The organism is Microbacterium sp. Bi98, from assembly GCF_918698045.1.
Taxonomy (GTDB): domain Bacteria; phylum Actinomycetota; class Actinomycetes; order Actinomycetales; family Microbacteriaceae; genus Microbacterium.
This window is the reverse complement of sequence record NZ_CAKKLK010000010.1, coordinates 55706-111295: the sequence shown is the minus strand read 5'-3', so window position 1 is coordinate 111295 and position 55590 is coordinate 55706. Positions and strand designations below refer to the sequence as shown.

Here is a 55590-nt window from a genome sequence, read left to right as displayed (position 1 = left end):
TCGGGGTGAGCGGCGATCAGCGTCTTCGCGATGTCAGCCGACTTCAGGTGGTCGCCGTCACCGTACTGGATGTCGACGATCTTGATGTCGGGGAAGTCCGCCTCGATCTTCTCGACGAATCCGTCACGACGCTCGACACCGGTCGAGTTGATGTTCGAGTGGCCGACGATGGCGACTTCGCCCTCGCCGCCGATCAGCTCGGCCATGTGCTCTGCGGCGAGCGCACCGGCGACCTTGCTGTCGGTCGCCGACAGGCTGAGTCCGACGTCGCCGTCGCACGGAGCGTCGAAGTACACGACGGGGATGTCCTTGGCCTTCGCCTGCTCGAGCGGGGCGACGCACGCCTCGGGGTCGAGGGCGGCGTAGGCGATGGCATCCGGGTTCTTGTCGATCGCGGTGGTGAGCATCTCGAGCTGCTGGGCGATCTCGGTCTCGGCGGCCGGGCCCTCGAACGTGATCTTCACGCCGAGCTCGTCCGCCTTCTCCTGAGCACCGGTCTTGACGGCCTGCCAGAACTGGTGCTGGAAGCCCTTCGAGACGAGCGCGATGTACATCTCGCCGTCGCCGCTGCCTCCGTCGCCGCTGCCTTCTTCGATGACGTCACCGCCGCCTGCGCAACCCGCGAAGACGAGGGCGGATGCGGCCACGAGTGCCGCGAATGCGGTCTTCTTGCCGAATTTCATGGAAACTCCATTGTTCTCTGTGTGGTGGTGGGGGGTGTAGATCTGTGGGTCAGGTGCGCTGGCGGTTGCGCAGCGAGTCGAGGAAGACGGCCAGCAGCACGACGATGCCGACGACGATGTTCTGCCACTCCGACTGGATCGACATGATGCGCAGGCCGTTGACGAGCACGCTCATGATGAGCGCACCGATCACGGTGCCGAGGATCGAGCCTCGTCCGCCGAGCAGCGACGTTCCGCCGATGATGACGGCGGCGATCGCCTGCAGCTCGTAGCCGGTGCCGATCTGCGGCTGCGCCGAGTCGAGACGGGCCGCGATCACGATGCCCGCGATGCCGGTGAAGGCGCCCGCGAACATGTAGATGAGGATCGTCCAGCGGCGGGTGTTCACACCCGACAGCCGGGTGGCCTCCTCGTTCGAGCCGATCGCGAAGGTGTAGCGGCCGAGGAGCGTCTTCGACAGTACGAGCCACGCGATGATCGCGGCCACGGCGGTGATCAGCACGGCGTTCGGGATGCCGGGGATGATCACGCCGAGCGCGATCTTCTTGAAGTCGGGGGCCGAGGTCGAGAAGTAGATCGGCGAGACGTTCGAGATGACGAGGGCGAGTCCGCCGGCGATCATCATCATCGCGAGGGTCGCGATGAAGGGCGGCAGCCGGAGGAACGTGATGTTGATGCCGTTCACGAGTCCCATGAGGACACCCGTGAGCACACCGCCGATCACGCCGACCCAGACGGGGAGTCCCATGTTGGTGACGAAGACACCCGTCATCACGGCGCACAGCGCCATACCGGTGCCGATCGAGAGATCGATGCCGCCGGTGATGATGACGAAGGTCGTGCCGAGGGCGAGGATGCCGATGACCGCCGTCGACAGCAGCACCGTGGCGATGTTGCTGAAGGTGAAGAAGTTCGGGCTGGCGATCGAGAAGAAGATCACCAGGACGATCAGCGTGCCGAAGGCGAGCGACTGCTGCAGCTGGCGACGGAGGAACCCGCCGAAGTCGCGCTTGTCGGTGTTCTCATCGACCGCCGTCTGGATGATCGTCGTCGTCGACGATCCGGACTGCTGTGGGGTGCTCATCAGTCTTCCTCCCCGTGGGCTGCGAGTTGCATGATCTTCTCCTGGCTGGCTTCCTCGTTGCGGAGCGTCCCGGTGATCCGACCGTTCGCGAAGACCGCGATGCGGTTCGCGACGCGGAGGATCTCGGGGAGCTCCGATGAGATGACGATGATGGATTTGCCCTGGTCAGCGAGCTGCTGCATGAGGCGGTAGATCTCCTCCTTCGCGCCGACGTCGATCCCTCGGGTCGGCTCGTCGAAGATGAGGATGTCGCAGTCGCGCATCAGCCACCGGGCGATGACGACCTTCTGCTGGTTCCCTCCCGAGAGCAGCTTCACGACCTGGTTCACCGAGGGCGTCTTGACCCGCAGCTGCTGCACGTACTCCTTGGTGCGGTTCTTCGCCTTCGCGTCGCCCATCCAGCCGATGCCGTTGGCGTACGACCCGAGCGAGGCGAGCACGGTGTTGAAGGTCACGTCCTGCTCGAGCATCAGGCCCAGCAGCTTGCGGTCCTCCGAGAGGTAGCCGAGGCCGTGCTTGACCGCATCCGCCGGCTGTCCGATTCGCACCGGGTCGCCGCCGATCGCGATCGTGCCGCCGTCGCGGTGGTCGGCACCGATGATGGCCCGCGCAGTCTCGGTGCGCCCGGCGCCCATGAGTCCGGCGAAGCCCAGGATCTCGCCCTTGTGCAGCTGGAACGAGACGTCCTTGAGGAGGTTCTTGGTCGAGAGTCCCTGCACGTCGAGCACGATCGGGTCGTTGATGTGATCGCGGGCCTGCGGACGGGTTCCCTCGTCGATCACGCGGCCGACCATCATCTCGATGATCTTCGGGACGCTGACCTCTGACTTCTCCAGTGATCCGATGTATGTGCCGTCACGGAGCACCGTGACCCGGTCGGCGAGACGCCGCAGCTCGTCCATGCGGTGCGAGATGTAGACGATGCCGGTCCCCGAGGCGCGCAGCTGCTCGATCAGCAGGAACAGGGTCTCGGTCTCGGAGTCGGTGAGCGCCGAGGTGGGCTCGTCCATGATGAGCACCTTGGCGTTGAACGAGAGCGCCTTGGCGATCTCGACCATCTGCTGCTCGGCCACGGTCAGCTCGCCGACGAGCTGTCGCGGGTTGACCCTGATGCCGAGGCGCTGCAGCAGTTCGGCCGTCTGCGCGTTGAGCTTGCGCTCCGACAGGAAGGGGCCGGTGGTGGGCTCGCGACCCACGAAGATGTTCTGCGCCACGGTGAGATCGGGCATCAGGTTGAGTTCCTGGTGGATGATCGTGATGCCGAGCTGCTGCGCCTGCAGCGGGCTGGTGAGTTCGACCTCCTGGCCCTCGAACGTGATGGTGCCCTCGTCCTTGGTGTAGATCCCCGAGAGGATCTTCATCAGGGTCGACTTGCCGGCGCCGTTCTCGCCCACGAGCACCAGCACCTCGCCGGCTCGCACCTCGAGGTGCACATCCTTGAGAGCCTGCACACCGGGGAATCCCTTGCTGATCCCGTCGACTCTGAGAATGGGGTCACTCATGTGCTCACCTGCTTCCTTGAAGGTCGTGATGCGATATTCCGGTCGGGTCCGGAAACATCGGATCAATTCTGCGTCTTACGCCCCACCCTGCGCAAGTTGTATCTAAATGTAACTAAGACTTCTTCGGATGGGAAGACCTGTAATAACAAGTTGGCAACAGGTCGGCGGATCGAGGCGACGGCCCGGCTCAGTGCAGCCGGATCGAGTCGACCGCGACGAGCTTGTCGCGGATGTAGGCGTTGGCGTGCGCTCCGAGCTCGACGTTGTCGGTCCACAGATTGCGCCAGATGCCGAGCATGCGGCTGAGATCGGGGGCGACGACGGCTGACGAGAACGACTCGAACACGATCGGACCGTCATAGCCGATGCGGCCCAGCGCCTTGAAGAAGTTGTCGAAGTCGACGGTGCCGGTGCCGAGATAGCCGCGGTGGCTCTCCCCGATGTGCACGTAGCGCAGGGCCGGAGCCGCGTCGAGGACCGGCGCGAACATATCCGACTCCTCGATGTTCATGTGGTACGTGTCGAGGTGGATGCCGAGGTTCGGCCGATCGACCTCGGCGAGGTAGGCGAGCGCCTGCCGTGCGGTGTTCAGCACGTTCGTCTCGTAGCGGTTCACGACCTCGAGCGAGACCGAGATGCCGCGCTCTGCGGCATGGTCGGCGACGCGGGCGATCGTTTGCCGACTGCTCTCCAGCCCCTCGGCCGTCACCGGGTCCATGTACTTCTGCATCGCACTGTAGATCACGCCGCAGAAGTGCTGGCCGCCGAGGTCGGCGAGCACGTCGACCGCCCTGAGCAGCAGCGCCTCTCCCGCGGCCACGACGGCCGGGTCGGAGCTCGTCACGTCGGTCGCGCCCGAGAGTCCGAGCGAGGCGCTGACGGCGAGATCGTGCTCTTCGAGCGCGTCCTTCGTCGCGGTGACGTCGAACGAGAACGGGTCCATCAGCGGGAACTCGATCAGGTCGAATCCGGCCGCCTTCGTCTTCTCGACGGAGAGACGGATGCCGTCGGCATCGAAGTGTCCGGTCCAGACGAGCCCGTGGCATCCGATGTTCATGAGACCTCTCGGAGACGGGTGTGCGGCACCTTCGCCTCGGCAGGATTGGCACGTTGCAACTCTGCGTTCAGGTCACCGTACGCGGGTCGGGGATGCGGTGTCAAGAACTTTCTTGGCACGTTGCAATCGCTGGGCTACTCTGGACTCGCCGCCGACCGTCCTGCGTCGACGCGCAGTCGACAGGAGCTCCATGCCCGCCAGCGTCAAAGACGTCGCCGCTCTCGCCGGGGTGTCCTCCTCGACCGTCTCGAACTACCTCAACCACCCGCATGTGCTCGGCGAATCGAGCGCGGCGAAGGTGAGGGAGGCGATCGCGCAGCTCGGCTACGTGCCCAACGAATCCGCCCGTCAACTGCGAGCCGGCTCCAGCAAGGCGCTGGCGCTGATTCTTCTCGACGCCTGGCTGCCGTACTTCCACGAGCTCTCGCGCGGGGTCGAAGACGTGGCCCGCGAGGGCGGCTGGTCGCTGTTCTTCAGCAACAGCAACCGCGACGCCGACACCGAACGCGGCAACATCGACATGTTCGAGGCGCACCGGGTGCAGGGCATCGTCATCTACCCGCTCGAAGACGTGGTGCCCCGGCTCGAACAGCTCGCCGACCGCGGCATCCGCTCGGTCGTCGTCGGCCCCATCCCCGATTCGCCGACCGTCGGTTCGGTGCTGTTCGACGACCGCGGCGGCGGACGGCTGGCGGGCGAGCACCTGCTGTCGCTCGGCCGCCGCCGCATCCTCTTCCTGGGGGCGCCGAGCGTCAGCCAGTCGAACGACCGCCTCCTCGGGCTGCGCGATGCCGTCACCGCGGCCGGGGCGACGGCCGATGTGATCGACGTGCCGCACCTGACGACCGAGGACGGCCTCGACGTCGGCGCGCGGATCGCCGAGATGCCTGCCACCGAACGCCCCGACGCGATCTTCGCCGCCAACGACATGGTGGCGATCGGCGTGCTCACCCAGCTGCTGCGCCGGGGCATCCGCGTGCCCGAGGAGATCGCGCTGGTCGGCTTCGACGACGTCGCCCAGGCGCACCAGACCGTCGTGCCGCTCACGAGCGTGCGGCAGCCCGGGTACGAGATCGGCCGGGCGGCGGGCGCGGCACTCATCCGCCAGCTCACCGACCCCACCGCCGACCTCCCGGCGCCGACGCCGTTCGCCGCCGAGCTCGTGGTCCGCGAGTCCACCGTCGGCCGCTGAGCCTCGTCTCCGCCGTCGCGGAGTTATGGCGCAGGCCCGGTTCACAATTCAGCACGAACCCGCACTGATGCCGCCGCCGAAGCCCCAGACCGCCCACCAGCGCAGACCTATGCTGAATTGTGAACGCGCGCCGTCCGGCTCAGCCTGGTATCAGCCCCTCTGCAGCGAGCTCATTCCACAGCGCGCCAGGAATCTCGAGCGCCGCATACTCGGCATTCTGCGTCAGCTGCCCTGGCCGGCTTCCTCCGACCACCACCGAGCGCACCACGTCTGACTGCAGCGGGAACTGGATCGCGGCGGCGGGCAGCGGCACGTCGTGCTCGGCGCACACCCGTGCGATGCGCAGCAGCCGTTCCCACAGCTCGTCGGGAAGCTGCCCGTACTCGTATCGCCCGTCGCGGCGAGGTTCGTTCGATGCCAGCAGCCCGGAGTTGAAGACGGATGCCGCGACGATCCCTGTCCCGGTCTCTCGGCACGCCGGCAGCACCTCGGCCGCCGCCGGCTGTTCGAGCAGCGTGTATCTGCCCGCGACCATGACCAGGTCGAGGTCGGCCGAGCGCACGGAGGCGGCGAGCGCATCCGACACCATCGAGCCGATGCCGACGGCAGTCACCTCGCCGTCGCGACGCAGCTGCTCGAGCGCCGGCAGCGCCTCGGCGAGCGCGAGATCCAGGTCATGCCGCTCGGGGTCGTGCAGGTAGAGCAGGTCGATGCGCTCGATCCCGAGACGTTCGCGGGACTCATCGAGACTGGTGCGTATCCCCTCAGCCGAGAAGTCCCACACGCGCTGCAGATCGTCGGGAACATGGAAGTCGTTCGCGGTGTCGAGGCCGCCGTCGTGGTCGGGGTTCGGTCGCAGCAGGCGCCCGACCTTGGTCGACAGCACGTACTCGTCGCGCGGTTTGGTCTGCAGGAACGCCCCGAGACGACGCTCCGAGAGCCCGAGCCCGTAATGCGGAGCGGTGTCGAAGTAGCGGATGCCGCTGTCCCACGCCGCATCGAGCACCGCCCACGCCTCGTCATCGCTCAGCGCGCGGAAGAGGTTGCCGACATTCGCGGCCCCGTATCCGAGGGGCGGAACCGCCAGAGCATCAGACTCCGACATGCTGCCCCGTCCACGTATACGCGGCGATGCTCTCGGCCTTCATCTCCATGCCGGATCCGGGCGCCGTGGGCGCCATGTACGACCCGCCCTGGATGTCGGTGGGGATCACGAAGTGCTCGTGCAGGTGGTCGACGAATTCGATCATCCGTCCTTCGCGGGTGCCGGTGACGGCGACGAAGTCGAACATCGAGAGGTGCTGCACGGCCTCGCACAGCCCGACGCCGCCGGCATGCGGGCAGACCGGCACACCGAACTTCGCGGCCAGCAGCAGGTTGGCGATGTTCTCGTTGACGCCCGCGACGCGCACGGCGTCGATCTGCATGACCGAGATCGCCTCGGCCTGCAGCAGCTGCTTGAAGATGACGCGGTTCTGCGCGTGCTCGCCGGTGGCGACGCGGATGGGTGCTACCCCCCTGGCGATCTCGGCGTGACCGAGCACGTCGTCGGGGCTCGTGGGCTCTTCGATCCAGGCGGGGTGGAACTCGGCGAGCGCGCCTATCCATTCGATCGCCTCCGACACCTCCCACCGCTGGTTGGCGTCGATCGCGATGGGGAAGTCCGGTCCGCACACCTCGCGGGCCTTGCGGAAACGGCGGATGTCGTCGTCGAGGTCGGCGCCGACCTTGAGCTTGATCTGGGTGAAGCCGTCGGCCATCGCCTCGCGGGCGAGCCGCTCGAGCTTCTCGTCGGAGTATCCGAGCCATCCGGGGCTGGTCGTGTAGCCGGGGTATCCGGTGGCGAGCAGTTCTCGTTCGCGCTCGAGGCGTCCCGGCTCGGCGGCGCGCAGGATCTCGAGGGCGTCCTCGGGCGTCAGCGCATTGGTGAGGTAGCGGAAGTCGACGAGGCCCACGAGCTCCTCGGGCGTCATCCGCGCGAGCAGCTGCCACAGCGGCAGCCCGGCCCGCTTGGCCTTGATGTCCCACAGCGCGTTGATGACCGCGCCGATGGCCATGTGCATGACGCCCTTCTCGGGGCCGAGCCAGCGCAGCTGCGAGTCGCCGATGATGTCGCGGAACGTCGTGCCCATGTCGTCGAGCAGCGGCTCGATCTCGCGACCGACGAGGTGCCCGGCGAGCGCGTCGATCGCGGCGACCTGCACATCGTTGCCGCGCCCGATCGTGAAGACGAACGCGTGGCCGTCGATGCCGTCCTCGGCATCCGTGCGCACGATCACGTATGCCGCCGAGTAGTCGGGGTCGGGATTCATGGCATCCGATCCGTCCAGACTCAGCGATGTCGGGAAGCGGATGTCGGTCGTGTCGAGGGCGACGATGCGGCTCACGGGTTCCTCTCGTGCACGGGACGGATATCCGTGCAGATCTCTTGGAGTGTAAACATCGGATGTCTATACTGTCAACGAGACGGGCCGCACTGACGCGCCTCGTCACCCACGGACACCTCACTGAGCAGGAGAGACATGAAGTTCGCACGGCTAGGCACCCCCGGCGCCGAGATCCCCGTCCTCGTCGAAGGCGACCGCTACCTCGATCTGCGCTCTGTGACATCCGATGTGAACGGTGATTTCCTCGCCGGTGATTTCCGGGCTCGCGTCGCCGCGGCCCGTGCCGCCGACGAACTGCCGGTTCTCGGGGATGCCGCGGCGATGCGCATCGGCGCGCCGATCGCGCGCCCGAGCGCCGTCATCTGCATCGGCCAGAACTACGCGGCGCACGCCCGCGAGTCCGGCTCCGAGCCGCCGACCGTCCCGATCATGTTCCTGAAGACGCCGAACACGGTGGTCGGCCCGAACGATGCGGTCACGATCCCCCGCGGCAGCGAGAAGACCGACTGGGAGGTCGAGCTCGGCATCGTGATCGGCGCCCGCGCCGCCTACCTCGATTCGCCTGACGACGCCGACGCCCACATCGCCGGCTACGTGGTGGCGAACGACGTCTCGGAGCGCGCCTTCCAGATGGAGGTCTCGGGCGGGCAGTGGTCGAAGGGCAAGATCGCCCCCGGTTTCAACCCGACCGGCCCCTGGCTGGTGACACCCGACGAGGTCGACGTCGACGACCTGCGGCTGCGCAGCTGGGTGAACGGCGAAGCGCGTCAGGATTCGAACACCGACGACATGATCTTCGACGTGCGCGTGATCGTGCACCACCTGTCGCAGTACGTCACGCTCGAGCCGGGCGATCTGATCCTCACGGGCACTCCCCAGGGCGTGGCCTTCGGGGGCAAGTTCCCGTATCTGACGGCGGGCGACGTGGTCGAGATCGAGATCGAAGGACTCGGGCATCAGCGCCAGGAGTTCGTGGCATGGGAGGCACAGAAATGAGCAGCGCACTCGACGGACTCGTCGCGATCGTGACCGGCGGAGCATCCGGGATCGGCGCGGCCATCGCCGCCCGGCTGCACGCCGACGGCGCGCAGATCGCGGTGCTCGACCGCGATACCTCAGGAGCGGATGCCGCCTTCGCCGCTTTCACGGCCGACGTGTCGGACCGTGCATCGGTCGATGCCGCCGTGGCCGCCGTCGCCGAGAGGTTCGGGCGCATCGACATCGTCGTGAACAACGCCGGGGTCGGCGCCCAGGGAGACATCAGCGCCAACGACGACGACGAGTGGGCGCGTGTGCTCTCGATCAACGTCACGGGCATCGCCCGCGTCACGTCGGCGGCGTTGCCGTGGCTCAAGGAGTCGCCGAGCGCGGCGGTCTGCAACACGGCATCCATCGCCTCGACCACCGGCCTTCCCCAGCGCGCGCTCTACAGCGCGTCGAAGGGCGCCGTCTCGGCCCTGACCCGTGCCATGGCCGCCGATCACCTGCGCGAGGGCATCCGCGTCAACGCCGTCAACCCCGGCACCGCCGACACCCCGTGGGTCGGCCGGCTGCTCGACTCGGCCGACGACCCGGCCGCCGAGCGCGCCGCCCTCGAGGCCCGCCAGCCGCATGGCCGCCTGGTCTCACCCGACGAGGTCGCCGCGGCGGTCGCCTACCTGGTGAGCCCCGCCGCGGGCTCGACCACGGGCACGTTCATCGAGGTCGACGGCGGCATGGCTCAGCTGCGGCTCCGTCCCGTCGGGGGCTGACCGCCGCGTCGCCCCCGGTCCCGGTCCCGGTCCCTGCCCCGGACAGCGGGCGCTACGAGCGACCGCCGCGCAGCCAACCCAGGATGCCGCGGCGCGGCCGCTCCTCCCGAGAGTCCTCATGCGTCGGCCGCTCGCCGATCCGGTAGAACTCCTCGGCGTTCGTCCACATGATCGCGTCGACGTCGTGCCCGCGTCGCTCGGCCCAGGCGATCACCGCATCCGCCCATCTGATCCGAGCCGTCGGCTGATACATGGGCGATCCGTCGACGTTCGCGTACGGGTCGCCCTCCTCCGGGGGTCCGATGACCGAGACCGGCCAGTCACTGCCCCACATCAGCCGCTCGACGCCGAACGCGTCGGCCGCGGCGTCGAGGAACGGGTGCAGCTGCTCGGCCGACCAGTCGCCTCCGGCCTCCCCCGGCAGCCCCGAGAGCTTGCACCACACATTCGGATGCCGTGCCAGGTCGTCGAGATCGCGCACCCATTCCATGGTCGGCGCCACCGGGGCCTTCGCCGTGCCGACCTCGGGCTTGCCGAGGTGATCGAGCACGATCCGCAGCTCGGGCACCGCCCCCGCGAGTCGGGCCACCTCGGGCAGCTGCGCGGCGCGCACGCACGCGTCGAAGGCCCAGCCGCGCGCCGCGACCTCGCGCGCCCCGGTGACGAAGTCGGCCGAGACCGCCAGTCCGTCGGGTTCGCCCTGCAGGTTGTGCCGCACGCCGACCACGAGCGGCTCAGCGGCGAGTCCTTCGAGGTGCGCGGTGGTGTCGGTGCCGCGATCCAGACGCGCCCCCGCGACGATGCCGACCACCCCGACGCGGGGCGCGAGCCCGGCCACCCACCGCACTTCTTCGAGGAAGTCGTCTTCGACGGTCTCGGCCTGCACGAACACCGCGCGCTCGGTCGTCGCGCGGGCGATGCGGGCGTGCTCGATCTCGGTCGCACCGAACAGCCAGGCGAGCGGACCCTCGAGCCACGTGTAGTGCAGAAGCTCGGGGTCCCAGAGGTGCAGGTGCGAATCGAGTACGCGCATGCCCCCATCCTGCCGCAGACATCCGATGAATGGCTAGGATGACGCCATGGCAGTGACTGACGACGCGATCGAGAAGATCAAGGCGATGATCGTGTCGGGCGAACTCGCCCCCGGCGATCGCCTCCCTCCCGAGAAGGAGCTGTCCGAGCGTCTCGGCCTGTCACGCAACTCGATGCGCGAGGCCGTGAAGGCGCTCGAGGTGATCCGGGTGCTCGACGTGCGCCGCGGTGACGGCACCTATGTCACGAGCCTGGAGCCCCACCTGCTGCTCGAGGCGATCTCGTTCGTGGTCGACATGCACGACGACGACTCGATGCTCGAGATCTTCGCGGTGCGACGGATGCTGGAGTCGCAGGCGACCGGCCTCGCGGCCACCCTCGGCAGCGACGACGCGATCGCCGGCCTCGAGAGCGAGGTCGCCTCCATCGATCCGACGGTCAGCATCGAAGAGCTCGTCGAGCACGACATCCGCTTCCACCGTGAGATCGTCGGCATGGCCGGCAACGCCTATCTCGCCAGCCTCATCGAGCACCTGAGCAGTCAGACCGTGCGCGCCCGCGTGTGGCGTGGTCTCACCGAGGGCGGAGCGGTCGAGCGCACCCTCTCGGAGCACCGGGCGATCGCCGACGCCATCGCCCGGCGCGATTCGGGTCTCGCCACCTCGCTCGCCACGGCGCACATCGCCGGCGTCGAGCGGTGGCTGCGCCAGGCGGCATCCGCCTGACGCCGCGACGCCTTTCTCGGCCACTCGTCCCAGCGGCCTTCCGTGCACGCCGTCGTCGCCCGGGCCCTGACAGGCACGTTCGGCCAGATGCGCTTCGCTCGGCCGTATCCGTGACGTCGGGCCGAATCTGGCGCGTCTGGCCGACGCTGGCCCACCCGCCGAAGTGCGACTCAGGCCCCGAGCCGCCCCATCGCCGCGTCGAACTCGGCGGCGGAGCTGTCGCTGACCTCGTGGAACAGCACCTGGTCGATCACGTCGGGTGCCGCCGTGAAGTACGGCACCCCCGCGAGACGCAGACCGGTGATGTCGTCAGGTGATCGCAGGCTGGCCGCGAGCACGTTCGAGTCGCTGCCCGCGCACACCTCCTGCATGCGGGCGATCACCGCATCCCCGTCGATGCCGGCATCCCGCATCCGTCCGAGGTAGGGGGCGATGTACTGCGCGCCGATCGAGGCGCATGCCAGCGCCTGTGCGACCGAGTAGACGGCGGTGACGAGCACGGTCGCGCCGTCGCGCACCAGAGCGGATGCCGCGGCGAAGCCGTCGCGGGTCGCCGGCACCTTCACGGCCACGCGATCGCCCAGCGCACGGATGCCCTCGGCGTTGCGGAGGAAGGATGCGGTGTCGCCGCCCCACGTCTGGAAGAAGATCTCGCGGGCGCCCTCGTCCGACCAGCGGGCGTAGAGGTCGGGGATCTCCGCGGCGGTGCGGCCGCCGCGCTCGAGGATCGTGGGGTTGGTCGTCACGCCATGCACGACGCCCGCGGTGAGGAGCGAGGCGACGCGGTCGACGTCCGCGCTGTCGACATAGAGACGGGGGGCCAGCGCGGTCATCGGGTCTCCTTGTGCACAACCTGTCGTTACAGGTTCGGATTCGGCTAATGTAATGACAGCCGCGGAGGATGTCAAAGCACCCCGCATCGACGACGATCAGGAGTGCCATGACAGCCGCCACCTCGCCCGATCGCACCGGCGTCGTCATCGTCGGCAGCGTGACCGCAGACGTGACGACCTTCTCGACCAGGCTCCCCGCCCGCGGAGAGACCATCCTCGGCGACGAGTTCACCCTGATGCTCGGCGGCAAGGGCGCGAATCAGGCGGTCGCCGCCGGACGATCGGGGGCCCGCACGAGCTTCGTCGGATGCGTGGGAGACGACCTCTTCCACGACCTCGTCGTCGACGGGCTGAGCGAGGCCGGAGTCGACCTCACGCACCTCCGCACGGTGCCGGGGCCGACGGGCATCGCGCACATCCGCGTCGACGCCTCGGCGCAGAACGACATCGTCATGGTGCCTCTGGCCAACGCCGCGCTCAGCACCGAGCAGATCGACGCGGCGCTCGAAGCCCTCGCGCCGACCACGTCGGTGCTGCTCACCCAGCTCGAGACGCCCTCGGCGCTCACCGCGCACATCACGTCACGAGGACGCGAGCACGGCATGACCGTCATCCTCGACCCCGCCCCCGCCGCTCCGCTGGATGACGCCGTGTGGGCGAGCATCGACATCGTCACCCCGAACGAGACCGAGGCCTCGGTGCTCAGCGGCGTCGAGGTGACGGATGCCGCGTCGGCGGAGATCGCCGGACGCTGGTTCCTCGACCGGGGCGTCGGCGCCGCCGTGATCACGCTCGCGGGTCAGGGCTCGTGCGTTGTGACCGCAGCGGGCGCATTCGTCATCCCGCCCTTCCCTGTCGAGGCCGTCGACACCACCGCGGCCGGCGACGCCTACGCCGGGTATCTCGGCGCCGCCCTCGCCAACGGCTGGGGGCTGACGGATGCCGTTCGCCTGGCGACCGCCGCCGGAGCCCTCGCCGTCACGAAGCAGGGCGCCTCGCCCAGCCTGCCGCTGCGGGCCGAGGTCGACGCCTTCCTGGCCGCCCGAGAAGCCCACTGACATCCCCGAGGAGACATCATGCGCAAGACAGCGACGACCATCAACCCCGCACTCTCGCGCGTGATCAGCGAGACCGGCCACACCGATCTGCTGGTGGTCACCGACGCCGGCCTGCCCATCCCGCCCGGATCCGAGCGCATCGACCTCGCCTATCGTCCCGGCGCTCCGGCCTTCTTCGACGTGCTCGACACCGTGCTCGCCGAGCTCGTCGTGGAGGGAGCGACGGTGTCGGCCGAGGTCGCCGAGAAGAGCCCCGAGGTGCTGGCCGCGCTGCGCGAGCGCTTCGCCGACCAGGACTTCGAGATCGAGCTCATCCCGCACGTCGACTTCAAGAAGCTGACCCACTCGGCGCGCGCGTTCGTGCGCTCGGGAGAGTTCACCCCCTACGCGAACGTGATCCTGCACGCGGGAGTGGCGTACTGATATGAACGACACGATCGACCGCCACTCCGCCGCGCCCATGTACGACCAGCTGCGTCAGCTGATCGTCGACGGCATCGCGAGAGACGGCCTGCAGCCCGGCGACCCGCTGCCCGGCGAGCACCGCCTCTGCGAGCGGTACGGCATCTCGCGCACCGTGGTGCGCCAGGCGTTGGCCCAGCTCGAGCACGAGGGGCTCGTCGAACGCGTCAAGGGCAAGGGCACGTTCGTGTCGCGCCCCCGCACGAGCGAGAGCCTGGTGCACACGCTGATCGGCCTCTACGACGACGTCGAGCGCCGCGGCGGGCACGTGCACAGCGACGTCCTGCGCCACGAGCAGACTCTCGCCGACGACGAGATCGCGGCGGCACTCGAGGTCGACCCTGGCGCACCGGTCGTGGTGCTCGACCGTCTGCGTCACGTCGACGGCGAACCCTGGTCGCTCTCGACCACCTGGATGCCGGATGCCGTCGGCGGAGTCACGCTCGGCGTCGACCTCTCGGAGCGGTCCCTGTACCGCCTGCTCGCCGATCACGACATCGTGGCGACCAGCGGCGTCCGCTCGGCCGAGGCCACCGTCGCGACCCACGAGCAGGCGCAGCATCTGGGGGTGAGCGCCGGCTCCGCCCTGCTGCGACTGCGCAGCGTGAGCCGTTCCTCCGACGGCACGCCGATCGAGTACTTCGTGGCGCACCACCGCGGCGACCGCTCGCGCTTCGAGTTCCAGCTGCAGCAGGAGCAGTCGCAGGCGTCGCTGCTGCACGTCGACGGCGACGGCAGCACCTCGCGCGCTGGCACCGTCCGCTAGCCGCATCCGCACGCGGCATCCACTCACAGGTGGGTCGGCCGAGCACGGGTCGCGGACTAGCCTGGAACGAGAGCACGCATCGCACGGGGCGATGCGATCGGGGGGAAGACACGATGGTCGACGACGCGCATCCACCGGCATCCGACTCCGACCCGGTCATCCCTCCGCCGCCTGCCGCGGCGCCGGGACAGCTCGGATCCTCCGTCCCGCTGGCCCCGCCGCTGGGCGGGATCCCCGGGCCGCCTGCGCCGCTGCCGCCGTACGCCTCTGCCTCCCAGCCGGGGCAGCATCCGCAGATGGCCGCGTACCCGCCGCCGCACCCCGGGCAGCCGTCGCCTCCCTACGGCGCCGCATATGCTTCCCCGTCCGCGCCTCCTCCTGCACGTTCAGGACGGACCGTCGGCATCGTCATCGCAGCGGTCGCGGCGTTCGTGCTGATCGTCGTCGTGGGCATCGCGGTGGCCGTGAGCCTGCTGCTGAGCTCGCGCACCGAACCGGCGACCGCGCCTCCGGCCACGAGCGTCACGGAAGAGCCCGCATCGCCTTCCGAGGCACCGCAGGGCGACCCGGACTCCGACGGCTCGGGCGACGCCGATGCCTCCGCCATCGCCGACGCGCTCCAGGCGAAGATCGACGAGTACAAGCGCCTGCGCGACAGCGGCGCGCTCTGGCAGAGCATCCCCGACACCGAGTTCAACCGCACGGCCGTCTCCGCCTTCCTCTACTTCCTCACCGACATGAAGGTCGCCACCATCTGGGGTGTCGACGATGCGCAGGCGCAGGAGTACGAGGAGCGCATGACGATGCTCGAGGAGCGTCTGCTCGCCGAGCAGCCCCTCGGCGACGACATCCAGATCACCCTCGAGGACGAGGTCTTCACGTACGACGGCGAGACGGGCGAGGGCGGCTACACGCCCCGCTAGAGGAGCGTTACGCTCGAAGCATGAGCGACTGGACCAGCACCGCGATCGCCCTGCTGGAAGCCGACGCCAACCGCAGCGCCGACACCCATCTGCACCTCTTCCCACTGCCACCCGAGTGGGGCATCGACCTGTACCTGAAAGACGAGTCGGTGCATCCGACCGGGTCGCTCAAGCACCGTCTCGCGCGCTCGCTGATCCTGTACGGACTCGTCAACGGACGCATCACCGAGGACTCCACTCTCGTCGAGTCGTCCAGCGGATCGACGGCCGTCTCCGAGGCGTACTTCGCGCGGATGCTGGGGCTGCCCTTCGTCACCGTCGTACCGCGCTCGACCAGCCAGGAGAAGATCGACCTCATCGAGTTCTACGGCGGACGCTGTCACTTCGTCGACCGTGCCGAGGACATGTCTCCTGAGGCTCAGCGACTGGCCTCCGAATGCCACGGCCACTACCTCGACCAGTTCACGTTCGCCGAGCGGGCGACCGACTGGCGCGGCAACAACAACATCGCCGAGAGCGTGTTCAGCCAGCTGTCGCAGGAACGCCACCCGATCCCCCGCTGGATCGTCGTGGGCGCAGGCACCGGCGGCACGAGCGCCACCTTCGGCCGGTACGTGAAGTACCGCCGCCACGAGACGCAGATCGCGGTCGTCGACCCCGAGGGTTCGGCGTTCTACGACGGATGGGCGGGCACCGTCGACGCGCCGGCCGGACGCCCCAGTCGCATCGAGGGCATCGGCCGTCCGCGCGTCGAGGCCTCGTTCGTGCCCAGCGTGATCGACGAGATGATCCGCGTTCCCGACGCGGGGTCGATCGCCGCGATCCGGATGCTGCGCGAGCGCACCCTGCACTGGGCCGGAGGTTCGACCGGCACCAACCTGTACGGCGCATTCCAGCTGATCGCGCGCATGCGCGCGGCGGGCGAGACCGGCAGCATCGTCACGCTCATCTGCGACAGCGGCATCCGCTACGCCGGCACGTACTTCAACGATGAGTGGGTCGCCGAGCAGGGCTGGGACCTCGACCCGCATCGCACCCGCCTCGATCACTTCCTCGAGACCGGGGTCTGGGTCGACTGACCCTCGTTCCGCTTCCATGACTCCGGAGATCCGGGCAGGTCACCCGGGAGAACACGCTTCCTCGGGTTCGAGCCGCCACATTCTCCGGAGTCACGGCACGTCGCGGGCCGAGGCGCTCCGGCTACGCTGGCCGCATGACTACTCTCATCCTCACTGTCGCGGGTGCCGATCGCCCCGGACTCGTCGCAGCCGTCGCCGATGTCGTCGATGCCCACGGCGGAAACTGGGAGAACAGCTCGCTGGCCGAGCTCGCGGGCACCTTCGCCGGAGTGATCGAGGTCTCGGTCGCCGCCGACCGTTCCGACGAGCTGCAGACGGCGCTCCGCGGACTTCAGGGACAGGGGCTCCTGACGCTCGCCGTCCTCACCGGAACGCCTGATGACGACGCGGAGGACGAGCAGCGACTCGAGATCCGGGTGCTGGGCAACGACCGATCCGGCATCGTCCGCGAGGTCTCGAACGTGCTGAACGCGCACGAACTCAGCATCGAGGAGCTCGCGACCGAGACCCGGGATGCCGCGATGGCCGGCGGCCGTCTGTTCGAGGCCTCCGTGATCGCACGGGTTCCGTCGTCGGTCGACATCGATGCCCTGCGTCGCGACCTCGAGCGCATCGCCACGGAGATCCAGGTCGACATCACCCTCGCCTGACCGCGGCGTCCCCTCCGCCCGATACGCACACAGCGCCCCGCACGGCCCCCGAGGCGACCGCACGCCCGTGCAGACCGAGGCGAACTGTGCAGACCGGGCGAGATGAGAGGGCGATCGTCGTCACTCAGGGCGATCGACGGACGACCCTTCGGCGCGCAGATCCGTATCGGTGTACCGGCGCACCCAGTACTCGGTCTGAGCCACGTGGGCGGATGCCGCAGCCGACGCCGCGACCGGGTCCGCCGCCGCGAGTCCGCGGAGGATCGCCCGGTGCCCGGCATCCGAGTGGAGCTTGAGTTCGGCGGCGTCGCCGGCATCCGGGATCCGATAGGCCCGCGAGCGTGAGCGCAGCACGTCGATCAGGCTCGTGAGCGCGTCGTTGCCGGCGACCTCCGAGATCGTCATGTGGAAGGCGTGGTCGAGGCGGGAGTGGTCCTCGAAGTCGTCGCTCGCCTCGATCTCATCGAGCACGCCGCTGAGCGTCTCGATCGTGGCGGCGTCGATGCGGGCCGCGGCGAGCGCAGCCGCATGGGGCTCGAGCACCCGGCGAAGCTCCGTCAGTTCGAGCACCCCGGCCATGGGCAGGAGTCCGACCGTGAGAGAGAGGCTGCCGATCAGGTCGGCGGCGCGCAGCTCGCTGACGTAGCTGCCCGAGCCGTGCCGGGTCTCGAGCACACCGAGGGCGGCCAGCATGCGGATGGCTTCGCGCAGCGATCCGCGTGAGACGCCGAGCGTCTCGCACAGCTCACCCTCGCTCGGCAGACGGTCGCCGGGGCGCAGCTCGCCGTCCGCGATCAGCGCACGCAGCCCGTGCAGCGCTGTGTCCAGTGCGCTCATCGTCATCCTCCTGACACCGCCCGATTCCCTTGCTGAGTCTGTCGGACGCAGACCCTTCGTCAAATTCGTATGACAACTATGTTTCATCCTCGCCTTTTCGTAGCCATTTCGAAAGCCGTGTGGCAAAGTTGTGCAACAACTCCCCCACTGCACCGACGAGGACCGATGCCCGCACCACTCTTCCCCGCACCGCTCACGCTGAACTCCGGCATCCGAGCCCGTGATGCGTGGCCGCTCGATCCCGACGTGATCCACCTGAACCACGGCTCGTTCGGCGCGGTTCCCACGGCCGTCGTCGAGCAGCAGGATGCCCTTCGACGTCGCGCCGACCTCAGCCCGGTCGAGTGGTTCCCCCGCATCGCCGAGCGGGTGCGCAACGCTCGCGAGCGCACGGCTCCGTTCCTCGGCGCCCATGCCGAAGACAGCGTCTTCGTCCCGAACGCCTCCGCCGCCGCGACCGTCGTCTACAACGCCCTGCACCTCGAGCGCGGCGACGAGATCCTCGTCACCGACCAGGGCTACGGAGCGATCACCATGGGCGCGGAGCGCCTGGCCCGCCGCTTCGGAGCATCCGTCCGCGCCGTCGAGCTGCCGCTGCTCGCCTCCGACGACGAGGTCGTGCAGCGCTTCGCCGACGCACTCACTCCGGCCACCCGCCTGATCGTGGTCGACCAGATCACCTCGCCGACCGCGCGGATGCTGCCGACCCGGCGCATCGCCGAGCTCGCGGCGGAACGGGGCCTCCGCACCCTCGTCGACGGCGCCCATGCTCCCGGTCTCGTCGCCGATGCCGCCGCGGTCGCCGGCGGCGACTGGTGGTTCGGCAACCTGCACAAGTGGCCCTGCGCCCCGCGCGGTTCCGCCCTGCTCGTCACGAACGCCCCCGACCGCGACGACCTGTGGCCGCTCATCGACTCGTGGGCGGCGAACGAGCCCTACCCCGAGCGCTTCGACACCCAGGGCACGATCGACGCGACGACCTATCTCGCCACCCCGGCGTCGATCGAGTTCATCGAGTCCGAGTTCGGGTGGCACAACGCCCGCCAGGCGATGGCGCAGATGGCGGATGCCGGGGCCGAGATCATCGCCGAGGGTCTGCGCCCCTACGGCGACGAAGACCCCCTCACCCCGTTGCCCTCGCCCGTGCCGTCGATGCGACTCGTGCGACTGCCGCTCGGACTCGGCTCGACCCGCGAAGAGGCCGATGCCCTGCGCATGGACCTGCTCGACGAGACCGGCGTCGAGACCGCGTTCACCAGCTTCCGCGGCGTCGGCTACTTCCGCCTGTCGGCGCACCTCTACACAGAGGCGTCCGACTTCGAGGCCTTCGTCGAGCGCTGCATCCCGCAGATCCTCCGCCGCGCCGGCATCCGCACCGCCGACTCCATCATCGTCTCCTGACCCGACCCACCCCTCCACCCACCACCCGACCCACCACCATCACCAACTGAGAGGCACCTCGTGAAGAAGAACAGAATCTTGACGACCGCCGCGGGAATCGGCACCGTCGCCGCACTCGCGCTCACCGGCTGTTCCGCAGGCGGCGGCGAGTCCGCCGACGGCACCGTCACCCTGCAGATGGTCGAGAGCCTGACCAATCCTGCCCGCACCGACCTGCTGCGCGGACTCCTCGACGACTTCGAGAAGGAGAACCCCGACATCAAGGTCAAGCTCGTCTCGCCGCCCACCGAGCAGGCCGACGCGAAGATCCAGCAGATGCTGCAGTCGGGCAAGGGCGTCGACGTCCTCGAGGTCCGCGACATCACCGTCGGACCGTTCGCGAACAACGGCTGGCTGCACGACATCTCGGCCGACCTCGAGAAGTGGGACGGCTGGGATGCCCTCACCGACAACGCGCAGTCGGCGTCCGTGGCCGCAGACGGCAAGAGCTACTTCGTGCCGTACGGCTTCTACGGCCTGTCGCTCTTCTATCGCACCGACCTCGTCGAGGAGGCGGGCTTCGACGGCCCGCCGCACAGCTGGAAGGATCTGCTCGAGCAGGCCAGCGCCATCCAGGACCCCGCGAACAACATCTACGGCTACGCGTTCCGCGGTGGCCAGAACGCGAACAGCAATGTGGTCGCGGCTATCGAGGCCTACACGATCGACGGCCTCGACGTCGATGACGCCTTCCTGATGGAGGACGGGTCGACGATCTTCGCCGCTCCCGAGGCACAGGAAGCCGTCGACGACTACTTCGACCTCTTCAAGGAGGCGTCGCCGCCGTCCGCCGTGTCGTGGGGCTACCCCGAGATGGTCGCCGGTTTCACCAACGGCACCACGGCGTTCCTGCTGCAGGACCCCGAGGTCATCGCGACCGTGCAGGACTCCTCTCTGACCGAGGATCAGTGGGACACCGCCCCGCTGCTCGTCGGGCCGTCGGGCAAGGCCGCGCAGCCGCTGGCCGTCGCCGGCTGGGGCGTCGCGGAGAACAGCGAGCACCAGGATGCCGCGGTCAAGCTCGTCGAGTTCCTCTCGTCGGCCGAGCCGGCCACCGAGTTCGCGCAGGCCAACAGCCTCGTGCCGATCATCTCCGAGGCAGCCGATGACGAGTTCTACTCCTCGGGCCCGTGGACGAGCTACGTCACGATGACCGAGGATCCCGAGACCTACGTCAACGTCAAGCAGCCTCGCGGCGTCAGCTGGTGGACCGAGTGGATCCAGAAGTCCGACCAGGACGTGCAGAACGTGCTGCTCGGCAACATGTCGACCACCGAGCTGCTCGAGTCGTGGGACACCTTCTGGACCGAGAAGTACGCTGCGGAAAAGGGCTGATCCGTGACCCGGACCACTCTCGAAGGGGGCTCCGTCGGCACCGCCGGCGGGGCCTCCCCGGCATCCCGCCGGCGCCGCCCCTTCCGTGGCCGCCACGCGCTGACGCTGCTGGCCTTCATGGCCCCGGCGATCGTGTTCGTGTGCTGGTTCACCTACTGGCCGATGCTGCAGGGCGCACGCATGGCCTTCCACGACTGGAACCTGTGGGATCTCACCTCCACCCCGTGGGTGGGTTTCGACAACTTCGTCACCGTCTTCCAGGACCCCGCCTTCCCGATCGTCGCCTGGAACTCCGTCCTGTGGGTCGTCGGCTCGCTCGTGCCTCAGCTCGTGATCGGCTTCCTGATCGCGCTCGCCCTGCGCAAGCGCTTCCGCTTCCGCGGCCTCTACCAGGCGCTCGTGTTCTTCCCGTGGGCCGTCTCGGGCTTCCTGATCGGGATGCTGTTCCGCTGGATGTTCAACGCCGAGTTCGGCGTCGTGAACGACCTGCTCATGAAGGCCGGCCTGATCGACGCCCCGCTGCCCTGGCTGGCGGATCCGAAGCTCGCGATGTTCGCGGTCATCGTCGCCAACATCTGGTACGGCGTGACCTTCTTCGCGATCATGATCCTCGCGGCTCTGCAGTCCGTGCCCGATGAGATGCTCGAGGCCGCGAGCCTCGACGGCGCAGGCAAGGTGCGTCAGCTGTTCTCGATCATCATCCCGTACATCTCGATGACGCTGCTGCTGACGATCCTGCTGCGCATCATCTGGATCTTCAACTTCCCCGACATCATCTACGCGATGACCAACGGCGGGCCGGCGAACCAGACCCACATCATCACGACGTGGATGATCAACTACACGCAGCAGGGCAACTACGGCATCGCGAGCGCCATCGGACTCATCGTCGTCGCGTTCCTGTTCGTGTTCTGCGCGTTCTACCTCATGGCGATGCGGAGGGTCCAGCGATGACCATCACCGGAACCACGGTCACCGAGACCCGGCGTCTCACCGTCCCCGACATCGCGAAGGCACCGCGTCCGAAGCGCAAGGTCTCGGTCGGCGGCGTCGTGCGCGTCGTCGGTCTCGCCCTCTGGCTCGTCATCACGCTCTTCCCGCTGTACTGGATCGCGCTGACGTCGTTCAAGTCGCCGGGAACGATCAACTCCTTCCCGATCGAGTACTGGCCCAGCGAGCCGTCGCTCGACAACTACGTGAGCCTGTTCGAGCAGAGCTCGTTCGGGGTCTTCCTCGGCAACTCGGCTCTGGTGGCGACGATCGCGGGTGCGGTCGCGACGCTCATCGCTCTGCTCAGCGCCTATGTGATCGCGCGCTTCGAGTTCCGCGGCAAGGGGACGGTGCTGGTGGCGTTCCTGCTCACGCAGATGATCCCCGCGTTCATCGCGCTGGGCCCGCTGTACTCGATGATGACCGACCTGGGCCTCGTCGACACCAAGCCCGGTCTGATCCTCGTGTACATCGCGGTCTGCATCCCGTTCTCCACGGTCATGCTGCGCGGTTTCTTCGAGAACGTGCCGGACGCGCTCGAAGAGGCGGCGATGATCGACGGATGCTCGCGCTTCGGCGCGCTGTTCCGGGTGCTCGTGCCGGTGATGACCCCGGGCATCATCGCGGCCTTCATCTTCAACTTCGTCAACTGCTGGAACGAGCTGTTCCTGTCGGTCGTGCTGATGAACACCGACGAGAACCGCACCGTGCCGTCGGCGCTGAACGGGTTCATCTCGACCTTCAACATCGACTGGGGCTCGATGAGCGCCGCAGCCGTGCTGACGATCCTGCCGACCATGGTGATGTTCGCACTCGCGAGCCGCTGGATCGTGCAGGGCCTGACCGCCGGCGCCGTCAAGGAGTAGGCGCATCCGGACATGACGAAGGCCGCCGCCCCTCAGGGACGGCGGCCTTCGTCATGCATCCGTCAGACCAGGCGGGCCTTCGGCGACACCGAGTAGGTGGCCTCTGCATCGCGGTTGACCGTGTCGCCCAGTGCGGTGTCGATCGCCGCGAGCGTGTCGGCGTCGAGCGTCACGCCCGAGGCCTTGACCGTCTCGGCGAGCTGCTCGGGGCGCGAGGCTCCGACGAGAGCTGCGGCGACGTTCGGGTTCTGCAGCACCCAGGCGATCGCGAGCTGCGGCATCGACAGACCGGCCTGCTCGGCGATCGGCTTGAGCTTCTGCACGGCGGTGAGGATGTCGTCCTGCAGGAACCCCTTGATGAAGTCGGAGCCGCTGTGCGGATCCGTCGCGCGGGAGCCCTCGGGAACCGGCTGACCCGGCAGGTACTTGCCCGACAGCACGCCCTGCGCCATCGGCGACCAGACGATCTGCGAGATGCCGAGCTCCTCCGATGCGGGCACGACCTTGCCCTCGATCACACGGTGCAGCATCGAGTACTGCGGCTGGTTCGAGATCAGCTGCACGCCGAGTTGCTTCGCGAGCGCATGCCCCTCGCGCAGCTGCTCGGCCGTCCACTCCGACACGCCGATGTAGAGGGCCTTGCCCTGGCGCACGACGTCGGCGAACGCCTGGAACGTCTCCTCGAGCGGGGTCTCGTAGTCGAAACGGTGCGCCTGGTAGAGGTCGACGTAGTCGGTGCCGAGTCGCGTCAGCGAGCCGTTGATCGATTCGAGGATGTGCTTGCGGCTCAACCCGGTGTCGTTCGGACCCTTGGGGCCGGTCGGGAAGTAGACCTTCGTGAAGATCTCGAGACCCTCGCGGCGCTGACCCTCGAGCGCCTTGCCGAGCACGACCTCCGCCGCGGTGTTCGCGTAGGTGTCTGCGGTGTCGAATGTGGTGATGCCGGCGTCGAGCGCCGCGTGCACCGTCTTGACGGCGGCGTCGTCGCCGACCTGCGAAGCGTGCGTGACCCAGTTGCCGTAGGTGATCTCAGAGACCTTGAGACCGCTGTTGCCGAGATAGCGATAGTTGACCATGCCATAACGCTACCGGCCGTGGCAGACGCCGGGCCCGGATCAGACGCGCGGTTCGACCAGCTGCTCCTGCTCGGCGAGCGTCTGCGCCTGGGCGCGCTTCTCGGCGAGCTCGCGCTCCTGCGCCGCGTCACGCGCTTCGGCGGCCTGGGCGGCCTCCCTGCGCTCGGCGCGGGTCTGCGGCTCGCCTGATCCGGCATCCGCCTGGATCCCCTGCGACTGCACGGTGACGATCGCCGCGCGGTCGCGGAACCCCTCGGCGGTCACCTTGTCGAGCGCGACCTGCTTGCGGATCGCGACGGCCTTCTCGTAGAGCGACGGGTCGCCGTAGGAGGTGAGCACCTTCACGAGCACGGGCAGCAGCTCGATCATGAAGAACAGTGCGGCGATGAGGATGTGCGCCCACAGGATCGTCGGCTCCTTCTCGCTGAGCCTGTTCAGACCGCTGATCTGGCTGAGCAGACCGATCGCGCCGGCGTTGCCGGATGCCACCGATTCGGCGCGCGCGTTGTACGCGGCGAGCGCGGTGTCATAGCTGTCGCGCGCGGCGGGCAGCTGAGACTGCGCCTCTTCACGGTTCTGCGACTCCGACGTGCTGGTGTTCTCCTTCGCGGCGGTGCCCGCGGCTGCCAGCTCTTCGTTGGCGGTGCGCAGCTGCGCGGCGAGCGCGTCGTAGGTCTGCTGCGCCTCGGCGAGCTGGGCCTGGGCGGCATCCGAGCTCGCACCCTCGCCGTTCACGCCGGTGCAGCCGGGAACCGTGCCTGCACCTTCGCCGGTGAGCTCGCACTGGTAGAGGACGCGGGCCTGGTCGATCACGGCCTGCTGCTCGGTCATCTTGGCCGTGAGGTCGTCGACCGTGGCCTGCGCGGCCGATTCGGTCGCCGACGACGAGTCGGTGCCGGCGACGATTCCGGTCGCCGCCTGGTTCTCGAGCTCGGCGACGCGGTCCGATGCGGCGTCGAGCGCCTTCTTCTCGGGGCCGGTCTCGAGTGCATCCTGGTCGGCCTGCGCCTGGGTGATGTTCGTCGAGGCGACCTCGCGCGCGATGTCGTTGTGGAAGATCTGCAGCACGAGCGGCTCGGCGACGACGAAGCCGATGATCGCGGCCATGATCACACGTGGAATCGCGAGGCCGATGAGCTTCCAGACGTTGCGGGTCGACGTCATGGTCGAGGTGAGGAAGCGATCGAGGTTGAAGATGATGAGCGCCCAGACGACCGCCAGCGGCACGGCCAGCCAGATCGCGGCCTGCACGCCCGTGGTCAGTGCGAACAGCATGGAGATCGCCGAGACCAGTGCGGTTCCGGCCAGCACGAAGAACATCTGCACGAAGCGCGGGGTCTCACCGGGGACGCGGTCGAGGATCTCGCCCTCGGCTCCGCCGAGGATGGCGAGCTTGCGCAGACGCGAACCCGGCACGCGCGGTGCGCGCTCGCGCGGCTGACGCCGGGGCTTGGGCTCACGCACGGGACGGGCGGATGCCGCGGCATCCTGCTCCTGCTCCGGCGCATCGGGCACCTCGGGTGCCTGCTGCGGTTGCGGCAGATCGGCGCCCGTGGGCTCGTACGCGCGCAGGAAGTCGAGGTCGTCCGTGTCAGCGTTCGGGTCGCTGTCGAGGATGATCCGACCCTGCGAATCGAACCGTCCTGGGCGGTGAGCGGAATAGGGCATTCCGACAATCTACGAAATGTCGCCTGTGGAAAACGTGCACGAACCCTGTGTTTCCGCCTCCGCGGGCCTCGTCAGGGTCAGCGCGGCAGCATGCGGACGAGCGCATCGGCGCTCGCGGCGAGCGCGTCCTTGAGCGAGAAATGTCCGGCGGCGCACAGCGTTCCGAGTCCGTGCACGAGGCCCCACACTCCGGTGACGCTCTGCGCGTCGAGGCCCGCCGCCACGGACGCCTCCGACAGCAGCTGCTCGAGCTCATCGATCAGGGGGGCCATGGTCTCGCTCGGCTCACCGGGGATGCACACCGTCGGGTCGTAGATCACGTCGAAGCCGTGCGGATGCTCGACCGCGTAGCGGATATACGCGGCACCGCCTTCGATCACGGCGGATGCGGAGTCCGGCGCCTCCTCGATCCCGCCGCGCACCGCGGCCACCAGGTCGGCCATGCTGCGCTCGGCGAGGACCTTGAGCAGACCGCGCCGGTCGGAGAAGTGGTGGTACGGGGCGTTATGGCTCACGTCGGCGGCGCGGGCGACCTCGCGCAGGCTGATCTCCCCCGCGGGCTTCTCGGCGAGCAGCTGCATCGCCGCCGCCTCGAGGGCGTGGGCGAGGTCACCGTGGTGATAGCCGGATCGGGAACTTGACACAAGCAACATTGTTGCTTATCTTGACACTGTCCACCACTGCTTGACACTGTCAACATAGGAGAGCACATGCCATCCGCACTGATCATCGACGGCCACCCCGATGCCGGATCCCTCACCGCAGAACTGGCCCGACGCTATGCCGCAGCGCATGGCGACGCCCGTGTCCTCGCTCTGCGCGATCTCGACTTCGATCCGTCGCTGCGCTTCGGCTACCGCCGGCGCATGCAGCTCGAGCCCGACCTGATCGACGCGAAGCGCGCACTGGCCGAAGCGCGGACGGTCGTGGTGTTCACCCCGCTCTGGTGGGGGTCGGTGCCCGCGCTGCTGAAGGGGTTCTTCGATCGGGCCCTGCTGCCGCAGCAGGAGTACCGGTACTCGAAGCTCGGGATGCCCGAAGGCCTGTTGACGGCTGCGAACGGACGCCTGTTCCTGCTGGCGGACACCCCGTGGTTCCTCACGCCCTTCACCGGGCTCCCCGCACAGACGCACGTCGCCCGCGGGACGATGAGGTTCTGCGGCATCCGCTCGGTGCGCACCACGCGGATGCTGGGAATCAAGGACGCGAGCCCCGCGCGCATCGAGTCGTGGCTGTCGCGCGCCGAGACTCTCGGTCGCCGCGACGGCCTTCGCGATCGCGGCACCGGCCCTCAGGCCATGGCGGCGGAGGCAGCCTCGTCTTCGGTCGTCGCGACGAGCTGACCGCACGCACCGTCGATCTCCTTGCCGCGAGTGTCGCGGAGGGTCGTCGGGATGCCTGCGTCGTTGAGGCGGCGCACGAACTCGTTCTGCACCGAGGGCTCGGACGACGTCCAGATCGAGCCGGGCGTCGGGTTCAGCGGGATCGGGTTGACGTGCACCCAGCCGCGGCCGCGCTCGTTGAGCTTGTCGGCGAGCAGGTCGGCGCGCCAGGCGTGGTCGTTCATGTCCTTGATCAGCGCGTACTCGATCGAGACACGGCGGCCGGTCTTGGCGTAGTAGTCGTAGGCGGCGTCGAGCGCCTCGTCGACCTTCCAGCGGGAGTTCACCGGGATGAGCTCGTCACGCAGGTGGTCATCCGGTGCGTGCAGCGACAGCGCGAAGGTGACGGGGATGCCCTCGTCGGCGAGCTTCTTGATGGCCGGCACGAGTCCGACAGTAGACACCGTGATGCCGCGCGCGCTCATGCCCAGGCCGTCGGGCTGGGGCGCGACCATCGAGCGCACCGCGTCCATCACGCGCTTGTAGTTGGCGAGCGGCTCACCCATGCCCATGAAGACGATGTTCGACACGCGCTCCATCGAGTGGTCGTCGGCCTTCTTGCCGCCGAGACCGCCCTCGGCGATCAGGCGGTTGGCGCGGACGATCTGCTCGATGATCTCGGCGGTCGACATGTTGCGGGTGAGACCCGCCTGGCCGGTGGCGCAGAACGGGCAGTTCATGCCGCACCCGGCCTGCGACGAGACGCACAGGGTGATGCGGCCCGGGTAGCGCATGAGCACCGACTCGACCAGCGCGCCGTCGTGCAGACGCCAGAGGAACTTGATCGTGTCGCCGCGGTCGGTCTCCAGGCGGCGCACCTCGGTGAGCAGCGGCGGCAGCATGCCGGCGACGAGCTGCTCCCGGGTGTCGGCCGGAAGATCCGTCATCTCCGCAGCGTCCGACGTGTAGTGCCGGAAATAGTGGGTCGAGAGCTGCTTCGCGCGGAAGCCGGGCAGGCCGAGCTCCTTGACCTTCTCGACGCGCTCGGCGGGCGTGAGGTCGGCGAGATGCACCGGCGGCTTGCCGCGCTTCGGGCTCGCGAACTGCAGCAGCGGCCGCCCCTCGGCATCCTTCTGCTGCGTCCACCCCTCGGTCGCAGGACGCACCTGCGGGGTGCCGGTCGAGCGGACTGCCCCCGAACGGGACGACGCGGGTGCCGTGGCGGGGCGCGTCTCGCGCGTGCGGGGAGTCTCGGTCATACCTCCAGGGTACGCGGTGCCGGGTGGGAAGCGCCTGGGGCGCCGGCCCCGGCGTCCCTAGACTGACCCCATGGACATCATCATCGCTGTCGGCGCGGTCATCGCAGCTGTCGTCGTGGGCGTGGTGATCATCGGCGCCGCCCTGCGATCGATGCGCCCGAAGGCACCGGAGCCGCACGTGTTCACCCCGTCGCCGACGATGGCCCGATCCGTGGCATCCGCTTCGACGTCGACCGCCTCGGCATCGCAGCTGACGCCTGCGGCGATCGCCGAGATCGATCGTCTCGTCGCCGCCGGGCAGAAGATCCACGCGATCAAGCTCTACCGGCAGCACACGGGCGTGCGCCTGCAGGAGGCCAAGGACCGGATCGACCACTGGTCCGTCAGCACCACGGCACCGCACCTCGCGGCCGTCTCGAACGCCTCGGCCGCCCACTCGTCGATCACGGCGACGCCGTCGTCGGTGCGGGGCGCGCTGCCGGCATCCGTCGCCTCCGAGGTCGACCGGCTCATCGCCGCCGAGCAGAAGATCCAGGCGATCAAGCTGGTCAGGGAGCACACCGGGCTCGGCCTCAAGCAGGCGAAGGACGTCGTCGAGGCCTGGCCACACCCGCGCCACTTGTAGTTACAGGCTGCGGTCGGGGAGAATGGAGCCGATCCCCCATCGAAGGAGTCTTCGCCATGCCCGACCGCCTCTCCCGCGCCCGTTCCGCCGGCGTCCTCGCCGTCTTGCGCGCACCCTCGCCCGAGCTCGCACTCGAGGCGTCCGAGGCGATCATCCGCGGTGGCGTGACCGGCATCGAGGTCACCTTCTCGACCCCCGACGCCCCCTCGGTGATCCGCGAACTCATCGCGCGCCACGGCGACGCGGCCTACATCGGCGCGGGCACAGTGACGACTGCCGAGCAGGCCGCCCTCGCCGCCGATGCCGGTGCGGAGTTCCTCGTCAGCCCCGGAACCCTGCCCGCTCTGACCCGAGCGATGCTCGAGACCGGCCGCGTCGTCATGACAGGTGCCATGACCCCGACCGAGGTCATGGGCGCGCTCGAGCTCGGCGTCGACGTGGTCAAGATCTTCCCCGCGTCCCTCGGCGGGCCCTCGTACCTCGGCGCGCTGCGCGGACCGTTCCCGGATGCTCCGCTGATGCCGACGGGAGGCGTCAGCCCCGACAACCTCGCCGACTGGTTCCGCGCCGGAGCCGTGGCGGTCGGAGCGGGCGGCGACCTCGCGAACGGCGCCTCGCTCGCTGCATCCGACTGGGCCGACATCGAACAGCGCTCGGCCCGCTTCGCCGCGGCGCTCGCTGCGACCCGCAGCTGAGTCGGCCGATGACCCGGTGATCGAACTCGCACCCCTCGCCTGGGCGGCGCTCGGCCTCGCCGCCGTCACGATCGGCATCTCGAAGACCGCGCTCCCCGGCGGCAGCATCCTGGCCATCGCACTGTTCGCGACCGTGCTCCCCGCGCGCACGTCGACCGCCGCGATGCTCCTGCTGCTCATCGTCGGCGACGTGTTCGCGTTGATCACCTATCGCCGCCACGCGCACTGGCCGACGCTGCTGCGCCTCGCGCCCGCCGTACTCGCAGGGCTGCTGGCCGGCTTCGCGTTCCTCGCGCTCGCGGGCGACGGCATCGTACGTCGGGCGATCGGCGTGATCCTGCTGGCGATGATCGCAGTCACCCTTTGGCGGCGATGGCGGCAGGACCGGGCGGATGCCGCGTCGCCCGCACCGGGAGGCATCGTGCTCTCGGGCGTCTACGGCACTCTCGGGGGCTTCACGACCATGGTCGCCAATGCGGGCGGACCCGTGATGTCGATGTACTTCCTCGCCACCCGCACGCCCGTGCAGGTGTTCCTCGGCACCTCGGCCTGGTTCTTCGCGATCATCAACCTCGTGAAGATCCCGTTCCTCGCGGGCCTCGGCCTCTTCGAGGGCCACGTGCTGCTCATGGATGCCGTGCTCGCGCCGCTCGTGGTGCTCGGCGCTCTGGGCGGCATCCGCCTCGCGAAGCGCATGAACCAGGTGCTGTTCGACCGCATCGTGATCGTGCTGACGATCGCCGGCGCCGTCTACCTGCTGTTCTGACCGTCTGCTCCCCGCGGCAGGACCGCCTCAGTCGAGGAAGATGTCGGGGAACAGCCGGTCGTCGGGAGTGCCGGGGACGGCGGCGTAATGCGAGAAGTCGGTCACGCCGTCGGCCTCGAGCACGTCCTCGACGATCAGGGTCTGACCGCTGTACTCGGCCGCGGGCTTGAGCAGCACCGCGTAGGCGGCGTCGGCGTAGATGTCGGGCGTGCGGCTCGCCGCCATGACCTTGTCGCCGCCGAGCAGGTTCTGCACCGCGGCGGTGGCGATGGTGGTGCGCGGCCACAGGGTGTTGGCGGCGATGCCGTCGCGGGCGAACTCCGCGGCAAGGCCGAGCGTGACCATCGTCATGCCGAACTTCGCGAGCGTGTATCCGGTGTGCGCACCGAGCCACTTCGGCGTGGGGTTCAGGGGCGGCGACAGCGACAGGATGTGGGGGTTCTCGGCGTCCTTGAGGATCGGCACCGCCGCGCGCGAGAGCATGAACGTGCCGCGGACGTTCACGTCCTGCATCAGGTCGTACTTCTTCGCGCCGAGGTCGAGCGAGCGCGAGAGGTCGATGACGCTGGCGTTGTTGATGACGATGTCGATGCCGCCGAACTCGCCCTGCGTCTTGAGCACGGCCTCGGTGATGTCGTCGTCGTCGCGCACGTCCCCGACGATCGGCAGCGCCTGACCGCCCGCCGCCCTGATCTGGTCGGCGGCCGTGTGCACCGTTCCCTCGAGCTTCGGATGCGGGGTGTCGGTCTTCGCCAGCATCGCGATGTTCGCGCCGTCAGCCGCGGCACGCAGCGCGATCGCGAGTCCGATGCCGCGGCTGCCGCCGGACATCAGGATGGTCTTGCCTGCCAGTGACATGGATTCTCCTTGGAGCGTCGGGGCTTCGGGACTTCGGGGTTCGGGCTTACTTCGGTGCCATGCGGATCGCGCCGTCGAGGCGGATCGTCTCGCCGTTGAGGTAGCCGTTCTCGACGATCTGCTGCACGAGAGAGGCGTACTCGTCGGGGCGTCCGAGACGCGAGGGGAACGGCACCTGCTGGCCCAGCGAGTCCTGCGCCGCCTGCGGCAGGCCCATCAGCATCGGGGTCTCCATGATGCCGGGAGCGATCGTGCAGACGCGGATGCCGTAACGAGCGAGCTCGCGAGCGACGGGAAGCGTCATGGCGTGCACGCCGCCCTTCGAGGCCGAGTATGCCGGCTGGCCGATCTGCCCGTCGAAAGCGGCCACGCTCGCGGTGTTCACGATGACACCACGGTCGCCGGTGTCGGTCGCGTCGTTCTTCGCGATCACGGCGGAGGCCTGCGACAGGACATTGAAGGTGCCGACGAGGTTGATGCGGACGATGCGCTCGAAGTCGGCGAGCACGGCCGGGTTGCCCTCGCGGTCGAGCACCTTCGCCGGCGGGGCGATGCCCGCGCAGTTGACGACGATCCGCAGCGGAGCGGCGGCCTGCGCTGCGGCCACGGCGGCAGCGGCATCCTCAGCGCTCGTGACGTCTCCGCCTGAGAACACCCCGCCGAGGTCGGACGCGATCTCGGCACCGGCCGACGAGGGCAGGTCGAGGATGGTGACGACGGCGCCGGCGGCGGCGAGCGTCCGCGCGGTGGCGAGGCCCAGACCGGACGCACCGCCGGTGATGAGAGCACTCGAGCCCTGGATCTGCATGCGGTTCTCCTTCGAAACGTGTGCGACTCAGTGTCAGTTTAGCTGATTCCGAGTTTCAGGTGACACATCGCCAGAGGCCTCGCGACGGTGTCGACCCCGAGCCTACGCCGCGCACGTCGAAGGGGCGGGGCCATGACGGCCCCGCCCCTTCGGAGTGACTCACGAGATCAGACCTGGATCTGCGCGGCGATGCCCTTCAGCTTGTGGCGTGCGAGCGCGAGGTTCGCCGACGCACTGTTGAGCACGAGGTAGATGAAGAGCCCGCTCGCACCGGTCGTGTTGAGCACGTTGATCAGGTGATACTGCGAGCTCAGGGTGATGAGGATGTCGTCGATCTCATCCGTGATGCCGAGGTCGCGCATCGTCGCCAGCTTGGCGCGCACGACGTTCGAGTTGCCCGCGGCGGCGATCCCCAGGTCGAATGAGGGGTTGCCTCCCTGGGCGAGTGCCATTCCGCTGCCGTAGTCGACGATCGCGGCGCCGGTGGCGCCCTCGATGGCCAGCAGCTGCTGCAGGGCGTCGTCAAGTGAACTCATGTTGTACTGCTCCTCTATGGTGATGCGTGTGCTCTCGACGTCGGCGTCAGGTGCCTGTGCGGATGCCGGAACGTCGCCGCTCCAGATCCACTCGACGAACTGGTCGAGATCCCGTTCGCCGGATTCCTGCGACGAGATCGCCGGAGCCTTCGGCAGCCCGACCGCGGTAGCGTGAGCGGCATCGGAATCGGCACCGGGTGCGACCTCGGGAGCCGCGGATGCGGACGAGGAGGCATCGGCATCGCTGCCCTGCCGCCGCCACCACTGTGACCGGGACGAAACGCGCACGAAGACCTCTGATGTGTCGAGTGGGATGGATGATGCGGCCGCCGACGGCGACCGCGACTGAGACTAACCGCGTCCCGCCGCCCGGAGCCGGAAAAATACACGCATACCGATATACGTTCGAACATGAGATGAGCGCCCCATGAGCATCCCCTCCACGACGACGGAGATCCCGCCGATCGTGCGGTCACTGGCCGCGGGCGCCACGCTCACGCCGGTATGGCTGAACGGCATCGGCGGGCTCACCTTTCGCACCGACGACGGGCGCTACATCAAGTGGGGCCCGCATGACGCCGAGGCGAACATGCGGGACGAAGCGGAGCGGATGCGGTGGGCACGGCGTTGGATCGCTGTTCCCGAGGTGATCGATCAGGGTGAGGACGCCACGCACGAGTGGCTCGTCACGGCTGCATTCCCGGGCCGCAGCGCTGTGGACCCCCGATGGATCGACGACCCCGAGACCGCCGTACGCGCGGTCGGAACCGCGCTGCGCGCGATGCACGACTCGCTGCCCGTCGAGCAGTGCCCCTGGACCTGGAGCTCCGCATGGAGGATCGCGAACGCGGTCGAGCGCGGCGTCACGGTGCCGGCCGACCTGCACGAGCCGCCTCGGCTCGAGTACTACCGCCGACTCTGGAACGAGACCTGAGACCCGACTCAGTCGGTCGGCGAGGCGTCCTCGTGCACGGCCACTCGGATCTCCGAGATCCGGCGACGATCGACGGCCGTCACGCGGATCGTCGCACCGGGCACCTCGACCGAATCACCGACCACCGCGAGGCGGCCGAGCATCTCGGTGACGAAGCCCGCGACCGTGTCCGATGCGCCACGGGGCAGCGCGATCCCGGTGATCTCGGCGAAGTCCTGCAGATTGAGGCGGCCGTCGAGTGCGCCGCCGGCGTCCGGCATCCGGTCCTCCGTGTCGTACTCGTCGAAGATCTCGCCCACGACCTCTTCGACGAGGTCCTCGAGCGTCACGATGCCGTCAGTGCCGCCGTACTCGTCGACCACGACGGCGATCTGGTGACCGGCCGCCCGCATGCGGGTCAGGGTGGGTAGCACGCCCGCGGTCGAGGGCACGTACTCGACGGGACGCATGAGTCCGAGCACCGCGCGCGTCGCGTCGTCGGCGGCGGCCTCGAAGAGGTCGCGCACATGCACGAAGCCCACGATGTCGTCGAGCGAGGCGTCGATCACCGGGTACCGCGAGAACGGCAGCTCGCGCACGTCCGCGATGGCCTCGGCGAGCGTCGCGGCGCCGTCGAGCGCGACGACCTCGGGACGGGGCCGCATGACCTCGCTCACCTGACGTCCGCGCAGCGACAGCACGTCGTCGAGGATGCGTCGCTCGTCGTCGGGGAGGCTCTGATGCGTCGCGACGATGTCGCGCAGCTCCTCCTCGCTGAGCTCGTCCGCCGCCTTGTGCGGGTCGCCGCCCAGCAGACGCACGACCGCATTCGTCGACACCGACAGCAGCCAGATGACCGGCCTCATGACCACGGCGAAGCCGTCGAGCACCGGCGCGACGGCATACGCGAACTGGGCGTTGCGCTGGATGGCGAGCCGCTTGGGCACGAGCTCGCCGAGCACGAGCGACAGGTAGGCGATCACGAGCGTCAGCAGCACGGTCGAGAGGGTGAGAGCCAGCGGAGCGGCGACCCCGAGGTTCTCGAGCAGAGGCGCGACCGACGGGGCGATCGAGGTCGCACCGTAAGCGGCCGAGGCGAAGCCGGCGACCGTCACGCCGATCTGCACCGCCGAGAGGAAGGTGTTCGGGTTGCGAGCCAGGCTCGCGACCTTCTCGCCTCGTCTGCCACGAGCAGCGATCGCATTGATCTGACTCTCACGCAACGTGACGAGGGCCATCTCCGTCGCGGCGAACACGCCGCCGACGAGGACGAACACGAACACCAGAGCGATGTTCACCGCGAGGTCGCCCATCAGCGGGTCACCTCACGAGGTGCGGGGGTGCCCGAGGTCATTCGGGCGCCGGGTCTGTCGGGGTCTGCGGACGCGTCGGAGCGGCGCGACTGGTTCACGAGTGTTCCTTCTGGGTGTCGGTGGTGAGCGGTGCAGAGCGGGACGGATCAGGAGCGTCGAGCGCGTCGCGCTTGTCGTCGCGTCGCGTCTTCATGAGGCTCGCGACGGTGGCGACGGCGATCGTCGCGCCGATGAAGACGAGCGAGAACCAGATCGGGATCTCAGGCGCCCACAGCATCGGCTCGCCGCCGTTGATGAACGGGAGCTCGTTGACGTGCATCGCGTGCAGCACGAGCTTGACGCCGATGAACGCGAGGATGACCGCGAGGCCCTGCGCGAGGTACACGAGGCGCTGCAGCAGGCCGCCGATGAGGAAGTACAGCTGGCGCAGGCCCATGAGGGCGAAGGCGTTGGCCGTGAAGACGATGTAGGCCTCTTCGGTCAGGCCGTAGATGGCGGGGATCGAGTCGACCGCGAAGATCAGGTCGACGAAGCCGATCGCGATGATCACGAGGAACATCGGCGTGAAGAATCGCTTGCCGTCGCGCTGCACGGTCAGGCGGTCGCCGTTGTACTCGTCGCTCACCGGCAGGATACGGCGCACGAAGCGCATGAACCGGCCGTTGGCCGGGTTGTGGTCGCCCTGTGCGAACGCCTGGCGGTAGGCCAGGAACAGCAGCAGCGCACCGAAGAGGTAGAAGATCCAGGAGAAGTTCTCGATCAGCGTGGCGCCGAGCGCGATGAATCCACCGCGCATGATGAGCGCGATGACGATGCCGATCATCAGCACCTTCTGCTGATAGATGCGCGGCACGGCGAAGCCGGTCATCACGATGAGGAACACGAAGAGGTTGTCGATCGACAGCGCCTTCTCGGTCAGGTACCCGGCGAAGTACTCACCGCCGTACGTCCAGCCCGACACGGTGCCGATGCCGACGCCGAACAGCAGGGCCAGACCGATGTAGAACGCCGACCAGCGGGCGGACTCGCCGATGGTGGGCTCATGGGGCTTTCGCACGTGCGCGAAGAACTCGTACACGAAGAAGGCGATCGTGACGGCGATCGTGATGATCCACACGAGGGGGGTGATGTTCAAGGAGGTCTCCAGAAGACGAGGCGTGACGAGGTCGACGCCAAGGTCTTCTCCATCCTCGAGAACGAGGACCGGGGACCCGGGATGCAGGTACATCCGTAATGACGAGCCGCCCGTGGTGGAGTACTCCCCTTGGGTTCACTCGATGCTAGCGAATACATCGGCATTCCAGCTATGAGAAAGCTGAGTGGATGCTTCCGGTTCCGGTGGTTCGGGCGGCGATGTCAGGTCGTGGGCTCGTCAGGCGGTCGGGCCGAGGATGAAGTTCCACGCACCCGTGAGCACCGCCGCCGCGATCGCCACCGCCGGGATCACCGCCGCGACGATGACCAGCGCCGTGTCGCGTCGGTCCCACCTCGACTCCCGCGCCCACGAACGCGGTGCCGCACCGCCGAAGCCGCGAGCCTCCATGGCCGTCGCCAGCGACGATCCACGACGGATCGCCAGCACGAACAGCGCGAACGCCATGCCGAGCGCACGACGGACCCGCCCCTCGTCGGCCACCCCGCGCGCACGCCGCGCGAGAGAGAGCGCCCGCCAGTCGTCGACGAGCAGGCCCAGCATCCGCATCCCCGCGAGCGCGCCGACGACGAATCGCGCAGGCAGCCTCACCCGCTGCGCCAGGTCGTCGGCGAGGTCGGTGGGGTCGACCGTGATGAAGAGCACCACCGCGGGGAGTCCGATCGCGAGCACGCGCACGGCGGTCGCCGCAGCGAGCGCGAGCGACCCGTCGCTGATGCGCACGACGAGCCACTCGACATGCACGGTGCCGCTGGTCGCGCCGTAGAGAGCGATCGTGACCGCACTGAGCGGCGCCGCGATCCACAGCACCGCGGTGCGGGTCCAGAACTCCTTCGCGCGCAGGCCTGCGAGCACGAGCAGAGGGATCTCGAGCAGCAGGGCGACGGATGCCGACACCACGTCGATCGTCAGCACGAGGGGCAGGGCGATGAGAAGCGCCGCGATGAGTTTCGCGAGGGCCGAGCGCGGGGCGATCGGACCGGATCGTTCGACGCGGGCGGTCAGCGGATCGATCATCGTCCCACCTCGATGCGCCGAGCGTGCAGAGCCTCGAGCACGGCCTCGTCATGACTGATCGCCACGATCGCCGTGCCCTCGTCGCGCAGACGTGCGATCAGGCCGACGAGTTCGGCCCAGGTCGTCGCATCCTGCCCGAAGGTGGGCTCGTCGAGCACCAGCATCCGGGGCCGCGTGGCGAGGGCGGCGGCGACCGTGAGCCGCCGCTTCTCTCCGCCCGACAGGGTGTAGGGATTGGCTGCGGCGAGCGAGGTGAGCCGCAGTCTTTCGAGCAGGTCGTCGACTCGGGAGGCGATCTCGGCGTCCGGCAGCTTCAGCGCCCGCGGCCCGACCGACAGCTCGTCGCGCACGGTCTTGGCGAGCAGCTGGTGCTCGGGCGTCTGCATGACCGACGCGATGCGCGTGAGCAGGGCGCGCGACGACCAGTGGATGGGATCCGGCTTCTCTCCGGCGGCGAGGGGCGGCAGAGCGGCGACCCGACCTTCTTCGGCCGGGATCAATCCCGCGAGCGTGAGCCCGAGCGTCGATTTGCCTGCGCCGTTCGCGCCGGTGACCCCGAGCACCTCTCCGGCGCGCACATCGACGTCGAACGGACCGGCGACGGCGAGCCCGCGCCTGCGAGACACAGTGAGACCACGGGCCTCCAGCAGCGTCGCTCCCGGCCGCTGCGCCGGTGCGGGCGGGACGGCGGGCGGGTGCCCGGGAACCCAGACACCGGATGCCGCGAGCTCCGCGCCCCGAGCGCCGAGGACCGCGTCCGGGCTGCCGTCGGCGAGCACGACCGTTCCATCCGGCTCGGCGCCGAGCACGATCACCCGGGTCACGAGCGGCAGCCAGATGTCGATGCGATGCTCGATGACCACGAGGGTCGCACTCGTCGCATCGAGGGCGGCGGCCACGGCATCCCGTACGTCCCGCACCCCCTCGGGGTCGAGGTTCGCCGTCGGTTCGTCGAGCAGGATGGCACCCGGTCGCATCGCGAGCACGCCGGCGAGGGCGAGGCGCTGCTTCTGGCCGCCCGACAGCGCGGCCGTGGATCGATCGAGGGCGACGTCGAGCTCTACGGCGTCCAGCGCCGCGCGCACCCGCTGCCAGATCTCGTCTCGGGGTACGCCGAGGTTCTCGCAGCCGAAGGCGACGTCGTCGCCGACCCTCGCGAGGATCGTCTGCGTATCGGGATCCTGCAGGACCATCCCGACCCGTCCCCGGGCATCGGTGGGCGGCACGCCGTCGACGAGCAGCGCACCGTGCGTCTCGCCCTCATCCGCACCGCCGAGCACCCCACCGAACCCCTGGAGCAGCGTCGACTTGCCCGAGCCGGAGGCGCCGAGCAGCAGCACCCGCTCCCCCGGCTCGATGCGCAGGTCGACGTCGCGCACCGCCCAGCGCCGTCGCGTCGCGTACCGCCACCCCCAGCCACGGGCTTCGAGGGTGGCGGGCGTCGTGAGCGAGCTCACACCCGTGCGGTGACCTCGCGGCCGGCGGCGAACCGGCTGAGGGCGCCCGTGGCGGCGAGGCCTCGTGCGATCAACCACGCCCCGAGTCCGGCGATGACCGCGCCCGAAATGGTCGTCGAGACGATGTAGACGCTCGTGAAGAGCGTGTCGGCGCCGGCGTACCAGAGGATGCGGTCGTTGATGCCGCAGGCGAGACCCGCACCGGCACCAGCCAGCATCGCGACAGGCAGCCGCCAGACGCCGTACAGGAAGATCAGGAACACCAGCTCTGCGCCGAGACCCTGCACAAGGCCCGAGACGATCGTGAGCGGGCCCCACGCGTTGCCGACGAGTGCTGAGATGATCGCGGCGACCAGCTCGGTGTACAGAGCGGCGCCGGGCTTGCGGATGATCAGACCGCCGAGCACGCCGGCGATCAGCCAGGGGCCGGCGAGCAGGCCCTGCACACCGGGGAGCAGCGGCGTCAGGATGCTGCTCGGCACCTCGTAGCCGACGTTCCAGAGCAGGAAGATCATCGCGCATGCGACGGCGATGACACTCGCCACGACGATGTCGACGACCCGCCAGCGCCAGAGCTGCGGGCGACCGAGGCCCGTCGATGACTGCGTGGCCGATGCCGATCCCGTGGTGGATCCGGACGTGGATGTACTCATCTGTGACTCCTCCCTGCGCTGGCATGACCCAGATCAGGTTCGACGGTCGAAGCGCGATTCGCTCCCTCTCAGCCCGGCTCGCCGGACTCCCGTGGTTGTACCCACGATCTTACCCAGAGGCGACACCCCGCGTCCTCTCCCGCTGCAGCGACACGGATCCCCGCACGAGTTCGGTACCGTGAGGAGGTGACCGCTCCCGATTCCGCCGAGGCCACCGCCTCCGCCGTTCCTGCGGATGACGACGTCTCTGCGATCTTCACTCCTGAGGCGACTCCCCCCGCGCAGTGGGCGGAGGAAGACAGCGGCGGCACTCCCCTGACGTGGGTCGACCCGGTCGACGTGGCCCAGCACCCGGCGACCGACGCGCTCGATGACGCGCCGGCCGTGGAGAGCGGCGGTGCGCTGCTGACCGGAGCGCACCTGCGCCCGGCGATCGCCCGGCCCGGCGTGCTGGTGCCGCTCGGCGTCCTCGTCGGCTTGCTCGGCACCTACGCCGGATCGGCCATGCTGTGGCCGTTGCACGAGGTCGCGCCGACGGTTCAGGCCGTCGAGCTCGCCCCCGTCGCAGCGCCCGCTGCCGCGATCACCTTCCCTGCCCAGGGAAGCGCTGCCGTGGGGATCGGCGGCATCGGCACGACGTCGTCGTCGCTCGACGCTGCCGCGATCGCAAGCGTCACCAAGGTCGTCTCGAGCTTGATGGTGCTCGAGCGGATGCCCCTCGCCGTGGGCGAGCAGGGCCCCGAGTTCTCGTTCACGCGAGCCGACAACCTGGCCTACTGGGACTACCGCCGCTCCGACCAGTCCGCGCTCGACGTGCCCGTGGGCGGCACTCTCACCGAGTTCCAGCTCCTCCAGGGAACGCTGCTCGGATCGGCCAACAACTACATCGACCGGCTCTCCGCGGAGATCTGGGGTTCCCCGTCGTCGTTCACCGCCGCAGCAGCTGTGTGGCTGCGCGACCGTGGTCTCGACGACATCACGATCATCACTCCGTCGGGCTTCGACGACCGCAACCGGGCCACACCCGAGTCGCTCGTCGCGTTGGCCGAGATCGCGATGCAGAACCCCGTCTTCGCCGGCATCGTCGGAACTCCGTCGGTCGATCTTCCGGGTGCGGGCACGGTGGTGAACACGAACGGGATGCTGGCGGACCCCGGCGTCGTCGGCGTCAAGACCGGCACGCTCGGCGACAGCTGGAACCTGTTGACCGCGAAGGTCGTCACTGTCGACGACACGACTGTGCATCTGTACGCGTCGGTTCTCGGTCAGGCCGACGACGCGCAGCGCCTCACGGAGACCCGTTCGCTGTTCACGCAGGTCGAGACGGCGCTGGAGCAGCAGACTCCCGCCGTCGCCGAGGGCACGGTCGTCGGCACCGTCACCACGGCGTGGGGCGCGAGCACCGATGTCGTCACGGATGCGGATGCCGATGTGGTCCTGTGGAACGGCGCCGTCGCCGAGGCCTCGACGGACTTCTCACTCGGCGACAACCGCGAAGCGGGCGACGAGGTCGGCACGATGACGAGCGTCGGGCCGTTGAACACGGTGACGACGTCGCTGTCGCTCGCCGACGATGTCGATGCCCCGAGCCCGTGGTGGCGGCTGACCCACCCCCTCGAACTCCTCGGCATCACGGCCGACCAGCGCTGACGCGTCGTCCCTCCAGCGAAAGCTCGACGGACGCAGAACGCCTCGCCGCCCGGGATTCGGGAGGCGAGGCGTTCTGTCACTTCAGGGGCTCTGGCGCTTCAGGCGCTCTGGCGCTTCAGGCGCGTGAGGAGCCTCCGGCATCCGGCCGTTCGACCACTGCCTGCGCGGCCGCTGCCTCGGCAGCGGGAGTCTGCGCCCCCACCGAGACGCCGACCTGTGCCGACGCAGCCGCGTCTTCGGCGTCGCCGCTCATGACGACCGGAGTCGAGCCGGTGAGCGCGTCCTCTGCGTCGATGTCGGTCGCCGCCTGTTCGAACTGCGACTGGTAGAGGCGCCAGTAGGCGCCCTGCGCGGCGATGAGCTCGTCGTGCGTGCCCTTCTCGACGATGTCTCCGTGCTCCATCACGAGGATGAGGTCGGCATCGCGGATGGTCGACAGGCGGTGCGCGATCACGAACGAGGTGCGTCCCTGTCGAAGCGCCGCCATCGCGTGCTGCAGCAGCAGCTCGGTGCGGGTGTCGACCGCCGACGTGGCCTCATCGAGGATCAGGATCGACGGCTGGGCCACGAACGCTCGCGCGATCGTGATCAGCTGACGCTCGCCCGCCGAGACGTTCGACGCGTCTTCGTCGAGCACGGTGTCGTAGCCCTCGGGGAGGGCATGCACGAAGCGATCCACATAGGTCGCCTTCGCCGCTTCGAGAACCTCGTCGTCGGTCGCGGTCGAGCGTCCGTACCGGATGTTCTCGCGGATGCTCCCGGCGAACAGCCACGGGTCCTGCAGGACCATGCCGGTGCGAGAGCGCAGCTGGTCACGCGTGACCTCGGAGATGTCCTGACCGTCGAGCAGGATGCGCCCGCCGTTCAGTTCGTAGAACCGCATGATGAGGTTGACGAGAGTGGTCTTGCCCGCTCCCGTCGGACCGACGATCGCGACCGTCTGACCGGGCTCGACCCGGAACGAGAGGTCGGTGATCAGCGGACGGTCGGGAGTGTACGAGAACGCGACGTTCTCGAACTCCACGACGCCCTTGCCGTCGGCGAGCTTCGGAGCATCCGCGTCGTCCGCTTCCTGCTCTTCGGTGTCGAGGAGCTCGAACACCCGCTCGGCCGATGCCGTGCCGGACTGCACGACGGCCGCCATCCCACCGAGCTCGGACAGCGGCTGCGTGAACTGCTGCGAGTACTGGATGAACGCCTGCACGTCTCCGAGACGCAGCTGCCCGTTGGCGACCATGAGACCGCCGAGCACCGCGATGCCCACGTAGGTGAGGCTGCCGACGAAGGTCATCGCCGGCATGATGATGCCGGAGAGGAACTGCGCCTTGAAGCTGGCCTGGAACAGCTCCTCGTTCTCGCCCTGGAACTTCTCCAGCGCGTCCTGCTCGCGACCGAAGACCTTGACCAGCGCGTGACCGGAGAAGGCCTCTTCGACGCGAGCGTTCAGACGGCCGACCTTGCGCCACTGCGTGCCGAAGGCCTTCTGCGAGCGAGGGCCGATGACGCCGAAGATCACACCCATGAGCGGGAGGGCCACGAGCGCGACGAGAGCGAGCTGCCAGGAGATCGAGAACATCAGGACCAGCACGCCCACGACCGTGAGTACGGCCGTGATCGCGCCGGACAGCGACTGCTGCATGGTCTGGGTGATGTTGTCGATGTCGTTGGTCACGCGCGAGATCAGATCACCGCGCTGCACCTTGTCGAAGTACGACAGGGGCAGACGGTTGATCTTCGCCTCGACCTGCTCGCGCAGACGCCACATGGTGCGGACCATGATGACGTTGATGACGTAACCCTGGATCCAGCTGAGGAAGGCGGCGGTGACATAGATCGCCAGCACGGCGATGATGATCCACCGCAGCGCGTCGAAGTCGACACCGTCACCGACACGGAAGGCGCCGAGGGCCTCGACCTGGTTGGCGAAGTCGTCCTGCCCTCCCTGGCGGAGTGCCGCGACGACATCGTCCTGCGGAGTGCCGGCGGGGAACCCGGGGAGGTCCCCGTTCGCCTGCGCGAGCTGCACGGAGATGAAGCCCTTGTAGATGAGGTTCGTGGCCTCACCGAGCACCTTCGGCGCCGCGACCGTGAGCACGACGCCGACGGCGCCGGCGATCGACACCAGGATGAACCAGACGGCCGACGGCTTGAGCAGCCCGATCATCCGGCTGAAGCTCTTGCCGAAGTTGTCGGCCTTTCCGGGAGCGACGCTGTCCCAGCCGCCGCCGTCCTGGCGCGCCTTCTCGGCGAGCTCGGCCTCGTACTTCTCTTCGTCTGTCAGCTCCGGCTCGACCGCAGTGGTCGTGTCCGCCGCCTTGGCCGCGCGACCGCGGCGGGTCCGGGGAGCGTCCTGCTCGCTCATGCGTCCACCCCCAGCTGCGACTCGACGATCTCTCGGTAGGTCGTGCTGGTCTCGAGAAGCTCCTCGTGCGTGCCGACGCCGACCATGGTGCCCCCTTCGAGGACGACGATGCGGTCCGCATCGGTGATGGATGAGACGCGCTGCGCGACCACGATCTTGGTCACGTGCGGCAGTTCACGCCACAGCGCCTGCCTCAGTCGGGCGTCGGTGGTGAGGTCGAGCGCGGAGAACGAGTCGTCGAAGACCAGGATCTGCGGCTGACGGACGATCGCGCGGGCGATCGCCAGGCGCTGACGCTGACCGCCCGAGACGTTGGTGCCGCCCTGGGTGATCCTCGAGTCGAGCCCCTGGGGCATCTCCTCGACGAAGTCGCGTCCCTGAGCGATCTCCAGCGCATGCCAGAGCTCTTCGTCGGTCGCGTCCTCGCGGCCGTACCGGAGGTTCGAGGCCACGGTTCCGGTGAAGAGGAACGGACGCTGCGGAACGAGGCCGATGGTCGCCCACAGCGACTCGACGTCGGCATCGCGCACATCGGCGCCGCCGACGAAGACGGCTCCGCCGGAGACGTCGAAGAGTCGTGGGATCAACGACACGAGGGTCGTCTTGCCGGCACCGGTCGATCCGACGATCGCCACCGTCTCGCCGGGCTCGGCCGCGAAGCTGATGCCCTTGAGAACGGGAGAGTCGGCGCCCGGGTAGGTGAACTCGACGCCGTCGAAGGCGACCGAACCGGGTGTCGGGAAGTCGGTCACGCCGTCGGCCGGCCGCACCATGCTCGACTGCGTCTCGAGCACCTCGCCGATGCGCTCGGCCGACACTGCCGCGCGCGGGATCATGATCGCCATGAAGCTGGCCATGATGACGCCGCCCATGATCTGGCCGATGTACTGCATGAAGGCGAAGATCGTGCCGACCTGCACCGTGCCGCTGTTGACCTCGATGCCGCCGAACCACACGACCGCCACGATCGTGACGTTGAGGATGAGCATGAACAGCGGGAACAGCAGGACGAACAGCGAGCCGACCTTGCGGCCGACCACCATGATGTCGGTGTTGGCACCGCGGAAGCGCTCTTCTTCGATGCCCTCTCGGACGAAGGCACGGACCACGCGCACGCCGGTGAGCTGCTCGCGCAGCACGCGGTTCACGGTGTCGAGCTTGCCCTGATAGCTGCGGAACAGCGGAACCATGCGGCTGACGACGAGACCGGCGACGATCAGCAGCAGCGGGACGGACACGGCGATGAGCCAGCTCAGGCCGATGTTCGTCTGCACGGCGAAGATGATGCCGCCGATCGCGAGCAGCGGCGCGGTGACGAGCATCGTCGCGCCCATCATCGCGAGCATCTGCACCTGCTGCACGTCGTTCGTGTTGCGCGTGATGAGCGAGCCGGCGCCGAACTGCGACACCTCTCGCTCGGAGAATCCGCTGACCTTGGCGAAGACGTCGGCACGGATGTCGCGCCCCGCACCCATCGACGCGCGAGCCGCGAAGTAGGTCGCGATGACCGACGCGATGATCTGGCCGAGCGAGACGGCGAGCATGAAGAGCCCGGTGCGCCAGATGTAGGCGGTGTCGGACTGGGCCACGCCCTTATTGATGATGTCTTCGTTCAGGCGCGGGAGGTAGAGGGTGGCCAGAGCGCTGGCGAATTGGAACACCAGCACGGCGACGAGCAGCCACTTATAGCGGGCGAGATAACGGAGGAGGATTTTTCCCAGCACAGGCGGACTTTCTAGGAAGGATGAATCGGCGGATCTCCCGACGGGCGGACGCAGGCCGACGATCGCGCACATGCAAGGGTGGCACGAACTCCGGACATTCGTATCCCCCTGTGGGCGGACCTTCGCTCACAGCGAACCATTTCGGGCGCGGCCAGCGGTTTATGCACCGCGGCGAACAACCGCGGATATATCGAAATGCTCTAGAAGAGGGGGTCTTCGGGCGTGAAGTGTCGAGCGTCGGCGCCGGGGTCTGCAGGCAGTTCGGAGATCGTCGCCGGGTTCCACTTCGGATTGCGGTCCTTGTCGATCAGCTGCGCCCGGATCCCCTCCACGAGGTCGGGATGCCGCAGGACGAACCACATGACGCGGCGGTACTCACCCTCCAGGGCGGCACGCAGGTTCGGCAGCGCACGTGCTTCCCGCACGGCGTCGAGCGTGACGGCCAGCCCGGTGGGCGCCAGGCTCTCGAGCAGATCCGCGGTCGCCGCGGCATCCGGGGCCTCGTCCGCGCGCAGCCGCGACACGATCTCCGCGACCGTGTCGGCGGAGAACGCGTGGTCGATCCATCCCCGAGAGGCCGGAAGCGTCGAGGGATCGGGAGTCTCGTCGAACAGCAGCACGATCTCGGCCGGACCTGTCGGATCGGCACGATACGCGAGCGCCTCGCGCAGCGCGTCGAGGCGATCGGAGGGCACGAAATGGTCGGCGAAGCCGAGCAGCACGGCATCCGCTCCGTTCATCGACGCCCCCGTGAGCCCGAAGTACTCGCCGAACCGCCCAGGAGCGCGTGACAGCAGCCACGTGCCGCCCACGTCGGGAGTGAAGCCGATCCGCGTCTCCGGCATCGCGAGCTTCGACCGCTCGGTCACGATGCGGATGGCCGCGTGGCCCGACAGTCCGACGCCTCCGCCCATCGTGATGCCGTCGGCGACGGTGACCACGGGCTTCGAGTACTCGGCGATCATCGCGTTCAGCGCGTACTCCGCGCGGAAGAACTCCGCCGTCTCATCGGATCGGCCCTCCACGATCTGCGCGTGCAGTCCCCGCACATCGCCGCCGGCGCACATGCCTCGGTCGCCTTCGCCGTCGATCAGCACGATCTGCACATCGGTGTCGTACCGCCACCGCTCCAGCGTGCGCGTGATCTCCTGCACCATGCCGAAGTCGAGCGCGTTGATCGCTTCCGGTCGGTTCAGGGTCAGCCTGCCGAGGGCTCCCTCGGTACGGACGAGGACCCGGGAAGCGGCGCTGGATTCGGTCACGATTGCCAGGCTACCCGGTGGATTGAGCCTTGCATCCGGCCGTGTCTGTACGGTAAATGCACGATCCGGCGGCTTTTCCGGCAGGATAGACAGAACTGCCCACTGCAACGAGAGGTCGCAGATGCCCGACGGACAGGTGCTCGAGTTCACGCACGTCACGAAGCGGTTCAACGACGTGACGGCGGTGTCCGACTTCTCCGCGCGGGTCGAGCCCGGCGTCGTGACCGCTTTCCTCGGCCCGAACGGTGCCGGAAAGACCACCACGCTGCGCATCCTCCTCGGTCAGGTGCGCGCCACGAGCGGCACCGCCACGATCGGCGGAGTCGCACATCCCGAACTGCGTCACCCGCTGCGCACCATCGGCTCCGTCCTCGAGGAGACCGCCTACCGCCCGCGGCGTTCGGCAGCCCGCCAGCTGACCATCGCGGCCAAGGCCAACGGCATCCCGCTCTCGCGTGTCGACGAGGTCCTCTCTCTGGTCGGGCTCGAGCACGAAGCGGAAGGACGCATCGGCAGCTTCTCGCTCGGGATGCGGCAGCGGCTGAGCGTCGCGCACGCGCTGCTGGGCGACCCTGGCGCGCTCGTCTTCGACGAGCCGGCGAACGGGCTCGACCCCGAGGGCATCCGGTGGATTCGCCTCCTCCTGCGCCGGCTCGCCGATGAGGGCCGCACGGTTCTCGTCTCCTCACACGTGCTGAGCGAGATCGAGCAGGTCGCAGACCACGTGCTCGTGCTCTCGAAGGGCCAGCTGGTCCTCTCGAGCGGCATCGAGAAGTTGGCCGACCCGTCCGCCGGATCCGTGGTCGTCGACGCCGAAGATCGCGCGGCCTTGAAGGCGGCGCTCTCGGCCGCCGGCCTCGAGGTCGAGGTGCTCCGCTCGGGTCTCACGGTCCGCGGCAGCAATGCCGGCGCCGTCGGCGCCATCGCCGCATCGGCCGGCATCGCTCTGGCGACCCTGGTGCAGCGCGGCCCGACGCTCGAAGACGTCTTCATCGAGCTCGTGCGCGGCGGGAGACTCGCCCCGCAGGCCATCACGGCTGCACCGGTCATCGAGTCTGAGACGCCGGTCGCGGATGCGACAGCGCCGCTCGCGGCGGTCCCTGCGACGCCCGACGCTCAGGACGTGTCCGGTCCGAGTGCCCCCGATTCTGCTGCGTCCGACGCCGCTGCCTCCGATGCCGACGCGTCCGAAGCCGACTCGTCCGATTCCGACTCGTCCGATTCCGACGCCGAACGCGCGGAGGCCGATGCGGCCGACGTCGAGGCTGACGCCGCCGCGGATGCAGCGGATGCGGCTCGCGACATCGAGTACGCCGCGGCGGAGCTCGGCTACGCAGCGGACGCCTCGGATGCGAACGACGCCGAGGATGCGGCTGATGTCGCCTCCGATGCCGCGCATGCGGGCGGTGACGAGGTCTCCGGCGACGACGACTCGACGGGGGAATCGACCCAGCACGAGACCCCGGCCGAGGATCACCCTCAGCCCTCCTTCGACGACATCCTCTTCGGCACGACCCCTGTCGATGCTCCCACCGATCCCGATGTCCCCTCGGCGGCCGAGAGCGGCGCGGAGGAGCACTCCGGCGTCGAGTTCTTCGGCGAGGCGCACGACTCCGAAGACGCGTCGGAGTCGTCTGATGACGTCGCCGCACCGTCTGACGACGACCCCCGATCCGCAGCCGTCACCTCGATGCTCGCTGCAGCAGCGCGCGCGTACTACGAGGACGAGCCGAAGGACTATCCGCTCGGAGACGCCGACGCATCAGCCGACGCGCAGGCGACGACGGATGCTGAAGGCGAGCACCACGAGGGCGAGCACCACGAGGGCGAGCACCACGAAGGTGAGCACCACGAAGGTGAGCGCCACGAAGGTGAGCACCACGAAGGTGAGCACGACCGCTCCTGAGGTCGCTCCCCCATTGCGAACGCCCTCCGCGCCATAAGGCTGCGGAGGGCGTTTCCCGTTCCGTGACGGTCAGGCGGGACGCGGGCGGATCACTGGGCGGCGGCTGCCCTTCGAGACCGGCGTGGGCGAGGTCGCCACGATCTCCTCGACGTCCGCCGGCTCATCCGACACATCGAGTCGGAGCGCTTGGGTCAGGGCGAGGCCGTGCCTCGTCGTGAGGATCAGACGCCGGTACTGCGCATCCCCGGAGAGATCGATGACCACGCTGGGACGACGTTTGCGGATGAGGACGAAGTCGACGCTGCCTGCGGCCTTCCACGTGCCTGCGGCGAGCACTCCGGGGATGTGCGTCCCCGGGTTCGGCACGCCACGCAACCAGGTCCACGCATCATCGATGAGCTGGACCTTGGTGATGGTGTCGCGCACGAGCCGCACGTTGTCCCGGTGGAAGCTCGCCGCACGCTCGATCGGCGAGAGCACGATCTCAAGTTGCGTCTGGTCCAGCAGCAACGTCACCATGCGTCCAGTCTGCCAGCGGCACCCTTCCAGATGTCTGTGTCTTGTTCACAGGAAGGCAACGATCCGTTGTCGGTTCCCACGATTCCACCCCTTTTCCATTCCGGTGTTCCGCTCGACTTTCGAACAAATCTACTAGATTCGGAACATGACATTCGCCACCGACCCCGGCCTCGAGCAGCGTGCAGAGCTTCTCGACTCCTGGGTCGAGAAGCGGCGGCAGATTATCCGGCTGAAGGACGAACAGCCGGTCGCATCGCTCAGGGCAGCATCGAGTATGCCTTCACGGGTGCGGCATTCCTCGAGCGGGGCCACCCGCGCGTCCTGGAGGCCTTCCGCGAGGGAGCCGTCACGGCGGCTCGGGGTGGGTCAGTTCCGCTCAGGCAGTCGCGGCGGCATCAGCTGCGGCGCGCGCAGCCACGGGCAGAACTGCCTCGATGCGCTGCAGCTCTTCCTCACCGTGAGCGGCGGTGAGGAACCACGCCTCGAACACGCTCGGAGGGAGCGCCACGCCCTGCTCGCGCATCGCATGGAAGAACGGGGCGTACCGGAACGACTGCTGCGCCTGAGCCTCGGTGTAATCGCGAGGTGCAGATCCGCGGAAGGAGGCGCTGAAGAGGTTGCCGGCATGGGCGACGGCGTGGGTCGCACCGGCCTCCGTGAGCGCCTCATCCAGGGCGCGGGAGACTCGCGCTGCGGCCGCGTCGACGGTCGCGTACACCTCCGGCGTGGCGAGGCGCAGCGTCGCGAGACCCGCAGCGACCGACAGCGGGTTACCCGACAGCGTGCCCGCCTGGTAGACGGGTCCCAGAGGAGCGAGAAGGTCCATGATCTCCGCACGGCCTCCGAGCGCAGCCAGCGGCATCCCTCCGCCGACGACCTTGCCGAAGGTGATGATGTCGGGCAGATAGTCCTCGCCGGCGGCCGCCTGGAGCCCCCAGAAGCCCGCCGGGTGCACGCGGAAGCCCGTCAGCACCTCGTCGAGGATCAGCAGGGCGCCATGCGCGTGAGCGGTCTCGGCGAGCAGGCGGTTGAACCCCTGCAGCGGCGGAACGACACCCATGTTCGCCGCTGCGGCCTCGACGATCACCGCTGCGATGCGCGGGCCGTGCTCGGCGAACACAGCTGCGAGAGCGTCGGGATCGTTGTAGTCGATCACCAGCGTCTGAGCCGCGATAGGCGCAGGCACACCTGCGGAACCCGGAAGCGCGAGCGTCGCGACACCGGAGCCCGCCGCAGCGAGCAGACCGTCGGAGTGCCCGTGATAGTGCCCGGCGAACTTCACCAGCAGGTCGCGTCCGGTGGCGCCGCGGGCGAGCCGGATCGCCGTCATCGTCGCTTCGGTTCCGGTCGACACGAGCCGCACCCGCTCCACCGGCCGAACCTCCCCGAACCGCACGCGGTCGGCGATCAACTGAGCGAGCTCGACTTCGCCCTCCGTGGGAGCGCCGAACGAAAGGCCTCGGGTGGCCGCTTCCTGCACGGCGGCGACGACCTCCGGGTGCGCGTGGCCGAGCAACGCCGGCCCCCAGGATGCCACGAGGTCGACGTAGCGGTTGCCTGCGGCATCCGTCACCGTCGCGCCGCTCGCCGAGGCGAGGAAGCGCGGCGTGCCGCCGACCGAGCCGTACGCGCGCACCGGCGAGTTCACCCCTCCGGGGATCACCGTGCGGGCAGCGGAGAACAGGTCGTCATTGCGGTCGGTCACAGCACACTCCTCAACGATGCGCGGACCTCTCCCGGCATCCCATCCAGGCTAATGCGCCGACCTGAGGGCGGGACTCAGATCGACGGGGCTCTCAGCGAAGGCGTGCGCGACTCAGCCGCGCAGCCAGCGGGCGGCCTCGGTCGCCCAGTAGGTCAGGACGACGTCAGCACCCGCACGGCGGATCGAGAGCAGCGACTCGAGGACCGATGCACGACGATCGATCCAGCCGTTCGCAGCGGCCGCCTCGATCATCGCGTACTCGCCGGAGACCTGATATGCCCACACAGGAATGTGGACGGTGTCGCGCACCTCCCGCAGCACATCGAGGAACGCCATCGCCGGCTTCACCATGACGATGTCGGCGCCTTCCTCCTCGTCGACGACGGCCTCGCGCACACCCTCGCGACGATTGCCCGGGTCGAGCTGATAGGTACGACGGTCGCCCGTGAGCTGCGAGTCGACGGCTTCACGGAACGGGCCGTAGAACGCGCTCGCGTACTTGGCGGCATACGCGAGCAGCAGCACGTCGGTGTAGCCGTCCGAGTCGAGCGCCTCGCGGATGACCGCGACCTGGCCGTCCATCATCCCCGACAGACCGAGCAGCTGCGAGCCGGCGCGCGCCTGCGAGAGCGCCATGGAGGCGTACCGCTCGAGGGTCGCATCGTTGTCGACCGACCCGTCAGCTGCGAGAACGCCGCAGTGACCGTGATCGGTGAACTCGTCGAGGCAGAGATCCGTCTGCACCACGAGTGCATCGCCCACCTCGGCGGCCAGCGCCTCGGTCGCGACATTGAGGATCCCCTGGGGGTCGTCGGCGCCCGAGCCCTGAGCGTCGCGCACGGCGGGCACGCCGAACAGCATCACACCGCCGACACCCGCCTCGGCAGCCTCGGTCGCGGCGGCCCGCAGAGAGTCGAGCGAATGCTGCGCGACCCCCGGCATCGATCCGATGGGCGCGGCCTCGGTGAGTCCCTCGCGAACGAACAGTGGAAGCACCAGCTGACGGGGCTCGATCGAGGTCTCGCGCACCAGTCCACGGACTGCAGCAGACTGGCGGAGGCGGCGCAGTCGTACGTCGGGAAAGCTCACGGTGCCAACTCGTCCGCCGCATGCGGGAGGGTGTAGCTCGACACCGCGTCGATCAGCGCGTCCACAGTCTGACGGTCGGCGACGACGGTGATCGGCAGACCTGCCCGATCGGCATCCTTCGCGGTGCGCGGACCGATGGCCGCCAGCAGCGTGTCGTCCGGGATCAGCGGGAACTGCTCGCGCACCTGCTCGGCGACCGAACCGCTCGTGATCAGGATCGCGTTGATCCGTCCGTTCTCGACATCACGCTTGATGCGCTCCGTGACCGGGACGCCGACCGTGCGATATGCCACAACGCTGTCGACATCGTGACCGGCCTCCTGCAGGAGGACGCTGAGCACGGGCTTCGCGATCTCGCTGCGCAGCGCCAGGATGCGACGAGGCTCGGTCTCGAGGGCGATGAGCTGCTCGGCCATGCCCGCTGCCGAATTGTCTTCGTCCGGCACCATCGCGACTTCGTAGCCGACCGCCTGCAGGGCGGCGGCGGTCGTCTCGCCGACGGCCGCGATCTTCGTGCGGCGCGGGACGATCGCGCGGTGCGCGAACATCACGTCGACGGTCGTCGCACTCGTCACCGTCAGCCAGTCGTACTCTCCATCCGCGAGCCGGGTGAGAGCGACGTCGAGGGCTGCCTGGTCGGTGGTGGCGGCGAAATTGATCAGCGGTGCCACGACGGGCACCGCGCCACGGGAGCGCAGACTGGCGGCGACACCGTCGCCCCACGGCCCTCCGCGGGGTACGAGGATGCGCCAGCCGTCCAGCGGTCGGTCCTGCTTCGAATTGGTCATGATGAGGAATGCTCTCGGGAGACGAGGTCGGCCGCCCCTTGCTCGAGCAGCCGATGGGCGACAGACAACCCGATCTCGCGTGCTGCGTGCATCGGGTCTGCACCACCGGCAGCATCCGCTCCATTGCCGCTGCCGTTCCGACGAATATACTCCCCGTTCACGGCTTCGGTGACGTCGAGGCCGATACGGCGCCCACCGTCGGTGGCGTAGACGACTGTCCTGATGCGGATCTCGTCGCCCTCGACGACCGCATGTGCGGCCATCGGCGCCTGGCATCCGGCATCCAGCCCCTCGAGAACGGCACGCTCGACGGTCACCGCCAGACGCGTGTCGAAGTCGTCGAGCTCGGCGAGCGCGGCGAGCAGCTCTGCGGGGGCATCCGTGCGCGTCTCCACGGCGAGCGATCCCTGCCCCGGCGCTGTCGGCCATTCGGAGAGGCCCAGCTCTTCGCGGCGCAGCGGGGAGTCCGTGCCGAGGCGCGACAGACCGGCCGCAGCCAGGATCACCGCATCCAACTCGCCGGACGCTACCCGCTGCAGACGAGAATCGACGTTGCCCCGGATGTCCACGACCTCCGCGTGCGGAGCCCTCCGGTGCACCTGCGCGATGCGCCGGGGGGATCCCGTGCCGACCTTGCTGCCGGAACGGAGCTGGTGCAGCGGTGTGCCGCCGCGAGTGATCGCGACGTCGCGCGCGTCCTCACGCACCGGGGTCGCTGCGATGACGAGACCGTCGGGGATCGCGGTGGGAAGGTCCTTGAGCGAATGCACGAGGAAGTCGCACTCGCCGGCGAGCAGTGCCTCTCGCAGACGCGTGGCGAAGATGCCCTGACCGCCGATCTCCGACAGCGACGCACGATTCGTGTCGCCCTCGCTGGTGATCGGTACGAGCTCGACGGGGCGCCCCGAGATCTTCTCGAGCGCGGCGGCGACGTGCCCCGACTGCGCCTGGGCGAGCGCGCTGCGGCGGGTGCCCAATCGGATCGGGGAGGGGGTCTGACTCTGAGTGTTCATCGTCGACCTACTGCAGCACGTCCGCGATCTCGTCGAACCGGAGGCGTCGACCCGTGTAGAACGGGACCTCCTCCTTCACGTACAGGCGCGCGTCGGTGTAGCGCAGGTCGCGCATGAGATCGACCAGCTCGGTGACCTCGTCGGCTTCGAGCGGCAGGATCCACTCGTAGTCGCCCAGGGCGAATGCCGCGACCGTGTTCGCGATGACCCCGGTGAACGCCGCTCCCTTGCGTCCGTGATCGGCGAGCATCTTCCGGCGCTCCTCTTCGGGCGCGAGATACCACTCCGGCGTGCGGACGAACGGGTACAGGCACAGCCAGTCCTTCGGCTCCACGCCGCGAAGGAATCCCGGGACGTGAGCCCGGTTGAACTCGGCATCGCGGTGCACGCCCATGACGTTCCAGACCGGCAGCAGGGTGCGCAGCAACTCGGTGCGGCGGAGGCGGCGAAGAGCCTTCTGCAGGTCCTCGGCAGTGTCGCCGTGCAGCCACACGAGCAGATCGGCGTCCGCCTTCAGGCCCGAGACGTCGTAGAAGCCGCGGACCGTGACGCCGGAGTCCTCGATGTACGAGAGGATCGTCTCGAGCTCCGTGGAGTCGGACTCGGTGACAGCCACATCGGGGTTTCGTCGCCAGACTGCCCAGAGGGTGAAGCCGGACGGGTTCTCTTCGCGCGCATCGGACATGGATCCAGTCTGCCCCCTTTGTGAAGCACTCGCGAACGCGAGTCAGGATGCGAGGATTTCGGCCTGCGGTCAGCGTGAGAGCGCGCGGGCGATCGCCCAGACGGCACCGCCGATGATCACCGCGACGCCCACGGCTCCCGCGATCGCGGCAGCCGGGTTGCGGTCGGCGAAGACCCTCGCCTTCGCCGCGGCGCGCTTGGAGGCCGTGTCGATGCGCCGGGGGAAGTTGCCCTTGACCTCGATCGCCGCGAGAGCGGCCTTCAGCTCCGCCCGAGCCGACTGGACCGGGTCGACGATGCCCGCCGGAACCGCCGTCTTGGGCAGAGGCCTCGTGATCTCAGAGTTCGTCATTGCCGGCTTCCTTCACGAGTCTGATGTCTTCGCCCACCGCTTGCGCGGGGTTCTTACGAGCGAGCACCTTGCGGAACTTCAGGATGCCGAGCAGCGCGAACAGCAGCACGGCGAGGATCAGGATGCCGAGCACCGCCAGGGCGGACAGCCAGACCGGCCACCACGACGACAGCCCGGCGATCGCGAACACCAGGATCACCGGCACGGCCCAGAACAGGAAGAAGAGAGCGACGAGGAACCAGACGGAGCCGATTCCTGCGTCCTTCGCCGTCTTCGAGATCCAGGTCTTGGCCGCGTTGATCTCGGCTTTGACGAGGCTGCTGATGAGCTCGGGAAGATCGCCGATCAGGGACAGCAGGCTGTCCTCGGCGCGATCGCGGTATCCGCGGGGCATGTCAGCTGCCAGACTTCGCGGCGGTGGAGCCGGGCGTTGCCGGCTTCTTGGCCGCGGGCTTCTTCGCGTCGTCCTTCTTCGCGGCGTCCTTGACCTCGTCGACGGCGTCCTCGGTGGCGTCGACGATGTCGTCAGCGGCCTTGCGCCCCGCAGCCACGGCGGAGTCGAGTCGCTGCCCAGCGGTCTTGTCGCCACCGCCGGCCGACTTGACGACCTTCTGCACGCCGGTCCAGATCGCACCGGGCACTGCCGCCGCCTTGTCGCCGACGTAGCCCTTGACCTTGTCGACCTGCTCCTGCACCGGGTCGAGGTTCCAGACCTTCAGCCACTGCGTCTTGATCTGCTCGTACCTCTCGCGGCCCGCGCGGGTTCCGAGCACGTATCCCACGCCGATTCCTACGACGAGTCCGATCTTCCCCTTCATGGGGTCTCCTCACGTTGTTCCGGTGTGAACGCCTGGGGCGAACCGACGACTCGGAGCCGCCTGCAGGTGTCCAGCGTAGCCCCGTATGCCGATTTCGGCATCTGTCACGCAGAGGGTTGACAGCGGAGCGACTTTCGGGTTCGTGCGACGGCGTCAGTCCCAGAGCAGCGCCCGACGAAGCCGGTCCGCCTCTTCGCGCGCGTCGGGGATCACCTGGGCGAGACCCGTGCCGGCCAGCCACGCGCCGACGGCGGCGAGCCCGTGCACGCCCTGCACAGCCGACCTCGCGGCCTCTCGGCGCGCACCGGAGCCGATGATCGATGCAGGCTGCGACTGCACGTACCTCGCGCGGTGAGACGCCACGAGGTCGCCCGCCGCGAGCGGCACGCCGAGGAGAGCCGATGCTTCGCTCAGCGCCAGTCGAGCCGCGGCGTCGTCGTCGAGCGCGGTGGTGGCGGCGGGTTCGCCCTGGGCTCCGAACGAGACCCGCACGACGTGCCGGGGGCCGGCCGCGGCGCGCACCCAGTCCCACTTCGCACTGGAGTGGGTGAGCGCCTTCGCTGTGTGACTGCCGGGGACGGTCAGCACGCCGGTGCCCCGTGGAGCACCCGCCAGTGCCGACGGCTCCAGCAGCAGTGTGACGATCTCGATCTCCGGAGCATCCGCCGGCGCGGTCTCCGCCAGTGCGGGCACGCTCTTCTCGAGAAGTCGCCTCGCGGCGGCCTCGGAGGTCGCGACCACCACGCCATCTGCGGCGAACTCGATTTCCTCCGCGTGAGCGTCGCCGAGAACGGCGTCTGCCACGGGAGCGACGTCGGCGTGAGCCTTCACCATCCACGCCTCGGCGGTGCGCGTCAGCTGCGTCACCTGCGCGCCGGTGTGCACGACGCCACCGAGCTTCTCGATATCCGCGACCAGCGCCTCGATCAGCACCGTCATACCGCCGT

Annotated in this window: 55 protein-coding genes, 1 pseudogene and 1 riboswitch (2 of these 57 only partly in view); of the genes and pseudogenes, 21 read left to right on the top strand and 35 right to left on the bottom strand. The window is 68.7% G+C overall.

Annotation, left to right across the window (positions count from 1 at the left end; translation table 11 throughout):
• From LQZ85_RS14430 to LQZ85_RS14415, 4 genes are all read right to left on the bottom strand, one after another.
• A protein-coding gene (locus LQZ85_RS14430; RefSeq protein WP_056280540.1) for an ABC transporter substrate-binding protein crosses the window boundary here: on the bottom strand, window positions 1-683 show its 5' portion. Its footprint begins 316 nt before the window's first position; the window shows 683 of its 999 coding nt (coding positions 1-683); its start codon is at window positions 681-683; its stop codon lies off the left edge, out of view.
• Window positions 684-732: 49 nt separating this feature from the next.
• The gene (locus LQZ85_RS14425; protein WP_171821947.1) at window positions 733-1767 is read right to left on the bottom strand and encodes an ABC transporter permease; all 1035 of its coding nucleotides are present in this window, start codon (window positions 1765-1767) and stop codon (window positions 733-735) included.
• Entirely contained in the window at window positions 1767-3269 is a 1503-nt protein-coding gene (locus tag LQZ85_RS14420; RefSeq protein ID WP_056280538.1) for a sugar ABC transporter ATP-binding protein, read from the bottom strand. The genes LQZ85_RS14425 and LQZ85_RS14420 overlap by 1 nt, the downstream gene beginning before the upstream one ends.
• Window positions 3270-3456: 187 nt before the next feature.
• Window positions 3457-4326, bottom strand: coding sequence for a sugar phosphate isomerase/epimerase family protein (locus LQZ85_RS14415; RefSeq protein WP_056280535.1), 870 nt, complete (start codon window positions 4324-4326; stop codon window positions 3457-3459).
• 190 nt (window positions 4327-4516) lie between these two features.
• On the opposite strand from LQZ85_RS14415, the gene LQZ85_RS14410 reads away from it, so the two are divergent.
• A complete protein-coding gene (locus LQZ85_RS14410) occupies window positions 4517-5518 on the top strand; it encodes a LacI family DNA-binding transcriptional regulator (protein WP_056280532.1) in 1002 nt (333 codons plus the stop codon).
• 139 nt (window positions 5519-5657) lie between these two features.
• On the opposite strand, the gene LQZ85_RS14405 is transcribed toward LQZ85_RS14410, so the two are convergent.
• Together LQZ85_RS14405 and LQZ85_RS14400 are read right to left on the bottom strand one after the other, a co-directional pair.
• The gene (locus tag LQZ85_RS14405; RefSeq protein ID WP_056280528.1) at window positions 5658-6623 is read right to left on the bottom strand and encodes an aldo/keto reductase; all 966 of its coding nucleotides are present in this window, start codon (window positions 6621-6623) and stop codon (window positions 5658-5660) included.
• Entirely contained in the window at window positions 6610-7905 is a 1296-nt protein-coding gene (locus LQZ85_RS14400; RefSeq protein WP_230101064.1) for an L-fuconate dehydratase, read from the bottom strand. The genes LQZ85_RS14405 and LQZ85_RS14400 overlap by 14 nt, the downstream gene beginning before the upstream one ends.
• A 135-nt stretch (window positions 7906-8040) precedes the next feature.
• On the opposite strand from LQZ85_RS14400, the gene LQZ85_RS14395 reads away from it, so the two are divergent.
• Window positions 8041-8901 carry a fumarylacetoacetate hydrolase family protein gene (locus LQZ85_RS14395; protein WP_056280521.1) on the top strand — a complete coding sequence of 287 codons (861 nt, stop codon included), beginning with the start codon at window positions 8041-8043 and terminating at the stop codon, window positions 8899-8901.
• A complete protein-coding gene (locus LQZ85_RS14390) occupies window positions 8898-9656 on the top strand; it encodes an SDR family oxidoreductase (protein ID WP_056280518.1) in 759 nt (252 codons plus the stop codon). Before LQZ85_RS14395 ends, LQZ85_RS14390 begins: the two co-directional genes overlap by 4 nt.
• Window positions 9657-9708: 52 nt before the next feature.
• On the opposite strand, the gene LQZ85_RS14385 is transcribed toward LQZ85_RS14390, so the two are convergent.
• Window positions 9709-10689: an amidohydrolase family protein gene (locus LQZ85_RS14385; RefSeq protein ID WP_056280515.1), complete on the bottom strand. Its 981-nt coding sequence runs from the start codon at window positions 10687-10689 to the stop codon at window positions 9709-9711.
• A gap of 46 nt (window positions 10690-10735) precedes the next feature.
• Here LQZ85_RS14385 and LQZ85_RS14380 point away from each other — a divergent pair, with 46 nt between their 5' ends.
• Window positions 10736-11413 (top strand): FadR/GntR family transcriptional regulator, encoded by a 678-nt coding sequence (locus LQZ85_RS14380; protein ID WP_053097960.1) that lies wholly within the window; start codon window positions 10736-10738, stop codon window positions 11411-11413.
• A 170-nt stretch (window positions 11414-11583) separates the two neighbouring features.
• Here LQZ85_RS14380 and LQZ85_RS14375 read toward each other — a convergent pair whose 3' ends face one another.
• Window positions 11584-12246: a transaldolase family protein gene (locus tag LQZ85_RS14375; RefSeq protein ID WP_056280511.1), complete on the bottom strand. Its 663-nt coding sequence runs from the start codon at window positions 12244-12246 to the stop codon at window positions 11584-11586.
• A 107-nt stretch (window positions 12247-12353) separates the two neighbouring features.
• On the opposite strand from LQZ85_RS14375, the gene LQZ85_RS14370 reads away from it, so the two are divergent.
• The 6 genes from LQZ85_RS14370 (at window position 12354) to LQZ85_RS14345 (ending at window position 17184) form a co-directional block, all read left to right on the top strand.
• Window positions 12354-13304, top strand: a complete 951-nt coding sequence (locus tag LQZ85_RS14370) for a ribokinase (protein ID WP_056280509.1) — start codon at window positions 12354-12356, stop codon at window positions 13302-13304.
• Between the two features lie 18 nt (window positions 13305-13322).
• Entirely contained in the window at window positions 13323-13727 is a 405-nt protein-coding gene (gene rbsD, locus LQZ85_RS14365; protein WP_053097964.1) for a D-ribose pyranase, read from the top strand.
• Between the two features lies 1 nt (window position 13728).
• The gene (locus LQZ85_RS14360; protein WP_230101063.1) at window positions 13729-14532 is read left to right on the top strand and encodes a GntR family transcriptional regulator; all 804 of its coding nucleotides are present in this window, start codon (window positions 13729-13731) and stop codon (window positions 14530-14532) included.
• 113 nt (window positions 14533-14645) lie between these two features.
• Window positions 14646-15455 carry a hypothetical protein gene (locus LQZ85_RS14355; RefSeq protein WP_056280504.1) on the top strand — a complete coding sequence of 270 codons (810 nt, stop codon included), beginning with the start codon at window positions 14646-14648 and terminating at the stop codon, window positions 15453-15455.
• 20 nt (window positions 15456-15475) lie between these two features.
• On the top strand, window positions 15476-16534 hold the full coding sequence (locus LQZ85_RS14350; protein ID WP_072591991.1) for a PLP-dependent cysteine synthase family protein: 1059 nt from the start codon (window positions 15476-15478) through the stop codon (window positions 16532-16534).
• 134 nt (window positions 16535-16668) lie between these two features.
• On the top strand, window positions 16669-17184 hold the full coding sequence (locus LQZ85_RS14345; RefSeq protein ID WP_053097968.1) for an ACT domain-containing protein: 516 nt from the start codon (window positions 16669-16671) through the stop codon (window positions 17182-17184).
• A gap of 120 nt (window positions 17185-17304) precedes the next feature.
• Here the strand turns inward: LQZ85_RS14345 and LQZ85_RS14340 are convergent, their stop codons facing one another.
• Window positions 17305-18021 (bottom strand): FCD domain-containing protein, encoded by a 717-nt coding sequence (locus LQZ85_RS14340; protein ID WP_056280681.1) that lies wholly within the window; start codon window positions 18019-18021, stop codon window positions 17305-17307.
• A gap of 165 nt (window positions 18022-18186) precedes the next feature.
• On the opposite strand from LQZ85_RS14340, the gene LQZ85_RS14335 reads away from it, so the two are divergent.
• Genes LQZ85_RS14335 through LQZ85_RS14320 form a run of 4 tightly spaced genes read left to right on the top strand, consistent with a single transcriptional unit; the run spans window position 18187 to window position 22652 of the window.
• Window positions 18187-19422 (top strand): aminotransferase class V-fold PLP-dependent enzyme, encoded by a 1236-nt coding sequence (locus tag LQZ85_RS14335; protein WP_056280500.1) that lies wholly within the window; start codon window positions 18187-18189, stop codon window positions 19420-19422.
• Between the two features lie 60 nt (window positions 19423-19482).
• Complete coding sequence (locus LQZ85_RS14330) at window positions 19483-20796, top strand: sugar ABC transporter substrate-binding protein (protein WP_053097970.1); 1314 nt, start codon at window positions 19483-19485, stop codon at window positions 20794-20796.
• A 3-nt stretch (window positions 20797-20799) separates the two neighbouring features.
• The gene (locus LQZ85_RS14325) at window positions 20800-21750 is read left to right on the top strand and encodes a sugar ABC transporter permease (RefSeq protein WP_053097971.1); all 951 of its coding nucleotides are present in this window, start codon (window positions 20800-20802) and stop codon (window positions 21748-21750) included.
• Window positions 21747-22652 carry a carbohydrate ABC transporter permease gene (locus LQZ85_RS14320; protein WP_201778457.1) on the top strand — a complete coding sequence of 302 codons (906 nt, stop codon included), beginning with the start codon at window positions 21747-21749 and terminating at the stop codon, window positions 22650-22652. The genes LQZ85_RS14325 and LQZ85_RS14320 overlap by 4 nt, the downstream gene beginning before the upstream one ends.
• A 62-nt stretch (window positions 22653-22714) precedes the next feature.
• Here LQZ85_RS14320 and LQZ85_RS14315 read toward each other — a convergent pair whose 3' ends face one another.
• From LQZ85_RS14315 to LQZ85_RS14305, 3 genes are all read right to left on the bottom strand, one after another.
• Window positions 22715-23728 carry an aldo/keto reductase family protein gene (locus tag LQZ85_RS14315; RefSeq protein ID WP_053097972.1) on the bottom strand — a complete coding sequence of 338 codons (1014 nt, stop codon included), beginning with the start codon at window positions 23726-23728 and terminating at the stop codon, window positions 22715-22717.
• A gap of 39 nt (window positions 23729-23767) precedes the next feature.
• On the bottom strand, window positions 23768-25396 hold the full coding sequence (locus LQZ85_RS14310; protein WP_056280497.1) for a DUF4407 domain-containing protein: 1629 nt from the start codon (window positions 25394-25396) through the stop codon (window positions 23768-23770).
• Between the two features lie 77 nt (window positions 25397-25473).
• Window positions 25474-26040, bottom strand: a complete 567-nt coding sequence (locus tag LQZ85_RS14305) for a TetR/AcrR family transcriptional regulator (RefSeq protein ID WP_056280495.1) — start codon at window positions 26038-26040, stop codon at window positions 25474-25476.
• Between the two features lie 66 nt (window positions 26041-26106).
• Between LQZ85_RS14305 and LQZ85_RS14300 the strand changes: the two genes are divergently transcribed.
• Window positions 26107-26739, top strand: coding sequence for an NAD(P)H-dependent oxidoreductase (locus LQZ85_RS14300; RefSeq protein ID WP_056280492.1), 633 nt, complete (start codon window positions 26107-26109; stop codon window positions 26737-26739).
• Here the strand turns inward: LQZ85_RS14300 and rlmN are convergent.
• Complete coding sequence (rlmN, locus tag LQZ85_RS14295; RefSeq protein ID WP_171821948.1) at window positions 26688-27977, bottom strand: 23S rRNA (adenine(2503)-C(2))-methyltransferase RlmN; 1290 nt, start codon at window positions 27975-27977, stop codon at window positions 26688-26690. The genes LQZ85_RS14300 and rlmN overlap by 52 nt on opposite strands.
• 70 nt (window positions 27978-28047) lie before the next feature.
• Between rlmN and LQZ85_RS14290 the strand changes: the two genes are divergently transcribed.
• The 3 genes from LQZ85_RS14290 to LQZ85_RS14280 are packed head-to-tail and all read left to right on the top strand — an operon-like array spanning window position 28048 to window position 30063.
• Entirely contained in the window at window positions 28048-28602 is a 555-nt protein-coding gene (locus LQZ85_RS14290; protein ID WP_053097977.1) for a ribosomal protein L7/L12, read from the top strand.
• Window positions 28603-28658: 56 nt separating this feature from the next.
• Window positions 28659-29297, top strand: a complete 639-nt coding sequence (locus tag LQZ85_RS14285; protein WP_056280489.1) for a bifunctional 4-hydroxy-2-oxoglutarate aldolase/2-dehydro-3-deoxy-phosphogluconate aldolase — start codon at window positions 28659-28661, stop codon at window positions 29295-29297.
• Between the two features lie 16 nt (window positions 29298-29313).
• On the top strand, window positions 29314-30063 hold the full coding sequence (locus LQZ85_RS14280; RefSeq protein WP_053097979.1) for a sulfite exporter TauE/SafE family protein: 750 nt from the start codon (window positions 29314-29316) through the stop codon (window positions 30061-30063).
• 27 nt (window positions 30064-30090) lie between these two features.
• On the opposite strand, the gene LQZ85_RS14275 is transcribed toward LQZ85_RS14280, so the two are convergent.
• The 3 genes from LQZ85_RS14275 to LQZ85_RS14265 all read right to left on the bottom strand — a co-directional run bounded on the left by LQZ85_RS14275 (window position 30091) and on the right by LQZ85_RS14265 (window position 32553).
• Complete coding sequence (locus LQZ85_RS14275; protein WP_056280486.1) at window positions 30091-30921, bottom strand: NAD(P)-dependent oxidoreductase; 831 nt, start codon at window positions 30919-30921, stop codon at window positions 30091-30093.
• Window positions 30922-30967: 46 nt separating this feature from the next.
• Window positions 30968-31729: an SDR family NAD(P)-dependent oxidoreductase gene (locus LQZ85_RS14270; protein WP_056280483.1), complete on the bottom strand. Its 762-nt coding sequence runs from the start codon at window positions 31727-31729 to the stop codon at window positions 30968-30970.
• Between the two features lie 167 nt (window positions 31730-31896).
• Window positions 31897-32553 carry a hypothetical protein gene (locus LQZ85_RS14265; RefSeq protein ID WP_230101062.1) on the bottom strand — a complete coding sequence of 219 codons (657 nt, stop codon included), beginning with the start codon at window positions 32551-32553 and terminating at the stop codon, window positions 31897-31899.
• Between the two features lie 139 nt (window positions 32554-32692).
• On the opposite strand from LQZ85_RS14265, the gene LQZ85_RS14260 reads away from it, so the two are divergent.
• Window positions 32693-33199, top strand: a complete 507-nt coding sequence (locus LQZ85_RS14260) for a phosphotransferase (RefSeq protein WP_082586713.1) — start codon at window positions 32693-32695, stop codon at window positions 33197-33199.
• Between the two features lie 8 nt (window positions 33200-33207).
• Here LQZ85_RS14260 and LQZ85_RS14255 read toward each other — a convergent pair whose 3' ends face one another.
• From LQZ85_RS14255 to LQZ85_RS14235, 5 genes are all read right to left on the bottom strand, one after another.
• Window positions 33208-34491 carry a hemolysin family protein gene (locus LQZ85_RS14255; RefSeq protein WP_056280479.1) on the bottom strand — a complete coding sequence of 428 codons (1284 nt, stop codon included), beginning with the start codon at window positions 34489-34491 and terminating at the stop codon, window positions 33208-33210.
• Window positions 34492-34585: 94 nt separating this feature from the next.
• On the bottom strand, window positions 34586-35626 hold the full coding sequence (locus LQZ85_RS14250) for a TerC family protein (RefSeq protein ID WP_056280674.1): 1041 nt from the start codon (window positions 35624-35626) through the stop codon (window positions 34586-34588).
• A 237-nt stretch (window positions 35627-35863) separates the two neighbouring features.
• On the bottom strand, window positions 35864-36661 hold the full coding sequence (locus LQZ85_RS14245) for an energy-coupling factor transporter transmembrane component T (RefSeq protein ID WP_072592000.1): 798 nt from the start codon (window positions 36659-36661) through the stop codon (window positions 35864-35866).
• Window positions 36658-38118, bottom strand: a complete 1461-nt coding sequence (locus tag LQZ85_RS14240) for an ATP-binding cassette domain-containing protein (RefSeq protein ID WP_230101061.1) — start codon at window positions 38116-38118, stop codon at window positions 36658-36660. Before LQZ85_RS14240 ends, LQZ85_RS14245 begins: the two co-directional genes overlap by 4 nt.
• Window positions 38115-38771 carry an ECF transporter S component gene (locus tag LQZ85_RS14235; protein ID WP_053097984.1) on the bottom strand — a complete coding sequence of 219 codons (657 nt, stop codon included), beginning with the start codon at window positions 38769-38771 and terminating at the stop codon, window positions 38115-38117. The genes LQZ85_RS14240 and LQZ85_RS14235 overlap by 4 nt, the downstream gene beginning before the upstream one ends.
• Window positions 38765-38874: riboswitch (TPP riboswitch) on the bottom strand. (Overlaps the previous gene by 7 nt.)
• A gap of 83 nt (window positions 38875-38957) precedes the next feature.
• Between LQZ85_RS14235 and LQZ85_RS14230 the strand changes: the two genes are divergently transcribed.
• A complete protein-coding gene (locus tag LQZ85_RS14230) occupies window positions 38958-40421 on the top strand; it encodes a D-alanyl-D-alanine carboxypeptidase (protein ID WP_230101060.1) in 1464 nt (487 codons plus the stop codon).
• 115 nt (window positions 40422-40536) lie between these two features.
• Here the strand turns inward: LQZ85_RS14230 and LQZ85_RS14225 are convergent, their stop codons facing one another.
• From LQZ85_RS14225 to LQZ85_RS14215, 3 genes are all read right to left on the bottom strand, one after another.
• Window positions 40537-42783: an ABC transporter ATP-binding protein gene (locus LQZ85_RS14225; protein WP_230101059.1), complete on the bottom strand. Its 2247-nt coding sequence runs from the start codon at window positions 42781-42783 to the stop codon at window positions 40537-40539.
• Window positions 42780-44507 (bottom strand): ABC transporter ATP-binding protein, encoded by a 1728-nt coding sequence (locus LQZ85_RS14220; protein ID WP_056280467.1) that lies wholly within the window; start codon window positions 44505-44507, stop codon window positions 42780-42782. Before LQZ85_RS14220 ends, LQZ85_RS14225 begins: the two co-directional genes overlap by 4 nt.
• Window positions 44508-44707: 200 nt before the next feature.
• Window positions 44708-45769 (bottom strand): enoyl-CoA hydratase/isomerase family protein, encoded by a 1062-nt coding sequence (locus LQZ85_RS14215; RefSeq protein WP_056280465.1) that lies wholly within the window; start codon window positions 45767-45769, stop codon window positions 44708-44710.
• Between the two features lie 121 nt (window positions 45770-45890).
• On the opposite strand from LQZ85_RS14215, the gene LQZ85_RS14210 reads away from it, so the two are divergent.
• On the top strand, window positions 45891-47675 hold the full coding sequence (locus tag LQZ85_RS14210; protein WP_230101058.1) for an ATP-binding cassette domain-containing protein: 1785 nt from the start codon (window positions 45891-45893) through the stop codon (window positions 47673-47675).
• Here the strand turns inward: LQZ85_RS14210 and LQZ85_RS17965 are convergent.
• The 11 genes and pseudogenes from LQZ85_RS17965 to LQZ85_RS14160 form a co-directional block, all read right to left on the bottom strand.
• Window positions 47626-47748: pseudogene (locus tag LQZ85_RS17965) on the bottom strand (hypothetical protein); the annotation flags it as partial. The gene LQZ85_RS14210 and the pseudogene LQZ85_RS17965 sit on opposite strands and share 50 nt — an antisense overlap.
• Window positions 47745-48194, bottom strand: coding sequence for a hypothetical protein (locus tag LQZ85_RS14205; RefSeq protein WP_053097989.1), 450 nt, complete (start codon window positions 48192-48194; stop codon window positions 47745-47747). The pseudogene LQZ85_RS17965 and the gene LQZ85_RS14205, both read right to left, overlap by 4 nt.
• A gap of 376 nt (window positions 48195-48570) precedes the next feature.
• Window positions 48571-49899, bottom strand: coding sequence for a glutamate-1-semialdehyde 2,1-aminomutase (locus LQZ85_RS14200; RefSeq protein WP_230101057.1), 1329 nt, complete (start codon window positions 49897-49899; stop codon window positions 48571-48573).
• 111 nt (window positions 49900-50010) lie between these two features.
• Window positions 50011-50988: a porphobilinogen synthase gene (hemB, locus tag LQZ85_RS14195; protein ID WP_053097991.1), complete on the bottom strand. Its 978-nt coding sequence runs from the start codon at window positions 50986-50988 to the stop codon at window positions 50011-50013.
• A complete protein-coding gene (locus tag LQZ85_RS14190; protein ID WP_053097992.1) occupies window positions 50985-51776 on the bottom strand; it encodes a uroporphyrinogen-III synthase in 792 nt (263 codons plus the stop codon). Before LQZ85_RS14190 ends, hemB begins: the two co-directional genes overlap by 4 nt.
• On the bottom strand, window positions 51773-52789 hold the full coding sequence (hemC, locus tag LQZ85_RS14185; RefSeq protein WP_053097993.1) for a hydroxymethylbilane synthase: 1017 nt from the start codon (window positions 52787-52789) through the stop codon (window positions 51773-51775). Before hemC ends, LQZ85_RS14190 begins: the two co-directional genes overlap by 4 nt.
• A gap of 7 nt (window positions 52790-52796) precedes the next feature.
• Window positions 52797-53474 (bottom strand): hydrogen peroxide-dependent heme synthase, encoded by a 678-nt coding sequence (gene hemQ / locus LQZ85_RS14180; RefSeq protein ID WP_230101056.1) that lies wholly within the window; start codon window positions 53472-53474, stop codon window positions 52797-52799.
• Window positions 53475-53543: 69 nt separating this feature from the next.
• A complete protein-coding gene (locus tag LQZ85_RS14175) occupies window positions 53544-53825 on the bottom strand; it encodes a hypothetical protein (RefSeq protein ID WP_056280457.1) in 282 nt (93 codons plus the stop codon).
• Entirely contained in the window at window positions 53812-54219 is a 408-nt protein-coding gene (locus LQZ85_RS14170; RefSeq protein WP_053097996.1) for a phage holin family protein, read from the bottom strand. Before LQZ85_RS14170 ends, LQZ85_RS14175 begins: the two co-directional genes overlap by 14 nt.
• Before the next feature lies 1 nt (window position 54220).
• Window positions 54221-54643, bottom strand: a complete 423-nt coding sequence (locus tag LQZ85_RS14165) for a hypothetical protein (protein ID WP_056280453.1) — start codon at window positions 54641-54643, stop codon at window positions 54221-54223.
• 153 nt (window positions 54644-54796) lie between these two features.
• Window positions 54797-55590: the 3' portion of an FAD-dependent oxidoreductase gene (locus LQZ85_RS14160; RefSeq protein ID WP_230101055.1), read on the bottom strand. Its footprint extends 769 nt past the window's final position; 794 of the gene's 1563 nt are visible here — the last part of the coding sequence; the start codon falls outside the window, past its right edge; its stop codon occupies window positions 54797-54799.

Coding starts and splice junctions, on each gene's coding strand:
- LQZ85_RS14425 (WP_171821947.1), bottom strand. CDS start 1,767: ATGAGCACCCCACAGCAGTCCGGATCGTCGACGACGACGATCATCCAG.
- LQZ85_RS14420 (WP_056280538.1), bottom strand. CDS start 3,269: ATGAGTGACCCCATTCTCAGAGTCGACGGGATCAGCAAGGGATTCCCC.
- LQZ85_RS14415 (WP_056280535.1), bottom strand. CDS start 4,326: ATGAACATCGGATGCCACGGGCTCGTCTGGACCGGACACTTCGATGCC.
- LQZ85_RS14410 (WP_056280532.1), top strand. CDS start 4,517: ATGCCCGCCAGCGTCAAAGACGTCGCCGCTCTCGCCGGGGTGTCCTCC.
- LQZ85_RS14405 (WP_056280528.1), bottom strand. CDS start 6,623: ATGTCGGAGTCTGATGCTCTGGCGGTTCCGCCCCTCGGATACGGGGCC.
- LQZ85_RS14395 (WP_056280521.1), top strand. CDS start 8,041: ATGAAGTTCGCACGGCTAGGCACCCCCGGCGCCGAGATCCCCGTCCTC.
- LQZ85_RS14390 (WP_056280518.1), top strand. CDS start 8,898: ATGAGCAGCGCACTCGACGGACTCGTCGCGATCGTGACCGGCGGAGCA.
- LQZ85_RS14385 (WP_056280515.1), bottom strand. CDS start 10,689: ATGCGCGTACTCGATTCGCACCTGCACCTCTGGGACCCCGAGCTTCTG.
- LQZ85_RS14380 (WP_053097960.1), top strand. CDS start 10,736: ATGGCAGTGACTGACGACGCGATCGAGAAGATCAAGGCGATGATCGTG.
- LQZ85_RS14375 (WP_056280511.1), bottom strand. CDS start 12,246: ATGACCGCGCTGGCCCCCCGTCTCTATGTCGACAGCGCGGACGTCGAC.
- LQZ85_RS14370 (WP_056280509.1), top strand. CDS start 12,354: ATGACAGCCGCCACCTCGCCCGATCGCACCGGCGTCGTCATCGTCGGC.
- rbsD (WP_053097964.1), top strand. CDS start 13,323: ATGCGCAAGACAGCGACGACCATCAACCCCGCACTCTCGCGCGTGATC.
- LQZ85_RS14360 (WP_230101063.1), top strand. CDS start 13,729: ATGAACGACACGATCGACCGCCACTCCGCCGCGCCCATGTACGACCAG.
- LQZ85_RS14355 (WP_056280504.1), top strand. CDS start 14,646: ATGGTCGACGACGCGCATCCACCGGCATCCGACTCCGACCCGGTCATC.
- LQZ85_RS14350 (WP_072591991.1), top strand. CDS start 15,476: ATGAGCGACTGGACCAGCACCGCGATCGCCCTGCTGGAAGCCGACGCC.
- LQZ85_RS14345 (WP_053097968.1), top strand. CDS start 16,669: ATGACTACTCTCATCCTCACTGTCGCGGGTGCCGATCGCCCCGGACTC.
- LQZ85_RS14340 (WP_056280681.1), bottom strand. CDS start 18,021: ATGAGCGCACTGGACACAGCGCTGCACGGGCTGCGTGCGCTGATCGCG.
- LQZ85_RS14335 (WP_056280500.1), top strand. CDS start 18,187: ATGCCCGCACCACTCTTCCCCGCACCGCTCACGCTGAACTCCGGCATC.
- LQZ85_RS14320 (WP_201778457.1), top strand. CDS start 21,747: ATGACCATCACCGGAACCACGGTCACCGAGACCCGGCGTCTCACCGTC.
- LQZ85_RS14315 (WP_053097972.1), bottom strand. CDS start 23,728: ATGGTCAACTATCGCTATCTCGGCAACAGCGGTCTCAAGGTCTCTGAG.
- LQZ85_RS14310 (WP_056280497.1), bottom strand. CDS start 25,396: ATGCCCTATTCCGCTCACCGCCCAGGACGGTTCGATTCGCAGGGTCGG.
- LQZ85_RS14300 (WP_056280492.1), top strand. CDS start 26,107: ATGCCATCCGCACTGATCATCGACGGCCACCCCGATGCCGGATCCCTC.
- rlmN (WP_171821948.1), bottom strand. CDS start 27,977: ATGACCGAGACTCCCCGCACGCGCGAGACGCGCCCCGCCACGGCACCC.
- LQZ85_RS14290 (WP_053097977.1), top strand. CDS start 28,048: ATGGACATCATCATCGCTGTCGGCGCGGTCATCGCAGCTGTCGTCGTG.
- LQZ85_RS14285 (WP_056280489.1), top strand. CDS start 28,659: ATGCCCGACCGCCTCTCCCGCGCCCGTTCCGCCGGCGTCCTCGCCGTC.
- LQZ85_RS14275 (WP_056280486.1), bottom strand. CDS start 30,921: ATGTCACTGGCAGGCAAGACCATCCTGATGTCCGGCGGCAGCCGCGGC.
- LQZ85_RS14270 (WP_056280483.1), bottom strand. CDS start 31,729: ATGCAGATCCAGGGCTCGAGTGCTCTCATCACCGGCGGTGCGTCCGGT.
- LQZ85_RS14260 (WP_082586713.1), top strand. CDS start 32,693: ATGAGCATCCCCTCCACGACGACGGAGATCCCGCCGATCGTGCGGTCA.
- LQZ85_RS14255 (WP_056280479.1), bottom strand. CDS start 34,491: ATGGGCGACCTCGCGGTGAACATCGCTCTGGTGTTCGTGTTCGTCCTC.
- LQZ85_RS14245 (WP_072592000.1), bottom strand. CDS start 36,661: ATGATCGATCCGCTGACCGCCCGCGTCGAACGATCCGGTCCGATCGCC.
- LQZ85_RS14235 (WP_053097984.1), bottom strand. CDS start 38,771: ATGAGTACATCCACGTCCGGATCCACCACGGGATCGGCATCGGCCACG.
- LQZ85_RS14225 (WP_230101059.1), bottom strand. CDS start 42,783: ATGAGCGAGCAGGACGCTCCCCGGACCCGCCGCGGTCGCGCGGCCAAG.
- LQZ85_RS14210 (WP_230101058.1), top strand. CDS start 45,891: ATGCCCGACGGACAGGTGCTCGAGTTCACGCACGTCACGAAGCGGTTC.
- LQZ85_RS14205 (WP_053097989.1), bottom strand. CDS start 48,194: ATGGTGACGTTGCTGCTGGACCAGACGCAACTTGAGATCGTGCTCTCG.
- LQZ85_RS14190 (WP_053097992.1), bottom strand. CDS start 51,776: ATGACCAATTCGAAGCAGGACCGACCGCTGGACGGCTGGCGCATCCTC.
- hemC (WP_053097993.1), bottom strand. CDS start 52,789: ATGAACACTCAGAGTCAGACCCCCTCCCCGATCCGATTGGGCACCCGC.
- hemQ (WP_230101056.1), bottom strand. CDS start 53,474: ATGTCCGATGCGCGCGAAGAGAACCCGTCCGGCTTCACCCTCTGGGCA.
- LQZ85_RS14175 (WP_056280457.1), bottom strand. CDS start 53,825: ATGACGAACTCTGAGATCACGAGGCCTCTGCCCAAGACGGCGGTTCCG.
- LQZ85_RS14170 (WP_053097996.1), bottom strand. CDS start 54,219: ATGCCCCGCGGATACCGCGATCGCGCCGAGGACAGCCTGCTGTCCCTG.
- LQZ85_RS14165 (WP_056280453.1), bottom strand. CDS start 54,643: ATGAAGGGGAAGATCGGACTCGTCGTAGGAATCGGCGTGGGATACGTG.